The sequence below is a fragment of the Priestia aryabhattai B8W22 genome (assembly GCF_000956595.1).
GTDB lineage: Bacteria > Bacillota > Bacilli > Bacillales > Bacillaceae_H > Priestia > Priestia aryabhattai.
Window position 1 is genome coordinate 115,344 of sequence record NZ_JYOO01000008.1, and the last position, 50,900, is coordinate 166,243.

Genomic DNA, 50,900 nt, shown 5'->3' on the forward strand with positions numbered 1-50,900 from the left:
ACTCACCTTTAATCACCTTACTCATTCTTTAATAATTTTACACTACTACTATATTCCAACCATCAGTATAAAAGGAAACTATGAACTCACTATGAACAGCTTACTTCCCTGTTGACTGCCGGTACTTTTTCCGCAGCTCATGCGTATGCAGATCCGCTAGGCGGACCGGAATCGGAAGCTTACTTTCTTTTGAAATAAAATGCATCATAAGCTGATACGACATGTCCAAATTAATATAGTTTCCGCACGACAGAAAAATAGGCTTTACTCCTTTAGCTGTCCTTACTACTCTACCATAAACTTCATCATCAATCACAATATCTTCATAAGCGCCTGCTGCATCTTCAGGCATAACGTAATCATGTCCCTTGATCTTTAAATAGCTTTTCCCAATTCCAACGGTAGGTTTATTAAGAAAAAACGAAGCATGTGTAGCTACTCCCATATGCTCATAGTGCAAATATCCGTTGCCATCAAATAAAAACACGTCGGGCTCTATTTGAAGTTTTTTAGCCGCTTCAAGAATTAAAGGAAGCTCTCGAAAAGCTAGGAATCCAGGAAGATAAGGAACGGTTACTTCTCCTACACTGTGCACTTTTTCCACAACGTTTTTCGTCTGATAATCCACCACTACAATGCTGCACGCTCCGTAAGATATGCCGTTTTCTTCCCAATATGCCACATCAACACCAGCACAGTTATGTATATGCGTCATTTTGACGCCTGATGTTAAATCAATTTGTGCTTTTAGCTTTTGCTGAAGCGTCCGGCACTCCTCTTTCGTTTGCATCATAAACGTATGTATGTACTGAATATCCATGTTCCATTCCTTTCATTGACTGACTCACCTATTATACAACTATTTTCTAAGAAATTCCTATTCTTTTTTTCACACCTTCTATTATAGCGCTGTTTCCTTAATATTTAATTAAAATTCCTATTCGTTTGCGCATTTTTTGTAAACATCACCATGAAAAAATCCCTAGTTTTCTTTACGAAATGTCAACGTTTTCTACACACTTCCTCTATATCAGCATCACATTTTTTCGTTACGCTATTTCTATACCAACGCATAGGAGAGAAACGTGATGAAAAAATATTTAGCTGGTTTAAGCGCCGTCGCCTTGTTATGCTGTTCAATCGCCTCTTCTGCTTTTGCACGCACGGAAGAAAAACTCACAAATATCGCGCACCGAGGAGCCTCTGCCTACGCACCTGAAAATACAATGGCTGCTTTTCACCAAGCGCTAGAAATGAATGCGGATTACATTGAACTTGACGTGCAGCAAAGCAAAGACGGTGTACTCGTTATTATGCATGACCGTACCGTAGACCGAACGACAAACGGAAGCGGACACATTCGAGAGTTAACGTACGCGGAGCTTCAGCGCTTGGACGCAGGAAGCTGGAAAGGGGATTCTTTTACGAATGAAAAAATTCCAACTCTTTCGCAAGTATTAGATGAATTTCAAGGAAAAATCGGTATATTAATAGAGTTAAAAGCGCCGGAACTTTATCCTGGAATTGAAAAAAAAGTAGCTTTTGAAATCAACAAGCGACAGCTCGATCACGTTATCATTCAGTCTTTTAACGTTTCATCCATGAAAAAAATGCATGAGCTTCTCCCAAACGTTCCTATAGGCATACTAACTTCTTCACAGCGAGACGCAAGCCCAAATTCAATCCAGCAATTCGCCGCTTTTGCCACTTACTTTAACCCGTCTTATGACATCCTAACGCCTGCTCTTATCCACCAAGTCCATTCTGCCGGAATGAAAATATCACCGTGGTCTGGAACCAAGCGGCTTCCCGCTTCATTTTTGTGGAAAACAAAAAGTGACGGAGTCATTACAAATTATCCTGATGAAGTGAATTGGGTGCAAACATCAAGTGCTATCGGACAACAGCTCGAAAAAGGAAGCGCACGCCGAGTAATTACACTTGCCGTCACAATGTGGCCATAGTTCCTGTAATCTTTTACTAGTAACCTCGTCTTCCTTACTGCCTTTTTAACGCTTCAATACGTTTGATTTCACTGAAATACCGAAAGTTCCCTTTAAAACATCTCTCCATCGTTTTAAAAAACTGCTCCGCTCCTCCTAACACCACCATAAAAAAGTCTTGTTTTGGAAGCACTGCTTTTACGGGAGGAGATGTATGCAAGGTATACAGTACAAACTGTTCAGAAGCCGATTTTAAGGTTAATACTAACGGTTGATCTGGAAAATTCATCTCTCCATACCCGGTCTCTTTTAAACTCTCCATTGCATCCAACAAATAAAGCCACATCCTATCTATAACATCCCATGCAGATACATCAAGAAGCGGCTCACCGTAGTATTCAAGCTTAATAGCTCCTTCAAGACAAGTAAAATCAAGCTGATTACCGTAACGAATGAGTTCTTCTTCGTTTGATATATCGATAAAATAGTGCGATTCCTTTTCATATAGAGATGATAAATCGGTAATCAAGATACCTGGACGCTTAATTAACGTTTGAACACGAAACAACATTATCCCTCCATGCCCTGTTTGCTTTCACAGCTCAAATAAATTTTCTCCGTCCTTATTTACCCAATACTTTTCTATTTTTGGAATCAAACCTGTAAAGTCTTTATACGTTCCTTTCCAATCGCTTGGAACATATTCTTCAAATGAAGCCGGCTTAGGAAACAGTGAGTAAAACGTCTTTTGATCAAAATCCACCAAAAACGAAGGGCTAAAATCTAATACGTCTTCTTCATCTACGCTTTCTATTTTATCTTCAAACAGCTTTAAAAGAGTAGTTGTATCTGCTTGATACGACTCTATACGTTTTAAAAAAAGCTCAGCATTTTCATTGCTGAGAACTTCGATCCCTTTTCGTTCAGGTTCGATGTATTCATTAACCGCTGAATCACCTTCATTTTCAAAAGCTTGCGCAAACTTCACATAATCCAAATACCATAGCTCTCGGTCAGTCACATACCATTGAAACTGCTTTTTATGTATAACTCCGACAATTACGTTTTCAGCATATATAGGTTCTAGCATGAGGTGGACCTCCTTGCTTTTATTAGCTTTGTAACCTGTTGTATACGATTTAATTAGTCTTCGAGCACTCTCTTTTGCACTTTTTCATTCAGCTTTCGTTTTAAATATTCAGCAATTTCTATTTGTCCAAATTCCTTAGCATATCGATACGCATCCATATCCTTGATATTCTCTCCGGTATATTGAACGGAAATATCTATACCTTGATCAACTAGATGTTCAACTACTTCTCTATGACCACCGTAAATTGCTGCAAATAAAGGATTTCTTTTTGCCAAGCTTACATCTAATTCTGCTCCAGATTGGATTAAGCACTGTACTATTTCTACATGCCCCTCACCTGCTGCCACTCGTAAGGAAGAAGCATCAAATATATCACCTTTTATATTTACATCGATTCCTTTATGCACTAGATACTCTACTATTTCCATCTGTCCTTTTTTTGCTGCTATATGCAACCAGCTACCAAATGGAGTCATGGTGTGTAGAATTGCTTTATTACTACCTATTAATTCTTTGACTGAGTTAATGTCACCACGTTTAATTGCATTTCTTATTGCTTTATTGACGCTGTTTTTCTTCAAAGCATATCCCCCTTAATTTAGTTGCCCTTTATTGCCGTGTTTTAATGTAGACATCTCCCTCAATAATTTAGCTGTTTCTACCGTTTTTACTTTTAAATAGTTGTGTTCAGTGAACTTCACTGTCATACTTGTAGTTCTTTTAACACTTTTGTTCGCAGATCATTCACTGTTTTTCTATTCGTATCATCATTTAATAAAGAAGTTAATCTTTCTATGTAACTATTCGCATTCTCTATACATCTTTCAAAACCATTTACTGTCCATCTTCTGCTTTAAATATTCAGCAATTTCTATTTGTCCTCGTTCAATCGCAAATTCACAGGCATCCATATTTTTCATCGTATCCCCTGTATATGTTACAGTAATATCAATACCACTCTGAACAAGGTATTTTACAATATCAAGATGACCACCATAAATCGCTGAAAATAAAGGATTTCTACTCGAATCGCTTACATCTAATATTGCACCTCTATCGTATAAGTACTGAACTATGCTAAATTCACCTACACTCGCTGCATGTGCAATTGGCGCTGACTTTGGTACACCTTCATTTGTGTTAATATCCATCCCGTATTCAACTAGGAACTTTATCATATCAAGGCTACCAGCTCTAGCAGCCACGTGTAGCCACGTTCCAAAAGGAGTTATAAACTCAAGCAGCCTTTTATCTGTAATCAGAATCTCTTTTGCTTGTTCTGTATCACCGTTCTTAATGAAATCATAGGTTTTAACTGCTTTTTCCTTATTATCCATAGAAACCTCCTAAGATATTTTTGTTGATGCGACTTCTTCATCAGTTCATAGTATCAGGCAAATTACGATTAGTTCTCTAAAACTCCTTCCAAAATCCATCTAATGATTCAAATAGGATTATGTGGATATTCTTTTAAATAGTGCTCTATTAAACTCTTACCTTTTTCATCTGTTGGTACTTCATTTAAATATTTGTACTTCCAAAGTTTGAGCTGCTCTAAGAAACCATAATCTGTTTGAAACCAATTTGTATAATCAAAGGATACTGAGAATTCCCCTTCTCTATCAAGGCTCATTGTAAAGGAATACCACAAATCCTGATTATGTTCTTCAAACACTTCTCTCACTTTACTGCTAAGATCCAAAAGTTTATCTTCTTGTTCATAGAATTCTAATTCAGAAACAGCAAATCTTTCTGTAATATCTAAGCTATAATGATACGTTTTTTTATTGCCAGGCTGATTATAAAAGAAATACGTTCCTCCTCCATCTTCTGATACCTGTCCATAAAAATAAAATTTCTCCCAGTCTTCTGGAATCATATTGTTAACTGTTACTGCTATCTCCTCATAAAGCTCCTCCAACTGCTTTTCTATATCCATCATACGGCGTCCCTCCTCCTGTTCGTAATTACTTTAGATTCATGGTCTTAGTTAAGTAAATTATCTATTTCCACTTTCCCTTTAAATATTCAGCCATTTCTGTTTGTCCTCTTTCAAGGGCAAACGTGTAAGCATCCATTTCTTTCATGTTTTCACCAGAGTATGTAATCGATATATTGATATGATTCTCAACTAACAGTTTAACCATCTCAAAATGACCGTTATATATGGCAGCAAACAGCGGATTTCTATCCGGTTCACTAATATCAAGTTCAATATTATGGTTAATAAGATACTTAGCAATATCTATATGTCCTTTTGCAGCAGCTCTTTCTAAGGCATTGGTAGAAAAAGTTCCTCCTTGTGCATTAACATCTATTCCAGCATGAATAAGGTATTGTACGATTTCTAAATGACCATGAGCTGTTGCTACATGTAGCCATGTGCCAAAAGGTGTGATCCATGTTAACATTTCTGGATTTTTCTCAAATAAGTCTCTTACCTTATTTAAGTGAGCACCTTTTATATCACCTCTAATAGCTTTTGTCATTTGAGTTATTGCCATTTTTCGTTTTCCCTCTACTTTCTACCTTGTAGAATTCTCTCCAAAATATATCGTCTCTTTGCTTGATGTAATGCGCTGTAGTGTGGAGAGCTTATTGTCTATAGCAAGACTCCATTCGTTGCTTCTTTATATACTCCTACTAGTCTTCATTACTATGATTTTGTTTAATTTTATGTAAAAGAGCCATCACTTTTTCTTTATCATGGGCATGATCTTCAATATATACGCGGCAGATTTTGTGCAAGTAAGTTAAAAACGTTTCATAATCGACAATAACACTTTTGTCAGTGTCACCCGTACCGTCTAGAAATTCAATTCCGTTTTCAACATAACCCTCTTCCCACGGCTCTAAGTCACCTGAAAATGTACAAATGTGGTACTCATTTCCATAACCAGTTTCCTCTGAAAAATAGTGTAAGACTTTTAAAAATTTTTGATCTGATAAAGCGCTATAAAAACTTATCATGGGAGACAACGTACAATCTATATCATGAAATAATTCTACGATCTTCTTCATTCGTATCCTCTTTTTATAATTAATTGAATCAACGTTTACTATTTGACCGTAATCACTATGCAAACGCTGATGTAATTTTTCCAGGGTTAATTTAGTACCTTCATGAGGTGGGAATTTAACCACAAATACTGGATTTATGCTAAATTGGATTATTGGGATACTCATTTAAATACTTATTGATTAAAATCTTGCTTTCGCTATCATCTGGTTCTGTTCCTAAATATTTATATTCCCAAATCACTAGCTGGTCATCAAAGCTATAATCCGTGTCAAACCAATTTGTATAATCATAATGCACCTTCAATTTGCCATCGCTATTAACAGATAGTGTAAAAGAGTACCAAAGTTCTTGCTGATTATCTTTAAAAACGTTTCTTAATCTATTACTTAACTCAAATAAAGCTCGATCCTTCATTTTATAAAATTCTTTATCAATATCGTCGTATTCACAAGGAATTTCTAAACTATATTTATAGTTCTTTTCATTCTCAAGGGTATTATAAAAAAAGTAAGTGCCTCCGCCCGTTTCGGATATTTGAGCGTAAAAATAAATCTTTGTCCATTTGGTAGGAATCATTTCATTCACTGTTTCAGAAATTCCCCTATAAATTTGATTTATTTCTGTTTCCATACTCAATATGTTCGACCACCTAACTGTTTTTCCAGTTTATAACGCGTTCCTTACTGTACCATCCATTAATGTTTCTCTATAACTATTATAAACCACTACAATAAACTCATCATTACTCTTATCATAAAACACTAAAGTACTAAATACTTTCTCTCTACTTCCTACATTGCATTCTTTACATTTCAAATACTAACTTTTTACTCCAACATAAAAAAAGAATTCGACTCTTTTCGAATTCTTTTCCTAATTTAACAACTTCTCTCCTCATTTTTTTGCTCTTAAGCAATTTGTACCACCTGCATGAGAGACAATCTAAACCCAATCAATTTTCAGTCATCCTTTGCTTTAAATATTCAGCAATCTCAGTCTGCCCAAACTCTCTTGCATATTCATAGGCATTCATATTTTTGATATTTTCTCCCGTGTATCTAATCGACACATCTATTCCTTTTTGCACTAAATATTTAACTACTTCTTGATGCCCCCCATAAATTGCTCCAAACAGTGGATTTCTCTTCGCTAAGCTCACATCTAGTTCTGCTCCAGATTCTATTAAATACTTTACTATTTCTAAATTACCGGACCCAGCTGCTAAATTTAACGCAGAAGCATCAAATGTCCCGCCTTTCGCATTAACGTCAATTCCTTTTTCAACTAAATATCGGACGATTTGAAGGTTCTCTTTTTTAACCGCTACATGTAACCACGTACCAAATACATTCACGGTATTCAAAGTCTCTATATCATCACCTATTAGTTTTTTCACTGCGTTGATATCGCCAGTTTTAATGGCATTTCTTATCAATTTTTTACTATGGTTTCGGTCCACTATGCAAACTCCTTCATTATCATCTACAAATAACTTATTATATAATCCTTATCTGTGCTATTAAGTAACTGTTTAAGAAAATGAATATCGTCCTTATCCATAAGTTCGTGCCTCCTTTTAAAAACACTCAAATACTATAACTCATTGATTATTGCTGTTAAAATCTTCTTCATATCTTTTCATTTTCATCATTTGTTCTTCATCTTTTTCATCCGCCAATTCTCTACTTAAATATTTGTACTCAAAATACTTAATTCGAGCTGAAGGGCCAAATAGTGAGTCGTTCCAGTTTACATAACTAAAGTGCACCTTTAATTTTGTTTCATCATTTACTATCATCGTAACTGAATACCAAGGTTCTTGTTGATTCTCCATAAATACGTTTTGTAATTGAACCGTTAAATGAAATAATTCATGAAGAGAATGATTGTACGCTTTTTTTTCGACTTGATATGTTCGAGGTATTAAATGTGAATATTGATATTCATTTTCTTCTCCTACAACTTTATAAAAGAAGTATACTCCACCTTCTCCATCTTTCACTTCACCATTAAAGTAAAAGCTGCCCCATTCAACAGGAATCATATCGCTTATCTTTTGAGTAAGTTTACGATAAAGTGTTTGAAGTTCATTTTCAAATGACGTATGATTTCCCTCTGCTTCATTAAGCACTAAGTTATCCATTTCTTCCCTATCTTTTGCAATGCCTTCTGTCATTTTGATTAAATTTTTCACCATATTAAGTGTAATCTCTTCTTCATCTTCATAAACCTTAATACTTGCTCCCATTAAAAGTAACTCTTCAGCAGACGCTACTAAACCTTCCAAGGCTTCTGCATCATAATAATCACATACAATCACAGGGATTCTCATACTGATATTTTGTTTTATGTCGCTTATAGATTTAAGTGTTTTTTGTCTTAATAAAGGAATATATTTATTAACATTTGAGCCATTAAAAACTACTAAACTAATGGTGTGCATATGTACGACTCCTCCTACTCAGTCATCAAAACATTCACGGTCACTTGCTGATGTAATCTTTAGTCATGTAACTTATCAAGAAATTCAGTAAATGTTGGTGCAACATAAAATACATTTTCTCTTTCACGCTCTTCCGTTAAACCCTCTTCCTCGATTAACATTTCTTTTTACCAAGCGTTTTCATCTTCCCCCAAAAACTACAATTGGATTATTTTCATGCCCTTTGTAATCAAAACATATTAAATTCCCCGCGGAGTCAAATCCTGTACATTCTTTAAATGAATTAGTATCAGTTATGTTTGTAATCGATTACGAGATGGATTACAGGTCACCCGTAAAACCATCTGTATCATTTGCTGCTTCGTATTTTGCAGTGACGCCCTTATATAGACAGCTAAGTGTTTTACAATTATAGTTTTCAGTAAGTACCAGCTATCAAATTACAGACTTTCTATTAACATTAAAAGGATCTACATCGCTTTCTTCTAACAACTCTTCAAACTTTTCCGCTCCGTATGTTATAAAAAAGTCATATTCAGCCTGAGAAATAAAGAAACCTAACAAAACTTCACCCATTTGTTGTGTGCTCTCAGTATCTAGCTCATGATATTCTTCGGGAAAAGCAAACGGTTCAGTAAAATAAACGGTATTTTTATCGTATTTTTGATAAAATGACTTTTCAATACTTTCAATACCGCTAACCGCTGTTCCACGCCCTATTTCTATTTCATTACCGAGACAGTAAAATAACACATTAGCTAAGATATATCCTGTACTATTGAATGCTTTATCCACTACCATTGAAATTTCCATATTATCTCTTAAAACTTCTTCATAGTTACTTAATCCTAAGGTATTAAAAACGAAACATTCTTCAAAGACATTTTCATATTTTAAAATTTGTATACTAGGAAGCTCTTCATTATTCCGATAAATTTCTCTGTCTATTGGCTCACCTAGATACTTACTGTAATGATCGTAATAAAGCTCTCCATAGTTAATCATTTTTTGACCTCTCCTCTACATTTCCTATTTTCGTCTCTTGCTCTCAAGCTAGGTGTTCTAGTTGATTACAATTTAAGACGCTTGAAATGATATGTTCTTAGACAAATAAAAGCATTTAATACTCATATAGAATATCAAATGCTTTCTATTCATATGTTATAAACATTTCATTTTTTAGTCATTTAGGTTCATATAAACCATTTAAAAATTCAGTAAAGTTATCTGCCACATTATATGTAACAGGCTCAAACTCACCGGATTCTTCATGAGACCATATACAAACAGATGGATTATTTTTATCTGTTCTAAAATCTAAGCATACAAAGTCACCCGCAAATACACTAGCTATTGGCAATACCTCTGCTCCTAATAAGTCTTCGTTATCAGTTAACCTTTCACCTATTTGTGAAAATACAACATCTATGTCATAAATCCCTTTTGGATGATTCTCGATATCATCTACTATACACAAAAATCTTTCTACAGCATAACCACGGTTGTTACACTCAAATGTCGCGCCCTCAACCTTTACTCCATTATTTTCTTTGATAAAATTTAAAAAAGAATTTGGTAATGTAAGCCTCCATAATTTTTCATGTTTTTTTATTAATTCCGCTAAAGGTAACGGCTTGACTACAGTGTCTCGTTTAATTTTCACTTTTTTCTCCTTTCGCCAAAAATACGCTATCTCAGATTATCCAATTATGAATAGTTTTATTAAAAACTACTTTTTTCATCTAACGACTTCATGACTTTTTTCATATCCTCAGTTCCACGTTCTTCAATTACTTGTTTTAATGAACAACCAAATTTATTGGAATTATTAAAATTCGGTCGTTTTTCTAAGCAATGTACAACTAAATGATTTCCATCCTGTGTCCGTTCTTTTAATACTTCTTGACATAGAGACAATATTGCAGAATTAGCAAATTTTTTATCTTTTAAATTTAAATCCACGCCCATTTCAACCAGTCTATAAGCTACATCAACAGCACCTACATAATTAATTGTTGTCTAGTAAAAATTTTGCTGTATCAAACTTTCTACTAATCAATGATGTCTCAAGTAAGCTTGTACCATTTTTATTCACAAAGTTTACTACTTCTTCCATACATTTATTTTCAATATTCAACTTCTTTAAAAAATCTTCAAGATTTCCAAATTTTATAACAGTCCCAAAATCGGCTTTATTAAGATCCATTTAATCACTACCTCCCCCGTTTATACTTATGACCTCAAACGGTATTTAATAGCTCATCATTTGGCAAGGGTAAAACAATGGTATTACTATCTACTTTCCTATTTTTTCACTACTTATTACTTTCTTGCTCTACGCTTGTATACTTATTCAAATCCTATAACCATCCATTCATCTACTACATTCCAAAAGTTTAGATTATACTCTGGCTCTTCTTTTGAAGACCACAAAGTAGCGTTGTCACCCAAACTGTTTTTATAATCCACTACTACATAAATTCCCATTCCATTACTGAAAAATCCATATGAAGATGCGAAGTCAATTTTTAAATTATGTTCTCCAATTTCATCAACAATGTCCCATTCATAATCGTCTAAATACGTAATGTTTTCTGGGGACTCTAACCCCATTGACTTACTTGGATAGTAGTAAAACCCACTATGAACATTTTCATAAAAGCTTCTAATTTTATCTGGAATTTTACTCCAATCTTCTTCAAGCTGTTCGTTATTAAAGTACTCTTTAGGATTTCGACCTTCATAATATAAAATTTTCCTTCTGGCATTTTTCACCGAATATAATATAGAATATCGATCACCAATAGCCATTAATTCAACATCTATCAAACATTCCTTTAAAAAAGATATGGTGTTGCTCATTTCATTACTTACATATCTTTTCCATATATTTAATACCCTACTTATCTTACTAGATTTATTTTTCTCTTTAAAAATTTCTCTCCATTCATCAGGAATTAAATCCTTTTGGATATGATCGATGTTAGTAGACTCTATTAAGCTTACAGATAGTTCTTCACTTAATGTATATTTATTTAAGAAATTCAACTTATCTTGAAGCATCATTCCTACCCACTCCCTATTCTTCTAAAGTCCAGCTATTAAGTCCTGTATTTTCAATTTATGTTTACTGCCTCCTTCATTTGTATAGCCTTAATCAGTATTTAAATAGGATTAGTTGGATACTCTTTTAAATATTGGTTTATTAAACTTTTAGTTTTTTCATCCGCTGGTGCTTCATCTAAATATTTATAATTCCAAATCTTTTTCTGTGCTACAAATCCGTAATCTGTATTCAACCAATCTGTATAATCAAATGATACAGAGAACTTCCCTGTTTGCTCTAACATTAGCGTAAAAGAATACCATAGTTCCTGGTTATTTTCTTTAAAGATTTCCCTGAGCTGTTCACTAAGATCAAAAAGCTTATCTTCTTCATTATTAAATTCTAGTTCCGATATGTTAAATTGTTTTGGTATATCTAGACTATACGTGTAGCTATTATCTCTAATTGATTTATAAAAAAAGTAAACTCGCCCCCCTGATTCATCAATCTGTGCATAAAAATAAAATTTCTCCCATTCTTCTGGAATCATATTATTAACCGTTTCTGCTATTTCTTGATACAATTCCTGTAACTGGCTTTCCATTTGCATAAAATTTATCCTCCTGACTGGTTTTCAACTGTTGCTATCCCCAGTTCTTCATCTTCAATTTGGTATGTTATCCTAATGTTTATCTTTAACTTTTTTATATTTCTTCAAATCCATGTCAAACAACTAAAAAAAGACACTATGATACTTATATATCGTAGCAACTATTAAGCTGACACATCTTATGAACTCTAGCTTTACAAAAGAATTAGCGCTCTTCTTTGCACAAATATAAGTATTGGCCAAATTCAGGAAACACATCCCAGTTTTTTTCAAGGGTATTGTTTGTTTCGCGCTCCTCGACTGAACCATTCTTTAAATCTCGCTTTTCCATTGCTATGTAACCATCTTCTCGGAAATTCAAAATCAAACTACTTACTTCTGTATCAGTTTCATCATCATATTCCCAATACATGGCTGTTCTTAAAAAAAGCTTACCTTCACTCATAACTTCGAAATCATAATTTAAATATTTACGAATTAGTTCATCATAAAACCCTACCGAAACCCATTGATTTGTAATATTTATAATATACTTGTGCTTCTCATCTTCCCTTAGTACGACCGTATAGGGTTTATGTTTTTGGTGGTATGTGTATGCAGTATGCTCATCAAGAATGTTCCAAGGCTTCTTTTTGATATCTGACCATTCGTCACAATAATACATTTCCATAGTCACTTGTACACCTTCCCATAATATTTCTACTAACAGTGCTGTTTTTATTACTAATCAAGAATTGGTTTAAAGATGATTTGTCAGTGCCAACCAAACTGAATTCTGTTAAGCACACATATCAATACGAAATTAAAGCTTATTATTTTTTACTTCTTCAAACCACTCATCAGCAATATCACTAGCCGTTTTAATATCATCATGTGTGTGTACGAAATCATACTTATATTCTGCTTTAAAGCGGCCGCTCCTTGCATGATAGATCAGCTTCATCTCTGTCGGCATATCTCTTTTATACGCTCTACATAGCTCTTCAATTTTTTCAACATCATCATTGATAATATTCAATACCATCAACTGTCGCTTTGTAGATACATCATATTTTTCCTTTTCCCATGCATCATTCACTTTATGACGTTCTACGTATTTATCATTAATTAAATAAAAAAAGTCACTTGCGGTAACTCCTTCTTCACGAGAAGCATAAACATACACTTTATCTGCTCTATCTTCAACATACTCCATACATATAGATATCATATCGGCTTGCAACTCACTAAACTTATCTTCAAATTCTTTCATTTTGCTGTTTTCACTCCTTAGATTAACTCTCAAGAATTCAAGTTAACCTTACCTAAAAAATCTTTTCGTTCCTTTGGTCACCATAGAGTGACCCACCTTATTTGTTTAGATACTTGCAATGACTAGCGATTGGGATAAGCTATTTTGGCGCTATTCTATTTTATAAGCCGTAACTTTTATAAATTTTATAAAATAGAAAATAAATACTGCAATGCGCAAATGCGTTTAATAAAAGCACCGATTGCCTAGAAAATTCAATCGGTGCTCCCACTTACTCTTGCAAATTTTTTATTGCCAAATTAATCTCATTAATTCAGCAATAAAAGAATTTATACCTATTTACGAACTTAGGCTTTATAAGTTTCCCAATAAAATTAACAAACAAATAAGTTTAGCAGCCCTCTAGGGTTATTTGTCTTTGAGGCTTTTTATAAAAGCTTCAAAGCTATAAGAAATAAGGCTAAAGTGCGTGTTAGAAGGTTCATATTCTTCTTCGTAGATGTCTTCCATGTCTAAGCTCCAATAATAAACCGCTCCAGAATTTTCTCCTGATAATGACAAGCAAATTTTGTTATCAATTGGATCTTCGCCAATAATTAGAAAATTATCAGGTATTACATGGTTACTATGAAAAGCCAAAAATACATTCTGTACATTTTTATGCACTTCTTTAGTGAATGGAAGTATGGATGTTAAAGATGACGTGATTTTTTTGTCTAAGGTTTGAAACCTTCGTATAGTAGGGTTGCCGCCATTGGTTTTAAGTAAAAACTCTTTATAATCATCGGGCAATTCAATATTCCACTCTTCTTCAAATGATTGAATCTCTTGCAAATTTGCAGGCATACTATTATTTTTAATCTCTATATTCATAAATAAATATTAACCTCCCTCTATAAATTATCTCAGTCCATAACTTTGCAACCCATATCCTCCCTAGAGATTCTTTCTTTTAGTTTCAAGTTCTATAGTGAGAGTGTGACACCCTTTACATGCTGTGACAAATCATACATTAAAACGTAGGTGCCAATTTTACATACAATTTAAAATCAACTTCTATATCATTTTCAACACTTGTTCTTTCACATTTTCGTCAAACTTAGCTCCTTCTACATTTGCTCCTGTCCAAACTACATTGTCGAGTTTAACACCGGTAAAATCCGCTTCTGTGAAATCCCCATTTAAAAGGATTGCTCCGGTAAAATCCGCTTCTGTGAAATTAGCATTTCTAGCATCTACCGCTGATAAATTTACATTTTCCAAATGCGCTTTTTCAAATTTACCATTTGTCAGATTGGCACCGCTGAAATCCGCTCCCGTACAGTCGGCCTGTTCCGCATCAATTCCTGACAAATTTGCATGGCGAAATGTAGCATGGTTTAAAATTGTTCCAACTAATTCTCCATGTGAAAAATCAACTTCGTCAAAACGAGTTTCAAAGCAACTACTTATATTTATCTTTGCATATTTCATATTTGCTTTAGAAAAATCCGCTTCGCCAAACCTACAATCTGCCATGTTAATTTCCTCTAAATTACAACTTCTGAAATCAGCTAACTCAAAATCGCAGTCATGAAACGCTGCTCTCATTAGTGAAGAGGCTCTCAACACAACACGTTTTGCCATAATACGCCTTGCCATTACTTCTGACAGGTCTGAAAAACTAAGGTCTAAATCACTCATATCTACCTGATCCATAACCTCATCATTATATTGAGCTCTATTTACTATTTCCATGACTCTTATTCGGTCATTACTTTTCTCATCCATGATTACAAATTCCTTTCCTTTAATTTTCTAGATACTTCTTCCAAGCAACATTGGGCGAATACGTGACAACCATTCGACTTTCATGAAAACTTGGCACAGCTATTACTTGAGCTGGTTCTAAGTATTTCATTACATGTAACCATCGATCTAGCAATGTATCCCTATCAACTTCTAATGGATTTTGTAGAAGATCCATACAAACCCCACCCCATTCCAATTCTGATACGACAGCGGGACTATTTAGTAGGAATTCCTTATCAAACATTTCTAAAATATGACCACTAAAATATGTTCTAGCTCCTACCCCCAAGGGACCGTTAGGAAGAAACCTGACCGGTATAGGTAGTGAAGACATATTCACCCACATATGTAAGCGTTCATATTCAGTATTCCATGGATAAGATGCTTTCCAAAAAATTTGCGACACTCCATAACGCGGCTTTACAATTTCTGCGATTTGATCAGATAACTCAAAAAAAGCAGACCATAATTTTTTAGGTATTGATTTATGGAACTCAAACTCCAAATATGAACTATGACTCCAGTTAACTTTAAAACTCCCTTTATAGTGCAGCGCTTTATCACGATACAGGTGAACTTCAGATACTCTACGCTCTGAAATCACTTTTTCTAGAATTTCCCGACGATTATATTCTACCTTTACTGTTTCAGAGTTACCCCAATGGGTAGGAGCAAATTTTTCATTTGACTCAAACACATCCAAAAGACGACCTAGTATCTCTTCCTGATTAATAGATACTGTAGGATACATTGCAATCGTAAAATAATTAGGTTTCATTTATATCCTCCTTCCATACTAGATATAATATCAGCCTTCAATTCACTGAATAAATCTTCAAGCTCTTTCATACTACTTTTACTTCTTTAACAATAATAAAATGCTGTAAGGCCATGCTTACCATCAATAATATTTTTAACTATAAATTTCTTTGTTTGCATATTACTCTCAGTATAAATGTTTTTAACGTCAACACCTGTTTTTTTGAAATGTTTTTTCAAAATTCAACCTCATTTCTCTTTAACTTTCTAATATTTTTCACATTCACATTAGGTATCTAAGAAATTTAAAAATGGCTCACAAAAAACACTTGTTGCCTAAAAGGCAGTCAAGTGCTTATAGTTCATTTTGTAATATAGCTTTGAACATTACTGTACTGGTCCCATGAATTCAGTAATAATGAGAATATGTTCCTTCAATTTGACTTTTTTTAGATTCTCTACTTTTTCTGCTCCACCAAGCCCTAATAGAGGGGTGTATCCAAAACATTCGTCATAAGATATTTCGCCCCATATTTCTACTGCTTTTAGATATGGCTTCCACTTTAAATATTCGTCTCGAAATTTTTCCGAATCTAAACTTTTAAAAAGTATAGAAAGTTTGGCATAAGTGTTTTAAGTAACCCGTACCTAAAATTAAGCAACCTTACATAACCATCAGCCCATATGACTAAATCCCCCATACTTGTTGCAAATAATACTAAAGAATCAGTGTATCTTTGGCTACTCTCTTGTAAGATATCAATGTACTCCTCTGGATTGACACTTTTAAAATAACCTGCCATAAATGTTCCAAATCCATAATCCTGCCATAAATCTATTATTTCTTTAGGGACCATATTTTTATACTTTTCAATCAGTTCACTGGGAACTTTATTATGCAACTTAAAATCTTTTAAATATTGTTCCATTCAAACTCCTCCTTTAATGTGTTAACTTTACATTCAAATAAGTATTTTTCAGTTGTTCTAGTGTCATATTTTTTGATATTTCCTCTATTTGTTTATCAACAATTTTAATTCTAGACCTCCATTGACTACCTATAGAGAAATTAACCCTCTTATCTCCTATTATTTCGGGCCATCCTCCCGCAACCTGATCTGGATTATGAAGTGCCGCTTGGGTTTTCAGCCATTTTTCCGCCTCTTCCTCTGCTTCATCAAATGATTTTCCTTTATCCATAAATTCGGTAATCACTACTTAATTTTTTATATCGTTTTTTTCTCTAGTAGTGTCTCACACTGTACAAAACCAATTATAATCTATAAATTTAACACTTAGCACACTTATAAAATTATACGCGTACCAGCATATTTCTGGGTTAAAACGTAAAAAAGCACTCGTTGCCATAAGTGACAATCAAGTGCTTTAAGTTCATCTTTTTTTAAGTAGCATAAATTTGTAAGTTTTGTAGTAACAATATTACACTTTTTACATTTCACAACAAATACTACATTAAAACTTACGAGTTTGTTAGTTTAATATACATTCCATGTGTTTATATTCATCGCCCAGTAAAATGTCATCTCGCCTAAGCTCGTACTTCATTTCCTATTCTATCATTGCACATAATACTCTATGCTGGTACAACCATCATGAAGTACTTACTTTCAAACACTTATTTCTTTTTCTAAAACACTAACCTTTATTCTGCTGAAGGATTATAATCCACCTCTACATTTTTTAGTCCTTCTATTACTTTATTTATTCTTCTCGATAAGTCTTTTATTTCTTCTAATGTTAATTCATCTCCTGCTTCTTGTGGATTAAACATGCTTAATCTCTTTATTATACCTTCAATGCGCCCAATAAAAACTTTCTCATGGCCAATTGCAATTTCTCCAATAGCAGTATCAACAATAACATCTTCTATCTTACCTAAGTTATCAAATTCATCCGCTAGTTTTGCTATAGCATACCTATATCCCCTGTCTTCATCTAACAACTCTTCATATGTCTCCTGAATCGCACCAAATAATTCATTATACTCCCAGTCTTTCATCAGTCTTCCCCTCCAAAGAAATTAAGTTTAAGGAATAATTCTATTACCATTGTTGTGTATGACTTCTAATTCAATATTTTTATATTTAGCAGCAAACTCTGCTATGACTTTACTGCAACTGTCGCAAGTATCTAATTCTGTAAATAACTTGATTTTACCAGTAGCTTGTGTATTCTCTCCAAGCTTAGAAGCAATATCATTTAGTATTTTATACTCCGTATCTGTATTCCTTAAATAACTCTCTCCCTCTTTACCAACTGCTTCTGTAGCTTTAAACATTGGATTTTCAGGTTGTAAAGAAATATCAGGCACCTTATGCTCAAGATTTCCTTTGAGTTCATTTATGCTGCTTTGAGCATAAAATTCAGATTTACTTAGCCCACTGACATCCACTTCTGCAACAGCAAAATTACCAGATTTCTTATACCTACTTGTTAAATTCCCTCTTAGTTCTTTCACTCTACCAATTATATGTGCTTCTGTTACTGAATCTATTTGTCTCGTTGGATATACTTTTCCCGTACCCTTAGTACCTTTTTGAATTTGACGTTCACTCACACGCTCTACTTTTACAGGCTTTTCAATCATCTGCATCGTCTGTTTCTTCACATTCTGCAAGGTCTCCCTCACCGTCTGCTGGGCAAGTGCTGGCATGAGTCTTGGCATACTGCTGTCTAGGATGTTGTTATACGTTTTATGTAGCGACTGCGTCCAAGATGCTGGTGCGTTTTTGACGCTTTGGTAGGCTTGCTTTGTGACGTTGGCAACGGCGCTTGTGCGAAGCGTGTTGCGCATGTTGTTAAGCTTTTCGGTTCCTTTGGTCGCAAGGCTCTGTCCCATTTTCCCCGCTACCTTCGTAGAAAGCGCCCCAGCTCCAGCAATTCCTAATGCTTGCAGAAGGCTTGCTTTACGCTGCTCTTCACTGATTTTATTCCCGAACATGTCGCGTCCGGTCATGTATTCTCCTAGCCCGTTTGCGGCCACAAGACCGTAGAGGCCTTTTTCGGTTTGCTCCAGGACTTTGAAGGATTTGGCGGATTTGTAGGCGTCTAAGGCGTGATCTGCTGCGCTTAGGCCTTTAGCCGTTTTGTAGATGGCTTTTCCGCCTTTTGCGGCTCTTCCTAACCAGCCGACAACCGGAATGAAGCCGGCTGCTGTGACGTAGATAGTTTTACGCCCGCGACAAATATTTAAGTGAAAGATATTAATATCAAGAATAAATTCTCATTCATACTCCACGTTAAAATTTACCTTTAATTTACAATTATCATATAATTGGTTGGTTAAACGACTTATTATCCTTGCCATCATAATAAAAAACTTGATAAGTCTTAACTTATCAAGTTCATAGAATAGAAACCCTCTATGGTTTCCATTTAGCTCACATTATCTTAAAGAGTAGAATATTCACTAAGACAGCTTACTTCATAAAAAACCCTTTTAATTTTCGCTTTCGTATTAACCTTTTAGTTATCTTTTACAGCCTCAAGATATCTCTCTAGATGTTTTTTCCCTAATTTACTCTTTGGTAAGACACCAAGATATTCATATTTCCATATTGTCTTCCTAGCATAGGAATCTGCTGTTGAAAGATCATCATAATTAAATTGGATGTTGAACTTTCCTTTATTGTCAAAAACTAAAGTGAAATTGGTCCATGGCTCTTGCATTTCATTCTCAATAAACACTTTCCATAGTTCTTGTATGCAATCTAATAACTCATTCCATTGTTTAGAATATTCTTCTTCACTTACTGGAAAAATTTCAGGAATGTCGTGGCTGTAGATAATCTCATCACTATCATTAGGATGATAATAGAAGTAAGCTGTTTGCGCACCTTCAACTACCTCACCATAAAGGTAAACTTCAGACCACTCTTTGGGAATGGTCTCTATTACGATATTCGCTATGTCTTGGTATAAATTATTCAATTTTTCTTCATTCATCTAATATTCCTCCTGGTACATTATCAAATCGCCTAAAATCCCAATCTTCTTCACCAATTTTATACCTAATATTAAAACTACTTGGACGTATAGAATCGCCTTTATAATTTGGCGTTATTTTCACTTGTACTTTTTCATCAAGTTCCAAGGCATCGGCCCATGTATTCTCAAGTTTCTTCCATTCGCCCCTATTTAAATTACTATTCATAGGAACCAAATTATCGAGGTTTCCAGACCCTTTGAAAATACTGGCAATTAAATGACCTCCGTCATCATCTGACAAACGATCATTATGTCCTACAACTCTTTGTGCGTATTTATTTCTTCTTGCTTTTCCTAAGGTTAATGTTCCTTCACAACTTGTAATTCGTCCTTTTTCATCAGTAGTGTAAGTATGCCCAGATTTAGATGTATATTGAATGTCTGGTTTTAATACTTTTTTACGATTTACTCTTGTATAATGCTTACCATATTGAACTTTATTTACTGTCCTACCTGTAGATGTTGCCACTTGAACTGTCTCTACACTATCTCTTGTTGCTGCAAATTTCACAATGTGGTCTTTGGCCGTATCTATTACATCACCTAATTTAGCAGGAGGCAAATAACCACTTTCCAGTTGATAATGTGGCTGCGGTAAAGATACGTTTCTTAAATTTTCATATCCTTTTTTCACATGTTCAGCAAGTAAATTAGGTGATTTTTTCACACCTTCGTATGCTTTATTGAATTTTGATCCAATTACATTTTCTCTCAACACATTCCGCATATCACTAAGTTTCTTCGCTCCGTTTGCCACGGCATTAGCGCCTGCTTTCGCTGTTTTCCCCGCTACCTTCGTAGAAAGCGCCCCAGCTCCAGCAATTCCTAATGCTTGCAGAAGACTTGCTTTACGCTGCTCTTCACTGATTTTATTCCCGAACATGTCGCGTCCGGTCATGTATTCTCCTAAGCCGTTTGCAGCCACAAGACCGTAGAGGCCTTTTTCGGTTTGCTCCAGGACTTTGAAGGATTTGGCGGATTTGTAGGCGTCTAAGGCGTGATCCGCTGCGCTTAGGCCTTTAGCCGTTTTGTAGATGGCTTTTCCGCCTTTTGCAGCTCTTCCTACCCAGCCGACAACCGGAATGAAGCCGGCTGCTGCCATGGCTCCCGCTGCGACGCGCTGTGAGGTGGAAAGTTTTTCACCCGTAACAGGGTCCACGCCTTCTGCTGCTCGTTTATAATCATAATATCCGCTGACCTCTCCTGTAAAGGTAGAAACCGCGTCCCACGTTTTTTCATACCACGGCTTGTTTGCTTCTTCTTCTTGCTTTTTTTCCAGCTCGTATACTTCTTCTTGCTGCTTGTTGTAGTCAACATATGAAGTGGCATAGTCGTTTAGTTTTGTTTGAACTTTATACAGCTCGCTGTCGTGATAGGCTTTTTCGTCAAAGGCAAGCTGATAGACACTTCCTCCTTGACTCGTAGCAAGCTCTAAGCCGCTTACTAGCGTATCCACTACCGCATAGAAATCGTCCATTTCGCTGTATTCTTTTGACCATTCAGCGTCAAGCTGGTTCACTGCTTCAATTGTATCGGTGCGTTTTTTCTCTGCTTCTTCTATTTTATCGTTAAACTCACTCGTTGAAAACGCTGAAATAGAGACGATATCGTCAATGCCGTTTAAAATACTCTGCAGATCGTCGTGCTGCTGCGCAACCATTTCTTTAGCATTGCTGTTGGCGTTTTTTAGCTCTGTTTCTAAAAATGATTCATCTACAATCGTGCTTCCTGATAGCTTTGCTTTTTCAGCTTTAACGTGAAGCGTTGAAAAATAGCTTTGCTGCATTTTAATTAAGTTTTCCCACTGTCCGGCCGTATCGGCGTGCTGCTTATAAAAAGATTTTATATTGTCAGCGCCTTTTCCTTCTAAGCTGCCATCTAAGTCCGCTACGCCCTGCAGCGCTTTTTTCAGTTCACCCAGCTGGCTGAGTAACTCATCGTAGGCTTTTTCCCTGTCTTTTGCTACATCAAACAGCGCTTTTGCATCGTATACCTTTCCCACAGTCATCCCCCTTTGCTGCTACGAATGGATAATAGATTCGTCTTGTTCTTTTAGTAAGTCTACATTAGATTTTGTATCTTTTACGTTTTTGTTTAGTGCTTTTATATAAGTAGAAATAAGCGTTTGAATTTCTTCTTCGCGCGCTGCCCATTTCTCTGTAGTATCAAGGCTGTTTTTTCCAAGGTCAGGCATTTTGCTAATGGATAAATTTCCAATCGCTGTGCTGACTGCTTCAAGCTTTTTGATAACGTCAGCGTGATCAAGCTTAATTGTCATGAAAACAGCCCCTTTCTAATTTCACTAATCTTGTTTTCTACTGCGTCATAGGCTTCTTCACCTTTAGCTAATAAAGAATCCGCTTCTCCAATAACGGCGTTCAAGCCGCTCAAAGCTCCTTTTTCAGCTTCTAGCGCCCATATCTTTGTTTCAATTTCACGAATGTATCCATCGTAATCACCGTCTAAAATGCCTTTTATGTTGTCGTAGGCTGCCGTACGTTTTTCGTCAAAATCATCCGATAACGTACCCGTCCATTTGTCTCCCAGCTCAGGCTTTTTGATGTGTTCAATTTCTTTTAATGAAACAGCTTGTTCATGCTCAATTTTACTTTTAGCCGTTCTTAGCTTAGAAATTTTCCCTTCTACATCTGAGACTCTTCCAGATACTTCACCCAGCAGTCCGTCTAATACGCTTCCTAACCCCATATCGTTCCTCCTGTTCCGCACATTTCGAGTTTAATCCAATAATTATAAGTATAAAATTTGTCTCATTATAGCTAAATAGGAAAAAACTCTCTTTTTTATGCTTCTAGTTTCATGAATTGAGATAAAAATGAAAAATAAGAGGAAAAAGACTCATGTCTAAATACGTTATCCAACCATATACCGTTATCTAAAACAAAGAATAAGTAGAATAAAACCATTTCTTTGTACCCATACCCGTTTTTTCCCACAAATTAAAGCTTTTTGCGTAAAAAGACCAACTTCACTTCGTTTTTTTACACAGCAAAAAACCTCTGCACATCCTGCAGAGGTTTTGTTTTATACTTGAACCGGCGTTGGTTCTTCAGCTGTTTGTTCGTGCTGTATAAGTCCGTAGTTTTCCCATGCTCGGCTTTTCCAGCGGAAAAACATAATAACTGCGCGCGTCCATTCATCGGCTGCGATGGCAAGCCAAATGCCAGCGAGCCCCATGTCTAAATGGAAAACGAAGAAATAACCGAGCGGCAAGCTCATCATGACCATCGACATCGCACCAATTAACACCGGATATTTGGCATCTCCCGCTGCCCGCAGCGAGTTAATCAGCACAATGTTCATCGTTCTTCCCGTTTCAAGCACAATGCTCAGAAGCAGCACCGTCGCCCCAAGCTTAATAATGTGCGGATTGTCTGTGAACACGCTGATCAGCTGTGTTCTGAATGTCATCACAAGAACAACCATCATCATCGTTACGGCACTGGCCCACTTGACGCTTTTCCATACGCGATGGTACGCTTCATCTTTTTCGTTTCCGCCTACTAAGCGGCCGACAATAATCGCTGTGCCCATTCCAATCGCAATGGCAAATAAGTAAATGAACATTGAAATATTCATCGCGTACTGTCTCGCAGCAAGTGATTCTGCTCCTAAGTACGTCGCATAGTATAAAAAGACAATTTGACAGCCTTGATACATCACTTGTTCAAAAGCCGACGGAATACCGATTTTTAAAATTTTACCGATATATTCTTTTGAAAGCGTAATGTAGTATTGAAATTTCACTCTATATTCCATCACTTGATACAGCAGCCAAAAGAACACAATAAGGGCAACAAATCGGCTGAACGCAGATGAAATCGCTGCTCCTTGCACGCCCATTTCCGGAAAGCCGAACTTCCCGAAGATTAAAGCATAGTTTCCTGCAATATGAAAAATGTTCATTCCAAGTGATACAAACATCGCCTGCTTCGTAAAGCCATGTACGCGAATAATTGCTGCAAGAGAGTTAATAATCGCTTGAAGAAAAATAGCTCCTCCAACGATGGATAAATAGCTTTGTGCATACATCAGCACGTCACCTTGTAAGTTCATCGCTTCCATCATATGCCTTGAAAACAAAAGAAAACCCGCGCTAATGCCTAGCCCGACTCCTAAATTTAACGTAACGGCCAAAGCAGAAATCTTTGACGCTTCCATATACCGTTTTGATCCTAAATACTGAGAGACAACAATTGCGGCCCCGTTACCAATAACCTCTAACACTAAAATCGCAATGTGAAGGTATTGATTGGCTGCTCCGACTCCTGATACGGCATCATCCGACAGCGCACTTAGCATAAAGGTATCAGCAATCCCCATTAACATAAAAAGAAACACTTCTAAAAAGATCGGCCACGTTAAGAAAAACAAATTCAGCTTTTCTTTTGGCCCTTTTTTTGTTTCGACCGCGGTCATCCCATCACCTTCTTTACCGATATCCAATTTCAAACAAGAAGTATCTTACCACACATTCCCTTTGTATACATCCCCTTTTTAGCACATTTTTTATTTTATTTGTTTAGGCATAAAAAAAGCCGCTTCCTTGAAGGAAGCAGCTTTTTTTCCGTTATTAAATTGAAATTTTCACTTCTGCGTTCATACCTGGAAGAACTTTATCTGATGCATCATCAATTGAAATTTTCACCGGTACTTTTTGCGTTACTTTTGTATAGTTTCCTGTGTTTTGAGCCGGAAGCATAGAAGACACTGAGTTTGTTGCGCGACCGATTGCTTCAACATGACCTTTAAAGACTTTACCTGAATCTCCGTCCACTGTAATGTCAACGCTGTCTCCTTCTTCAATATCACCTAGGTCTGTTTCTTTAATGTTTGCCGTGATATAGATTTTAGATAAATCAGCTGTTTGTGCTAATACATCGCCAGCTTTTACTAATTGATTTTGAGATGCGTTGTTTTTAATGATTGTTCCGTCAATCATAGACGTTACGTCTGTTGATTTGTCGCCTTCTTTTAAGCTTCCAACAGAGTCACCTTGAGAAACGCTATCTCCTTCTTTTGCATTCCATTCGCTCAACTGACCGTTAGCTGAAGCCATAACTTGTGAAAGCGGTGCTTCTACCTGCGCTTCATCTGTTTTAACGTAATTTGCTTTTTCGTAGAAATAATATCCACCAAAGCCTACTAGTAATAAAATCACAATGATTCCAACAATGTTAGTAACCAATAAACGACTTTTACTCATCGGAATTCCTTCTTTCTATAGTTAGTCTATTATACAGATGTTTCTTCTGTTTGAGGTGCCGGCAGCATTTTTCTTTCTTCTTGCGGCTCAGCTTTTTCTTGCACCTCTTCTTTTTGAACAAGAATTCTATTTTTACCGCTCCACGCTTTACTTAGTGAAGCAATGAGCATGATTACGCCTAAAATACCAAGCATGAAAAATAAGTTGTGATACGCATGTAAAATCGACGCTTTTTTAGCGCCTGCTACAACAGCCGTCACAGCCGATGTTTTTGCATCCGCTTGACTCATTCCCATACCCATATAGCGTTTAATCATTTCAGATAGCTGCAGCTTCACCTGAGGATCTACTGAGCTAATTTGACCTCGGAAATCTTCATAATAAATCGCGTTTTGTCGAACAACAAACCACCCAATCACAGGTGCTATAATGGCTCCTAGTAAATTTCGAATGGAGTGCAGGGAAATCGAACGCATGGAAGCTTGATGTAAATCTCCGGCTAGTGCCGCTCCTAATGCACCGGATACCAGTGCCATACTAACACCCATACCAAAGAGCATAATGTGAACATATAAACTTACTAGTGATGTATCAACTGATACGTTCACCCAGCTAAATCCCACAATGACAATAAGAAGTGATCCAATCGCTCCAAGGTAGCCTGGGCCAAACTTGTCATACAAGAATGTCGTCGCAAATGCTGAAATCAGTACCCCAATAAAGAAGTACAAATAAAAATAAGAAAGCGTAGTGTACGATGCATTTTGCACATTTTGCATGACGCCATTAATACCTGCGATTGCTAAGATGTATGCCATATGACCGCCAATGGCCATAATTGTACCCGCAACTGGTTTTACGGCTAGCAGCGATTTTAATGGTACTAGCGGATTTTCAGCCGCTAAATCAACTAAGACAAAAATGACAACTAACCCTGCTGCAGCTAGTAAGAACGGCCACACTTGAATAGAAGCAAATCCTTCATATCTTAGTTCATACAGTGGATACACTAATAAAATCATAATAAGACTAAGAATAAAGATACTTTTCTTATCTACTGGACGGTCTTCTTGCTGAGTTGGATCATGAGCAGGCAATACCTTATATCCGATAAACAGACAGACAAGAGAAGCTATTATTCCTAAAACAAAAACCCAGCGCCAGTTATCCATGCTAAGAGATACAGCGCCTAAAAAGGCTCCAATTGCCGTTGAACCGAAGAGCCCGCCGATCGCTAACACTAAAAAGAAGTTTCGAATTTTATTCGGAAACGAGATCAGCGCAGCTGGAATAATGGTTAAAAACAGCATTCCTGAGCTTAAGCCTTGAATCAGACGACCAAGGGATAAAAACGCCACATTTTCAGAAAAAACGTTGATAATCGAACCTGCTAAAAAGACTAAAACGAACGTTAAGTATGCTTTACGTACGCCATATTTTTTCGTCAGCATCGGACCAATTGGTACCCCAAGTCCAAATGCCAAGTTAGAAATAATAGATGGCAATAGTAAGCTTTGTGTACTCGCATCAAATCGATTTTGAATCAATACTTGATTGACCGTGTAAGATAAATTCAAAAAATATTGAGGGCCAATTGAAAATAGCGTTAAAATCGCCATAATTAAGTATTTAGGTACGCTTAAACCTTGTTTGTCGGAGGCTACTGCTGGATTATTCTGACTCATATTTATTCCTCCTTTTATTAAATTCTTTTCATATGACTAACAATTCCTTACATATTTTATTGTACAAGTTGTATAATGCAAGTTATAGCAGCACTACATATTATACATCTTTTAATGAAGAAATCAACTTCTTTGTTTCAACTTAAAAAGACTATTTTTCAATAGCCTTTTTGTTTATCTATATGTATTCGCTTTAACATCCATTGCTGCGCCATTTTTTAAAATTATGATTCAAGCGGGATAAGCTTTTTTCCAGTACTAAAATCTCTTCTTCCGACCAATCTTCTAACACTTCAGCATAGGCTTGTTTACGCTTGCTTTGTACATGCTGCAAAATATCTTTCCCTGCATCCGTCATTTCAATTAAACTAATCCGCCCATTTTCTGGACTTGGAAAACGACGAACAAACTGTTTATTCTCAAGCGCAGATACTTGCCGGCTAGCTGTAGATAAGCTCAGCTTTAAATTTTCAGCTAATGCATTAATCCCGAGCGGACTGCGCTGATCTAGCTCGCTTAACAGTAAATATTCAGACCGGTCCAAGCTTCCAAGCTTGGGGCTGTGCGTCGTTGTTAGACGAACAAGCAGCGCAATTTCGTGCTCAATGGTTTGCAGCGAGTCTCGCTTCACCTCTGTCTCCCCCTTTATCTCCTAGGACATTCTGTACTTTTCGATATGTTTACTATACCGCAACCGTTCGCGTGAACCAACCTTTTTCCGTTTTTCTTCTATTATATAGAAAGATATCATAGATGGGGTACATTTAATTCTAGCATCACAGGACAGTGGTCGCTTCCCATTACATGCGGATGAATAGCAGCTTCTTGAATAACGTCTTTGATTCTCTCCGATACGATAAAATAATCAATGCGCCATCCGATATTTCGTTCTCTCACTTTGTTCATATACGACCACCACGTATAGGCTCCTTCTTGATTCGGATACAAATAACGAAATGTATCAAGAAATCCGCTAGCAAGAAGCGTCGTCATTTTCCCTCGCTCTTCTACGGTAAAACCAGAATTTCCTCGGTTTGGCTTTGGATTACGCAAATCAATCTCTGCGTGTGCTACGTTTAAGTCTCCGCATAAAATCACTGCTTTACGGCTATTTAATTTGTTTAAGTACACGAGCAGATCGTCTTCCCATTGAAGCCTTTCTTCAAGCCTTGCTAAGTCTCTTTTAGAATTTGGTGTATACACATTTACTACATAGCATTGTTCAAATTCAAGCGTAATGATACGTCCTTCGTCTTCCGATTCTTTATCCACACCGTATGAAACCGATAAAGGCTTTTGCTTTGTAAAAACAGCTGTTCCGGAATAGCCTTTTTTCACGGCGTAATTCCAGTACTGATAATATCCTTCTAGCTGCAAATCAATTTGGCCTTCCTGCAGCTTCGTTTCTTGAATACAAAATACATCCGCATTCACTTCTTGAAAATAATCTAAAAATCCTTTTCGCACACACGCACGAATGCCATTTACGTTCCACGAAATCAACTTCATAAACTCTTCACGTTCTCCTCACTTCATTTATGTATCAGTGTTTAGTGTAGACAATTTTTTGCATGAGTTCAAATAATTTAAAGGATACACTTCTTTTTAAGGTATTCCTGATATTTCTTCTTATTTTATTTTCTGTACCTCAAACACTAGATATAAGAGGTGAAACATAATGTCAACAAACAACACATATGAAAATAACGAAAAAGTTTCTGCTGTTTCTAAAAAAGAAGAGCACCCTACTAAAGAATGCGCAACACAGAATCAAACAGCGCTTACTAAAGAAGATTTTTCTTTAAATGATTCTGCTATTAAGCACTTTAGCAGGTAATTCATAAAAATAAAAACCCGTTAACTGGTAGCAAGACTTGTTGTACGAAGCTCTTGCTATCCATTTCTTAAAAACAAGGTGATCATATGCTAAAAACCATTCAAATGATAGAAGCCATTAAAAAACATTCTATGCCTTTTGCTAATTTCGATGACTTACTGCCGCTTATTAACAAATCAAGCCGCGCTCAATACGTACTTCTCGGTGAAGCATCTCACGGTACATCTGAATTTTACAAAATTCGAGCAGCTATTACGAAAGAATTAATTCAGCATCATGATTTTTCTTTTATAGCAGTGGAAGGAGACTGGCCTTCGTGTTTTGAAGTTAATCGCTATATTAAAGGATATACAAATCAATACGCGAATGCCGAAGATGTCTTAAAAACTTTTAACCGCTGGCCTTCATGGATGTGGGCTAATCAAGAGATCAAAGAATTAATTGAATGGCTTCGGGATTATAACAACAACTTACCAGCACATCAGCCGAAAGTAGGTTTTTACGGCTTAGATGTATACAGCCTGTGGGAATCGATGGAAGCTATTATTGAGTACTTAGAAAACAACCACGCTCCTGATGCAAAGAAAGCGAAAAAAGCCTTTGAATGCTTTGAACCTTTTCATCGCGAAGCACAGATGTACGGAATTTCTTCTGCCCTTTACGGAAAAAACTGCATGGTAGAAATCTTAGAGCTTTTACAAACCATTCAGCAAAAGAAAGATACCTATACTCATGAGCCTGAGGCTGCGCTTAGTATGCAGGTAAATGCGCTGGTAGCAAGCAATGCTGAAGCTTATTATCATACGATGATTACTAACGACAATGAATCGTGGAATATTCGCGATCGTCATATGGTAGAAGCTTTAAAATATATTCAAGCTTACTACAAAGATAGCGCTAAAGGAATTGTATGGGAGCATAATACTCACATCGGAGATGCAAGAGCAACGGACATGAAAAGCAGCGGCATGGTGAATGTAGGTCAGCTTACCCGTGAAGAATACGGACCGAAGCATGTTTACGCCGTCGGATTCGGGACTCATCACGGCACGGTCATTGCTTCTGATAGCTGGGGTAATCCTCAGCAGGAGTTAACCGTTCCTCCAGCTATAGAAGGAAGCTGGGAAGATACCATTCACCGAGCAGGTGCTTTTGATCAATATCTCATGTTCACAGAGGAAAACCGAAATTTTTTTTATTCAACGATAGGCCACCGTGCCATTGGTGTTGTATATGACCCAGAGATTGAACAATACGGAAATTATGTTCCTTCTCGCTTGTCAAAACGATATGATGCTTTTATTTATGTAGAAAAAACACACGCCTTATCGCCACTCATCTTTTAATTAAATAAGCGGACTTCCAACGAAGTCCGCTTATTTTTATTGCAAAAAGCTACGAATCGTATCGGTCACCAGTGCATGATCTTCTTCTTGTGACATGCCTGATACGGTGATGGTTCCAATTACACCGACGTTTTTAACCGAAATCGGAAATGACCCGCCTACCGCTTCGAATTCCTGAGGGTTCGCTGCATAAAACTGCGCGTAAGAACGATCTTTTAACTCGCAGTACAGCTTCATATAATATGAGCTGTGATGATGGCGAAGAACGGTATTTGATTTTCGTTTAATCCATTCTTCGTGATCGGGAATGGCCCCTTCCATCGCATGGTGAAAGAGAGTTTGACCATTTCGTTTAATACTTACAGTTACTGCCTTACCCTTACTTTTTGCTTCATTAATAATTGCTGTTCCCATCTGCAAAGCTTGGTCATTTGTAAATTGATGAAAGATTAGTTCTTTTTCCTGTTGAACTACTTTTTCAAGCAGCGTCTCTACCGAATGATTACTCACTGTTTCTCGCTCCTTAGTTAAAATAAACCGCTCGTTTTTCTTTGCTGCTTTCAAATGCCGCTTCAATGACTTTAACCACGTCACGAGCTTCTTCTGCTGAAACCGGAAGTTTTTCTCCTCGAAGCAGGCTGTCGGCGATTTTTTGATAATACGTTACGTAAGAACCGTGCAGCGTTTCAATTTCTTCCGTTTCGCCTTCGCCCGTTGTCAGCTTACCGTAGTGTTCAGGGCTGTCGGCTCCCCACGTATCATCCAGAGGCTTCTTACCGGCTCTTAACATATCTTCTTGGCCGTCAATGCCGTATTTAATATAGCTTGCTTTTGTTCCGTGAACTTGAAAGCGCGGCCCGTTGTTTGGCACAATGGCACTTGAATGTAAAATAACGCGAAGAGAACCGTATCCAAGCACTACGTGGAAGTAATCATCTGTACGGGCATGATCTCGCTGACCAAATACATCTGCTTGAATAAATTCAGGCATTCCAAAAAGGTGTAAGGCCTGGTCAATTAAATGAGATCCTAAATCGTAAAGCGCTCCTGATCCAGGTCCTTCATTTTCTCTCCAGCGGTCTCGAACAGCTGGACGATAGCGGTCAAAATGAGCTTCATACATTTTAACGTCGCCTAATTTCCCTTCTTCAATCAGCTGTTTCACTGTCAAATAATCATTATCCCATCTACGGTTATGATAGACGCTTAGTTGAACACCTTGTTCTTTTGCTAATTGAATTAATTCATTTGCTTCTTTTTCCGATACGACCATCGGCTTTTCAACAATTACATGCTTGCCTGCGCGAAGTGCGTCTTTCACCATTCCATAATGCATGCCGCTAGGCGTTGTAATAATAACTAAATCAATGCTGTCATCTTCTAGAAGTTCAGATAAAGTACTCACTACTTCAACGTCTTCTAAGTCACTCTTCACCTTTTCAGGATTTGAACTCATTACTTTTGAAATATGAAATTCGTCTAACACGCTTAAAAGCGGCGTGTGAAACACTGTTGCTGAAAATCCGTATCCTACTAATCCTACTTTTATTTTCTTCATTGTATTTCCTCTCCTTTATCAAAATCTGTTACGATAAGCCGCACTTGATTTTGTTCTATTTTTTCTTTTACATCCGCTTCTGGGTCTTGATTTGTAATTAAGATATCAATGTCGCTCATATCACATACTCGGTGTAAAAATTCACGTTCAAACTTCGTATGATCCGCAAGCATAATCACTTGTCTTGCGCATTGAATCATCTGTCTTTTTAAAAACGCTTCTTCTTCACTTGGAGATGTAATACCATCTGCATCAACGCCGCACGTACCTAAAAACAGCTGATCTACTTTGTATTCCTGCAACGTAGAAATCGTTCTTGGCCCGGTGACGTTACGGTTTTTCCCGTTAAACTTGCCCGGCAGCAAAAACGTATCACACGCTGTATATTGATCGAGCAAATTCACATTATCGATGGAATTCGTAATAACGGTTACATGCTTTACATCCATGTACTTCGCCATCAGTGCGATGGTAGAAGACGTATCTAAAAGCACGTCATACCCCTCCGACATTAACGCAGCTGCTTCTTTAGCAATTTGTTCTTTCGCTTTGGTAGGCGTCCGTTCACTGTAATCAATGATATGACTTGACGATAGCGTTGCTCCGCCTTTAACTCTCATAACCTCGCCGTTTTCTTCAAGCTTAACTAAATCACGCCTCGCCGTATCTTTTGAAACGGTAAACATATCGCAAATTTCGTCTAATGTAATCGTGCGGTGTGTGTGAAGGTATTCAATAATCGCACTCATGCGCTGCTCTTGATACACCCGAATACCCTCCTTTTTTACTTTGATATGAACTAATTGTAGCGCAAAGAAAAGTTAAAAACCAGCAAAAAACTTAAAATAATTAAGTTTTTTGCATTTTTAACTTAAATTATAAACGTACACGAACGCCTTTTGGAAATAACTATCTTATTTTGGATAATACTTCTTTTATACCTGATACCCTTTCACGCTTTTCACTAATCGCTTGTAGATCAGACTTCTAGCAAACGTATATGCAAAAAAAGCGGGAATCGTAAAGATTCCCGCTTTTTCGTTACATCTTATGTTCAAGCGCCTTGAAGTTTTCTTGAAATTGCTCCAAGCGAACAAGTCCTTCTTCACGAAGGCGTTTATTTTCCTCTTCAATTGCTTTTGTTTCCTGCATTCCTTTCATAATAATATTCCACGTTTGCTCCATCGTTTCTACTTTTACGCTAGGGGCACCGGACATTTTGGCGATTTTAACGCTTTGCTGTGAAATATTTTCTGCATTTCGAATGAGCAGTTCATTTGTACGTTTGTCTAATTCGTTCATCGACTCAGCTACTAAATTTTGACGCTTCGCTGCAATGGCGTTAATAAGTCCATTTTTAAAAATAGGAATCGTTGTAATAAACGCAGAATTGATTTTGCCGATCAGCTTTGTATTTCCTCGCTGGAGCATGCGAATTTGAGGAGCGGATTGATAAGATACTTGTTTTGCCATTTCTAGATCATATAATCGCTGCTCCATCAGCTCAACCGCGTTTTTTAAGGTTTGAAGCTCCATTGCCGCCAGCTGATTTCCACTCGACGCTCTTTCTTCAAGCACCTTTAGCTCTTGTTTTAACTCTTCTACTTTCACTTCGCCCGCTACAATGTATTTTTCAAGCTCCATATAATACTGATAGTTTTGCTCGTAAAGCTGTTCAAGCGTTGTGGTTGAATGCTTCATTTCGGTTTCATATTTTGTGATTTCAACATACACTTTATCAATTTCAGAGCCCATCGTCTCATATTTTTGAAACAGCTTGTCCACTATTTTTTGACCGCGTTTAAAAAGCTTAGAGAAAAACCCTTTATCTTCAACAAAATCCTTTGCATCAAATTTGTCCATAATCTTTCCAAGCTGCTTTAATAATTGACTTGACTCTTCCATGCTAGACGATTTAATTGTACTAAGCACTTTTCCGGAAAAAGAGGAAATTTCATTGGCTGTTTCTTTCCCATACTCAAGTAAAGCCAGCTGATTTTTATAATCAATTTGTTCTGCTAAGCGACGTACTTCCGGCTCTTCTCGCAGTTTTGCTTTTACTTCGTTAGGCTTTGTTTCTAAAACTTCTTCGGCTTCGTTTACATCTAAAGGCTGTAATTCGTTTGTTGCCATTTAAAAACCCTTCTTTCTTTAAAAGATTCGTTTTAACCATTTTTGAATGAGCGACGGCTCTTTGAATTCTTCATTAAAGCTAATATCTTCTAGCCAGTGCATATCGAAATACTTTTCTTCGACGAACGCTTCTATATCCAGTTGACCCGTCGGATTAAAGAGAACAATATCAACGCCGAATTCATTTAATAGAAGCAGTAAAGCTGCATCTTCACGCGTAAACGTTTCATGTTCATTTCCGTGATAAATAATGAGCCGAGGGACGTGCTGCGTATAATCAAACTTTTGAAGCATACGAAGCACGTTGTTTGGAAGCTTCAAAGACTGATTAAACAAATACATTTGATGCTGATACGCATCTTCATGATCTAACCGAAGAAGCTTTGGATGTGCACAATACCTAGAAATAGCTGCAGCAAGCCCTTGCTGAAGCCCGATAGGCAGCTCTTTATAGCGCCACCAGTTGCTTTCAATCATTTTATCAGGACTGAGCGTGCCATCACTTCCGAGAGCTCCTTGATAGTGAAAGTGATTATTTCCCTCTATCTTTTTGGCAAAAGGAACAGAATCAATCGTCAGAGCTAACTCATTTTCCGTTTGCATGAGCTCATGCACTTTACTCCAGTACTCTTTTCGGTTTTTAGAAATACCAAGTACTTTTGAAAACAGAACCGGCACGTGTACATATGGCTTTGACACTTCAAAATTAGGGCGGATAAACGCGCGTTCTCTCATTAATAAAAAAATTTCATCATACGTTGTTTTGAGAGTAACTGAAGTAGGAAAGTAAGAGCGAAATTGCCATGGTTTATACAGCATGGACTCCTCTGAATGAAGCACTTGCTCAATTTCTTGAGACGCTCGAAATGCTACTGTACCTTTTCGAACCGGTTTATCCGTTGGAAAAGGTACAAGCGAGCTAGTAGAAGGAAACGTATAAACCGTTGTTAAATGCTGATTCTTATCTACTTCTTTTAAATTATCTTTTCCTTCTGGATGAAAGGTAAGGACGTCAAAACCTAGTAAAATTAAATAATAGAGAAAATACTGCTCGCTTTTATTTGCATCTCCGTACCACATGATACGAGGCGCGTGCTCAGGAAATGTTTTATCGACCAGCCAAGGTGTTAGATGATTCCACTGCCACTTTATTAAATCGATTAATACGCGTTGAAAATGTCCGTCCATAAAGCCATCTGCGTGCTGTTCTTTAAAGCACGTTAACGTTTCAATAAATTTTTCACGTACTCTTCTATGTATAGCGGGATTTTCTGACTTCACGATCAGCTTTTTTCCTTCTAAAAAAGCAAACAATCGATTGACAGAAAGGCCGCGTTCTTCTTGATTAATTTTAAGAATCGTTTGTACTTCTTTTAATCTATCATTTGAAATGGACTTATCAAGCTTATCGTGTAGGACAAGGATCGATGATGATGAATGTACAAGTTCATAAAGAAAGGCTGCGTACTCGTCCGCATCAAGATGGGTGCCTACATATCTTCCCGCCACTTGTTTATAAGAAGTTTGCTGCTCATTTTGTACAAAGTCACCTCGCAGAGAAACATCTTTAGAAAAAAGAGAAATTCCATCCTGCTCGTTAAGATTAATCATATGAGGATCAATTAGTTTACTCACGCCTTACAGCTCCTTTCTTTTCAGACATATACATGCTAAAAAGAAAGGGTACTCGTTAAAGCACCCTTTCTTTTTCATTTATCGCATGCCTTTTTTATACGGATAATCCATAGTTGCGGCAAAGGTCGGCCAAGCCACCGGAAAATCCGCTGCCAATGGCATTAAACTTCCAGTCGTTTCCGTGCTTGTATAGCTCGCATACAACGACAGCTGTTTCGATTGAAAAATCTTCACCTAAATCGTAACGAAGCACTTCTTCATTTGTTTCGGCATCAATCAGACGAACAAACGCGTTGGATACTTGTCCAAAGTTTTGTCCGCGAGCATCTGCGTCGTGAATGGTGACGCTAATTCCGATTTTTTCAACGTGGTCAGGAAGAAGAGAAAAATCAACGGCGATTTGCTCATCGTCTCCGTCTCCTGCACCTGTACGGTTGTCACCGGTATGCTCCACAGCTCCGTTTGGACTTTTTAAATTGTTGTAAAAAACAAACTCTTCGTCATTTACAACTTGGCTTGATTTATTGGCTAAAAATGCACATGCATCTAAATCGAAATCTTGAGACCCAGCATATCTATTTGTATCCCACCCAAGACCTACTATTACTTTTGTTAAGCCTGGGTTCGTTTTGGTTAGGTCAATGCGCTGACCTTTTGATAAAGAAATTGACATAAAAACATCCTCCGTACATTTTCTCACTTTAATGATTAGGCGTTTAAACCAAAGTCGTTTACAAGTGCCGCTAAGCCGCCTTGATAGCCGCTGCCAATAGCATTGAACTTCCATTCTCCACCGTGTCGATACAGCTCGCCTACCACGACCGCTGTTTCGATCGAGAAGTCTTCACCTAAATCATAACGAATTAACTCTTCGTCATTTGTTGCATTTAAAATACGAACGTAGGCGTTGCTTACTTGGCCAAAGTTTTGACCGCGTGCTTCCCCTTCATGGATCGTAATGGTAAACGCAATACGTTCAATAGATTGAGGCACATTTTTCAAATCTACTTGAACCTGCTCATCGTCTCCTTCACCTACGCCCGTACGGTTATCTCCGGTATGCTCAACCGCTCCGTTTGCACCCGTCGTATTATTGTAAAAAATAAAATCAGATTCTGAAGCGCATTTTCCTGCTCCGTTTAATAAAAAGACCGATGAATCTAAATCAAAATCGTTTCCACCGTCATACTTATTTACATCCCACCCAAGACCTACTACTACGTTTGTTAATCCTGGATTTGTTTTTGTTAAATCTACTTTTTGTCCTTTTGAAAGATTAATAGCCATTTCGTTCCCCTCTTTTCTAGTTGTTTATTTTGTATATTTGTTTGCAATTTCAGCCAATCCAGTATCTCTCGTTGCATCTCCAGTTGCTGAAAACTTCCACTCTTTTCCGTCTCGATAAATTTCACCCGCAAATAAAGCTGTTGCTCCTGAATGATCTTCAGATAAATTAAAGTGTACAAGCTCTTCGTTTTTAGCGCTGTCCACAACACGAATAAAAGCATTTTTAATCATACCGAAATCTTGGTTTCGCTCAACACACTGATAGATGTTGACTACAAAAACAAGTTTATGTACGTTTCCAGGAACATTTTTTAAATCAACAAAAATTTGTTCATCGTCCCCTTCACCTGCTCCGGTAAGATTATCGCCTGAATGTTTGACGCTTCCACAGTTACTATGACGATTCCCAAAATACACAACGGCTGAGTTACTTACAAGCCTATCGTTCGAATTGAGCATAAGAACAGACGCATCGCAGTCAATCTCTGGTCCGCTTCCTCCAAAACCAAAAAAGCTGCGTTTTTTTACAGGATCCCATCCTAATCCAACCGTAATAGAAGATAACCCTTCTCTTCCTTTTGTTAAATCAATTTTCTGCCCTTTTTGTAGATTAATAGCCACTTTTATTTACTCCTTTACTATAGCGAACACGTTCTTTTACAGGTTCTATATAACTTTACATAATAGCGTAGATAAATGAAAAAATAGTGAAATCTTTGATACTATTTTTAACGTTTACGTAAGTCTTCTTATGGAAAGAATACCACAATTTGGTGATTGTTTCAAAAATTAAGCTGTCTTTTCTAACGTAAATTCATTGACTGAGAGTTTAAAATTTAAGTTAAACTATTAAAAAAAGGCTGTCTCTAAACCGGAAATCCGAGTTATGAGACAGCCTTTTTTGGCTTATTGAGCTATTTTTAAAGTCGGTTCTTGCTGTTCAGCTGTTTTAGCATCTGCCACGTTTCGAATACGGCCTTCGGCTTTGTATTCAAACGGGCTCTCAAGTGTTTTAATATATTTCACCGTTGCTTGTAAATCTTCTGGTCCCACTTCCATATCTGACGAAAGTGCACCAATACCATATTTTTCATTTCCGTACATATAGTTATTCACTACTACCGTGTATTCTTTTTCTTTGTCAATTTTACTTCCATCTGGAAGCGTGATATCGACGACTTTATTAGTACTACTGTCCCACGTATAGTTAAAGCCTGCAATATGAAAGTCTAGTCCGGATGAGGTAATTTGGTTATTCAGCACCGTTTCTAAATCCGCTCCGCTTAGCTTTACTTTATTTAAGACGTTGCCAAACGGCTGAATCGCAAATAAATCGCCGTATGTCACATCACCTGCATCAAGCTGTGAACGAACGCCTCCGCCATTCATTAAAGCAAAGTCAGCGTTCATTTCTGCTTTCATTCCGTCAGCTATTAAGTTACCAAGCGCCGTATCTCCTGTTGCTCCACTAGACGGATAGCTTTTTGCTAGAGTGGTAGATGAATTCCCAATAACTTCTGCTTTAATAGGTCCTGCTAGGTCTTCATATTTTTGCATGATTTTTGAAACTTCAGGATCTGGCGTATAGTCTTTTTGATATACGGTCACAATTTTTGCATCTTTTTTCACGATGTCACCCGTATTATCAATTTCAACATCTACATCAGAAAACGCTGAACCGTATGAATAAGCTTGAACAATTAGTTTGTTATCTACTACTTTGTTGTTGTATACGTGATTGTGAGCTGAAAAGATCACGTCAACTTCATCGTCAACTTTTTTAGCGATATCCGCTGCATCGAACTCAGTAGGCGCTCCGTTTTGATAAGAAGGATTATGAGCAAGTACCACAATGGCTTTAACACCTTGCTTTTTCAATTCTGCCGTATATTTATCGATCGCTGCTGCTTCGTCCGTAATTTCTAAGTTTTCATTTCCTTTACGTACAATCATGCTTGGCGTTTCTTGTGTTACAACGCCGATAAAGCCGATTTTCTTGCCGCCTACTTCTTTTATTGCATAAGGCTCCGTAATTAATTTATTAGTTGAAGTATCATAAGCATTTGCCGCTACCACCGGGAAATTCATGCCGTCGTATCCTTTTGTGCCTTTTGGATGGTCTCCGCCTTCAATCATACGGTGAAGCTCAGCAATGCCTTCATCAAACTCATGATTTCCAAGCGTACCTAGATCAAATCCAAGTGATTCCATCACTTCAACCGTTGGCTCATCTTGAAACAGCGCTGAGACTAACGGGCTTCCGCCAATCATATCTCCAGCATGAACTAAAAGCGTATTCGGATTTTCAGCTTCTTGTTTACGAATAGCTGCTGCTGTATATTTCATATTTCCAGCTAACAGCGTTTGGCCATTTGAATTGATTTTTGTATCTGTATCGAGCTGACCGTGCAGGTCGTTCATACCTAACAGCTGAATCTTTGTATTATCTTTTGATTCACCGTTTAAATTAATTTTGTAAATGCCAAATCCTTTGTCATCCGTTTTATTTGTATACGTAATGTTGCTTCCTTCAGTTAAATAGCTTTCTCCGCGCGGTGAGCTTGTGAACGTCACGTTAGCCGTTCCGTTAATTGGTGCAATGGACCAGTTATCGTCAGCTGTCGGCGTAATTTCTTTTTGTTCGGTGATGTAGTCCATTAGAATTTGACGGTTTTCATCCGCTGAATCCACCACAAGCTCGCTTCCTTTGAGACCTGGGAAGTTTCCGCCTCCGCCAGCTCGGTAGTTATTTGTCACAACGATAAACTCTTGATTCGGGTCAACTGGTTTACCGTTATACGTTAAGTTAACAACTCGGCTTGAATCTGCGTGAATCACGTTTCCATTCACATCGTATTTTGCTGGTTTTGTCACGTCGATTTGGTATTGAACGCCATCAATGACGTCAAAGTTATAAACAGGGAAGCTTGGGTTTAATAATTCCTGCTCTTCTGTTTTATTCGGTGTAATTTGATTAAACTTACCTGCAGACATATCAATCCAGTCTTTTACCACAGAACCTTTTACTTTGACAGCTTTTAACGTGTTGTCATATAGATACAGGTCGCCTGCGCTTCGGATCGTTAAGTCACCTTTTTTAATTTCCGTATATTCATCAACGCCGTTTCTTCCTGCTTTAAAAGGCGCTCCCACTGATAAAATCGGAAGGTCTTTATATTCCGGCTTGTTTTGAGAAACGTACTTTTCTACGTAATCTTTTTGTGCATTTGTTACCACTTGAATAGATGGATCATCTTTTACAAGAGAAAAATAGCTGTGAATATCATCCGTCGTTTTACCGATTGGTGTGTTCACGTATTTAACCGTTGCATCGTGATCTTTTTGAACTGCTTTAACAACACCTTTATCCGGTTCTACCGTACTTTGCGTAACCGTTTTCCCTGACGCGTCTTTTACATCTTTATACGTTTCACGCGTAGACGATTGAGAGCTTACTACTTTCCATTTTCCTTTTTCTTCTTTTAACGTTAAGTCAATTAAACCAAGTGACCCTCCGCCGTAACCTGCTTGGACAGCGGGAACGCCGTTGATTGTTCCTTTTGCATTATCAACGCCAGGAAGAGGTTTTTTATCTGCTCCAAGGAACAAACCGTCTAGTGAAGCTTCCGTTTTAGCAGGGAAGACTTTATGCGTATGCGAAAACGTAATAGCATCAATGCCTTTTACTTCACTTAATGAGTAAATGACATCTTCCGTGTTTTGCTTATTGCTGCTAAACCCAGAGTGAGCCATCGCGACAACTACGTCCGCGCCTTTTTTCTTCATTTCTGGAATGTACTTATTGGCTGTTTCCACAATGCCTTTTGTAATGACTTTCCCATCAAGGTTTGCTTTATCCCAATCGTTAATTTGAGGCGGTACAAAGCCAATAAAACCAACTTTAATCGTTCGTTTCTTTCCATTTTCATCGACGACTTTTTTATTCATAATTTTATATGGCGTAAATTTATTTTTATCATTTTTTGGGTTGTTGTCATGATCATCAACGTAGACATTGGCATTTATGTAAGGGAAATTTGCATCGTTGTACGCTTCTGCTAAGAAGTCTAATCCATAGTTGAACTCATGATTTCCAAGCGTTGCAATATCGTAATCCAGCTGATTCATTGCTTTAAATACAGGATGAACTTCACCTTTTTTCAGCGGGTTAATCTTGGCTTTATACGTGCCTAGAGGCGTTCCTTGAATGAGGTCTCCGTTATCCACTAATAAGCTGTTTTTTACTTCTTTTCGAGCATTTTTGATTAAGGTAGCGGTTTTAGCTAAACCTACTTTTTCATAAGGGGCGTCTTTGAAATAATCATAGTTTAATAGATTCGTATGAACATCGGTTGTTTCCATCAGGCGTATGTTCACAAGCGCATCTTTTTTATTATGGCCTTGATGCTTGCTTTGCTGTGAGCTTTGTCCAGGATGACGTTCTTCCGCTCCTGCCTGTGTAGTTAAAAGAGGCATCGATAATAGAGAAAGTGCCAGTGATGTGGATAGGATTTTCTTCGTTTTACTGCGAGTATTCTTTTTCATCTACCATTCACCTTTCAAGTAAGTTATCATCGCTATAAATCTAGCAACTGTTCAAAAATAGTATAGCAGAAAAGATTTATAAAGGATGTAAATTTTTTGATTTTTTAGTAAACCATTTGTATGCGTTTTATTAACTTTTTGTAAACCGAAAAATTTTTTTTAGTTTCTCTCTTTAAAACAAAGGACTATAGTTTTTATTAATTGGATGAACCCTCCTTTTTAAATGAGTCTTATTACCTAATAAATCAACATTCCCACGCCCTCTTTTCATTCGAAAAAATTTTATTTCAAGCGGTGTGTATATATGTACTATACATAGGATATGAAAAGCAGACATTAAGTTTGTCACAGCTTCTAACAAAATTTCGTAGATATAAAAAAGAAAGAGGAGGTTTTTGTCTTCTAACAAATAGATATATTTATATAATTTTACATTTATAACATGGAAACGAGGTTGAGTTATAAGACATACCTACTATATCAATCCAATCTAAAGCATCTATACACATGAAACCTACGTTCACCCTACAAATAAAAAAATCCGAACGAAGTTGATTCTCCATCAAGAATCTTGATTCATCGTTCGGATTTTCTTCAACTACATACTTTTGTCCCAGGCTCGCTTTTTTACTGACCTAATTCTTTAATTTGTTTCATAATACTTGATACATCTTGAATTGATTGAAACAATTCACTGTTTTTTAGCGCTTCCGGATTGAAGCTGCCATCCTTTATATTGGCTTCATAGGCTTCAATTCCACTAATGATTTTTTCGTTTTGTTGAACAAGCTGATCGTGCACATCAGAAGCGATGTCAGGAGCTTTGGTTTGATTAAAATCTTCAGCTTTCCCTTTCATTTCCTGCAGCTTTTGCTCTAGCTTTTTTATTGCCTCATCGTCATTAACAGCTTTTTCCGCTAGAGGCGGTATTTCTTCAGCAAACTTTTGTGCTTCACTCACGTAATCTTTCGCATCGTTTGCGTAGTTCAACGTACTGCTTGTATCTTCAAGAAAAGAACAGCCGCCGACCATAAAAAGAACAGCAGTTGATATGACTAGCATCCACTTTTTCACTTAGCACTCAACCTTTCTTATTTCTTTTCTGCTATCTTCTTTTCGATTTTCGTTTCTTTAACTCTTTCATAATAATGGGTACAGCTTTTTTTATTCCTTTTTTTACAGCGGGGCTTTTTAACAGTCTCGATAGTTTTGACATTTTTAAGCTCCTCTCTTCTTTTAAAATAACAAAAAACACCTTTACCACATGTGGTAAAGGTGTTTGTATCCAGACCTTTACCAATGGCAACATTGGCAAAGGTCTCGCTAACAATTTGCATTGTCAATAAAGCCGGAGATAATAATCTCGAAATGACGACTTTACTGCAAGAGCTACTCCCCTTTGAGCAAAACAGCATTTTTTGTTAACACAATCATAACGTACGTTCCTGATTATCGTCAACTTATATGGAATTAGTACACATCTTTTTTGGTAAATACCAGAAACGACACGAGCAGCCCGGCAAGTCCCCAAATGGTTAAAACACCCAAGGAAAACCCTAGTGTCATTCCTTCAGTCGGAGGAGCTGTGCCTTGCAGGTAAGAAGTTAAATTTAAATTGACCATAAACAAGTACTTAGCTGAATTCCACGAAGAAACCATACTGCTTAAAATCGTACCTGCAATCAAACAAGCAAGCATCACACCCATACCAGCAGCCGTACTTTTAATTAAAACGGACAGCATAAAAGCAAGCGTTCCAACCACCAGAGATACAAACCAAGCAAGGCCAAACTCCATTAAAATATATCTCCACTGCGAAATTAAATGAACGTCCGCTGTATTCAAATCATTGCCCTGCACGCTAAACCCCGTAAGAATCGGGGCTGTCCATCCTTTAAATCCAAATACAATGCCCGAAATGAGATACGACAACACGCCAAACATTAAAATTAAAAACGAGACGGACATGACGAGCGTGATATATTTACTAAGCAGGATTTTCCACCGTTTCACAGGCCTCGTCAACAGTACCTTGATGGATCCCAAGCTGTATTCTGAAGACACTAAATCCGCTGCAATAATCATAATCATCAGCGGCAGCAAAAGCTGAATAGCGTTTTCAATGAACCCTCGCACAAACGTTGGCGCTCCCGGTTCTGAAGGATTGATATCGTTATCTAAGTAATACTGCTGCTGCGCCACGCGAATTTCAAGCTGCTTGCGCCAATCATCTGAAATTTGGCTTCCGCTCAGCCGATTTTGCGTATCGATAATTTCTTGCTGCAGCGTACTGCGCCAATCGGTCGTTCCTAGCTTTTCTTGAAGGCGCTGCGTTTCGCGAAGCTGAGCATAGGTGAACATGGAAATCAAAACACCCATAATAAGGGTAACGATTAACAGGCGCTTTTTTCGAACGAGCTTGATCATTTCATTTTGAACCAAACTAATCAATCGATTCGCCTCCTGTCATTTCGATAAATAAATCTTCAAGAGTTGGAAGCTTTCGGTTCATTTCTTTTACCGTTACTCCTGCTTGAATGAGCTGTTTGTTCCACTCTCCCACTTCAGCTTCCTCATAAAACGTCGTGACATATTCTCCCTGCACTTGCACAAAGTCCGTCACTTGTTTTAAGACGTCTATTCCCGCAGGCTGCGGATCTAGCTTCCACAGTAAGCGCTCCTGCTGAGTTAACAGGGTCTTCACCGATTCTGTGTGAATAACTTCTCCTTTTGCAATAATCGCTACTCGGTCACACATCAGCTGAATCTCGCTCAGTAAATGACTGGATACTAAGACGCTTAGACCTTCACTTTCAGCTAAAAAGCGAATAAATTTACGCATGTCCCGAATCCCAGAAGGGTCTAGTCCATTCGTTGGCTCGTCTAAAATGAGCACTTTTGGTTTTCCGAGAAGCGCTTGCGCAATTCCTAAACGCTGCCTCATACCTAAGGAATACGTGCGAACTAAATCGTGGATACGCTCTTGCAAGCCAACTAATGCCACCACTTCATAAATGCGTTCTTCCGTCATAGAAGGAATCATACGTGAAAAATGCTGCAGATTTTCCCAGCCGCTTAAGTATGGATACAGCTCAGGATTTTCAACAATACAGCCGATATGCTCCATCGCTTTTGTAAACTGCTTCGATACGCTGTATCCACAGATAGAAATGGAACCAGCCGTCGGGCGAATCAAGCCGACAAGCATTCGAATCGTTGTCGTTTTACCGGCTCCATTGGGTCCTAAAAAACCGAACACTTCGCCTCTTTTTAATTCAAAATCAATATTTTTGATGATTTCACGTTTTCCTATTACTTTTCTCAGTCCTTTTACTGAAAGCGTTACTTCACTCATATCATTCCCTCCCTTACCACGTAATAAGCGATGCTACACGTTCTGCGATCAGCTTGTAGCCTTTTGCATTCGGATGAAACTTATCAGTATATAAGTAGTCATCTACCTTTAGCTGAAACAAATCAAAGGTCGGAACAAAAACAGTTTGCTTATAATTAGCACTTAATTCACTGCTTTTATAATTCCATTCTCGTACAATAGCCGTTGTCGTTTTTGCATCTTGCAGGTTACTAAACGGATTATATAAACCAATTAAAAAAATCGTCGCGTCTTTATTTGCCGAACGGATGCTTTTTAAGATGCTGTCTACGTTTTTTAAATAGTCATTTTCTAGCTTTTGAATATTGTTTTTATTTAAGTTCTGCAGCGTTTGCCCACCTTGAAATAAGTCATTTCCGCCAATGGTAATCAAAACGGTATCTGCAGACTTAATCTGCCGCTGAATCTGCTGCTGCTTTACTTGACTTGCCAGCTGCGAAGACGTTTGACCTTTTATACCAAAGTTACTTAAGAGAATTTTTTTCTTCGTTTTTTCTTCAAGATTATCTTTTAAATACCCAACGTATCCTTTTCCCGCTGCGTCTCCTGTTCCTCTTGTCAGTGAATCTCCTAAAGCGACAATCGTATAATTCTTGGTGCTTTTGTTACTGCTGCTTGTTTCTTGCTTCGGCTTTGGCATTTCTTTTACGCTAGCTTTTGAGGCGGTAACATAATCATAAATAGACATTCCAAGCCCTGCTGCAAACAGCAGACACGAAATAATCGAAATAAGGGATACAATCCATACCCACTTTCCTTTCGCTTTCACTGGCTGCACTCCTTTTCGTCTTTTTAGTTATCTTTTTTTAGAGCTTCAACTGTTTTTAGTAACGCCGACCAGTCTAAATGACCCCAGCCATTTTCAATTCCTTGTTCATAATGACCTTTCACAAGCTCTCCTAACGGAAGCGGAGCGGACACTTTTTTGGCTGCATCAATAGCCAAGTTTACATCTTTTAGTCCAAGCTCCAGCTTAAATCCGGCTGGATCAAAGTCTCTTTTAGCAATTAAATTGCCGTAATTTTTATACACAGGAGATGCAAATAAGCTATTAACCACTTCAAGAAACTGCTCCGCTTGCATGCCATACTGTTCTACCATGACTACTGCTTCAGAAACAGCTTCTAACATCGATACTAATAAAAAATTATTGCCAAGCTTAGCTACATTTGATAAGTAAGGCTCGTCTCCTACAGTGAAAATAGTTTGACCAATCGCTTCAAACAGCGGCCAAACATGCTCTCTTGCTTCTTTATTACCTGCAACTATTACTTTGAGAGCCGCGGCAGCTGCTGCGTCGGGGCGACCTAAAACGGTCGCTGCAACAAAATGCTGTCCTGATGCAGCATGTGTGCTTGTTAATTTTTCCGATAAATCTACGCTAATAGTACTCACAGAAACGTGAATACCGCCTTCTTGAAGGCCTGCAAGTACACCGACTTCTGAAAGCGTTACTTCTTCTAAAGCCTCATCATTTGAAAGAATCGTAAAGACAAGATTCGCTTCTTGTGCTGCTTGAGCAGGTGTCTCCACAACCTTTGCTCCTTTTTTCACAAGACTTTCCGCCTTTGAAGCAGTGCGGTTATAAATCACAAGTTCATGACCCGCTTTTATCATATTTTCCGCCATCGGTAATCCCATATTTCCTAAACCAATTAAACCCACTTTCATCTTTACCACTCCATTTCAGCACTCAGTATGTACATTTATACTTGTTTTCTACCTTTAGAAAAACCATATTTTCATTATTATATAACTACAGTAAAAGCGAATACAAAGAATAGCCTTTCTAAAATGTTCAAAATGTGACATTTTTTAGACATAATTTATAAAAAACTTGTCTAAAAAATACGAATGGTTTTTAAATAAAGCGCTTGCAAACATAGGAAATTTCTGCTAAGATATAAGAGAATTATTTTTGTTCGGTGGGGATGTATGAGTATTGTCACTTTTCGTCTTTAGATTTGAGCAAGAATAGTACCACAATGTGCGAGTCCGCACGAGGAGGCAACAATTATGGAACAAGGTAAAGTAAAATGGTTTAACGCAGAAAAAGGTTTTGGATTCATCGAGCGCGAAGGTGGAGACGATGTATTCGTACACTTCTCAGCAATCCAAAGCGAAGGCTTCAAATCTTTAGACGAAGGTCAAGCTGTAACATTTGACGTAGAACAAGGTCAACGCGGACCTCAAGCTGCTAACGTTCAAAAAGCATAAGAAACACAACATATCAGAAACAGATCCTTTAAAGGATCTGTTTTTTTGTGTACAAACATAAAAAAGCCCTGTTTTTCAACAGGGCCAGTCGGTACAAATACAGAAGTAAAGTTAATGGTACTCTTAGTATAGCACAAGATCATAACAATCTATACGAAATAATAAAATAAAACTTTCATCCGGCACGTTTAGCTATGTTTATAGCTATTCCAGACTCTCTAGAGCGCTCGCAAATCGTTTAATTCCTTCTCGAATAACCTCTTCTTCCCCTCTGCCAAACGTAAAGCGAATAGCTCCGCTTTGAGAACTCAGCACGCTTCCTGGGACAAAGGCTACTCCTTTTTTAAGCGATTCTTCCAATAGACGATAGTCATCGACCGGCTGATTCACTTTGCACCATAAGTGAATCCCGCCTTGAGGCGAATCAAAAGATACTTTTGATCCAAGCAATTCGTTCAGACTCGACGACAGGGCATACTCTTGCTTTTTGAGCTCTTGTCTAAGCTTTTCAATATGAGAAGAAAATGTAGGAGAATCTAAGAATTGATAAGCAATCCACTGCGGAAAGATGCTGTGGCCAAAATCAATTTGCTGCTTAGCGTCTGCCAGGCGCTGAATTACTTGCTCCGGCCCCACTATCCAGCCGATTCGAAGGCCTGATGCCACAATTTTAGAAAGCGAGCTGATATAGAGGACATTTCCGTTCTCGTCCATCGATTTCAGCGTTTGATGTACATTGCCGTCAAATGCCGTGAGTGAATAAGGATCATCTTCAATAAGCGGAATACCATATTCTGAAGAAAGCTCTAAAAACCGCTTTCGGCGCGCTTCTGATAACACAATACCGGTCGGGTTTTGATAATATGGATTTAAAAAAACCATTCGAATGCGATGCTTTTTATGTAATTCTACTAAGTCGTCCGGGTTGGCTCCATTTTTATCTACAGGCAGCAAAAACGTTCGTAGACCTGCTGATTGAAAGAGCGGCAGTGAATAGCTATAGGACGGATCTTCAATCGCTACTGCATCCCCTGGTTTTAACAAACACTGCACAATCAAATGAAGTGCTTGCTGTGCACCTGATGTAATTAGAATAGAATTGGAGTCAGTGGAGATTTTCCGGTACTCATGAACATGAGCAGCAATAGCATCACGCAAACGTTCATTGCCGTGGGGATGATCATAGCCTAAATGTTCATTAAAAGGCATGCCCGCTAATATTTGCTGAAAATCTTCGCTTGGAAATAAGCTAGGAGCTAACTCTCCGCTGGCTAAGTTCACAAAATCTGTTCGCAAAGCCTCGCTTCTGATTCGCTGTACGAGCGGTAAATTAGGCAAAAATGAACCGTCTTCTACATATCTCCCCCAGTTTGGAATACGTTTTCGGGAAATTCCCCAGATGCTCGAACTAACTCGCGTGCCGCTTCCTTTTTTACGTTCTACGATTCCAAGTGCCTGCAGCTCTTCATAAGCAGCTACTACCGTGCTTCTGTTCACGTTGAGCTCAGCGGCAAGCGTTCGTTCTGATGGCAGCATAGAATCCGGCGGAAAAGCTCCCGATGAAATACAGCTTTCAATATATTCTGCAATTTGTTTATAAATCGCTTTTTTGCTAGCGCGATCTGGTCTCCAGTTCATGCGGCGTCAGTCCTTACATTTAAACTTTCTTATTAGTAGTTTATCCTTTATCTCTCTTATCTTAAAGAAGTTTTATAAAAAAAGACCATCCAATTCGGCATTTTTTTGCTCATCCACTTTACAAAAATATGATATCACTACTTTTCATTTGTTAGTATTTAAGTTTACATAATAATTTTATAGTTAATTAAATTATATTCACCAGCACAATAAAAAATCCGAACGAAGTTGATTCTCCATTAAGAGTCTCGATTCATCGTTCGGATCTTTACTAAGTCACAGCCTCTTTTTTATAGAGGAGGTAAATCTAGCTTGCCTTCTTGAAACAATTCTTTCACCATGTGCTTGGCATACCCTGTTGCTTGCCCTAGCGTAATCTTTGCTGGCATAGGCGCTTCATTTGCATCGACGATTACATCGATAATGCACGGTTTATTCTGTCTAACTGCACTTTCAAAAGCCGGCAGCAGCTCGTCTTCCTTTTCTACTCGGTAGCCAACACCTCCGCAGATATCTGCATACCTAGCAAAATTCGGATTTGTTAAATCTGTCCCAAATTCAGCATTTCCCATTACTTCTTGTTCAAATTTAATCATGCCGATTTTATGATTGTTAAATAGCACTACGACTAGCGGAAGATTGTATTTAACGGCTGTAATAAAATCTGCCATTGTCATCGCAAAGCCGCCGTCTCCACATACCGCAAACACCTGCTTCTCGGGATAAGCAATTTTTCCAGCAAGTGCGCCCGGCAGCCCGCAGCCGAGAGTCGCTAGCCAGCTTGAAATCACAAACTGCTGATTTGTCATACGAAAATGACGCGCCATCCATACTGTGACGTTTCCTACATCTACAGACAAGACCGCGTTATCATCCGCTACGTGCTGAAGCGCTCGAATCACTCGCTGAGGCTTGATAGGTACACTTTCTTTGGCTTCTTGGCTATCAAGCTGATTCCACCACTTTTTCATACGTTCTTGACTTTGCTCTAAAAACTGGCGATGCTCTGAGCGGCCAACGTTTTCTAAAAACCACTGAATCGTTGCTTTCGCTTCTCCTGCAAGCCCTGCATCTACAGGATATCTTTTGCCAATTTGTGCAGGATCAATATCAATATGAATCGTTTTCGCATGGTCTGGCAAAAAGCCTGTAAACGGATAGGACGTCCCAATCATGATGAGCGTATCCGCTTCTTGCATCGCTTCATACGCTGGCTTTGTCCCGATTAATCCAAGTCCTCCGAGGCAATATGGATGTTCATCCGGTATTGCGCCTTTTCCAGGAAGCGTAAGGACAATAGGTGCTGCGATTTTTTCTGCAAATGCAAGCAGCTCTTCTCTCATTTCATGTGTGCCTCGACCGGCTAGGATAACCGGACTTTCCGCTTTACCAATCAAATCTTTTGCTTTTTCAAGATCTTCTCTATGGGGAAAAATGTCTTGTTTGACAATTATGCTTGATGTTTCTCGTGCTTCTGATCCAACTTCAAAACGAGGAATATCATCGGGAATGGTTAACACAGCCACACCTTTTTTAGCATACGCTGTTCGAATCGCTTGATTGACAACAGTCGGAAGCTGCTCAGCGGACATGACTCGCTGGTTATATACAGCCACATCATCGAACATTCTCTCTAAATTAATTTCTTGAAACGCATCGCTGCCGATGAGATCTGATTCTACTTGCCCCGTAAGTGCTAAAACGGGCGCTTTGTCTAATTTGGCATCATATAAGCCATTTAGTAAATGAATTGCTCCCGGTCCGGCAATAGCCGTACATACACCGATTTTACCCGTTAGCTTCGCATATGCAGCTGCTGCGAGAGCTCCCGCTTCTTCATGCCTTACTTGAATAAATTTAATTTTATCCTGGGCTTTGCGAAGCGGTTCAATAATTGAATTAATGGAGTCTCCTGGCATGCCGTAAATATGATCAACGCCCCATTCAATTAGCAGTTCAATCAGTTTTTCTCCAGCTTTTTGTTTAAACATATGACTACCCCTTTCTTCTTATATATAGAGATAGTGTGACCTGATACGCTCTTTCTTACTTATTTTCAGCCGTATAATTTTCGTTTTCTTTCGTTAAAGGAAGGCAACATCTTCGTTAAATTTTCTTCATTCCTTGCAATTATCATTATCTTTTGCTATTCTATAAGAAGAATTATTTTTGTTCGGCAACAATCGATAGGTGAATACTTTCGTCTTAAAGATTTTGATCATGAGCAAGGATAGTAATACAATGTGTGCATAGCACACGAGGAGGCAACATTCATGGAAAAAGGTACAGTAAAATGGTTTAATGCAGAAAAAGGTTTCGGATTTATCGAGCGCGAAAACGGCGACGATGTATTCGTACATTTCTCAGCAATCCAAAGCGAAGGATTCAAATCTTTAGACGAAGGTCAAGCTGTAACATTCGACGTTGAAGAAGG

At 37.7% G+C, this 50,900-nt stretch carries 55 protein-coding genes and 4 pseudogenes (1 of these 59 only partly in view); 5 read left to right on the top strand and 54 right to left on the bottom strand.

Annotated elements, in window-relative coordinates; genetic code table 11:
- Positions 1 to 6, bottom strand: the start of a protein-coding gene (gene uptA, locus N178_RS08560) for an undecaprenyl phosphate transporter UptA (protein WP_013057365.1). 588 nt of this gene lie to the left of the window's left edge; only the first 6 of its 594 coding nucleotides appear in the window; it begins with the start codon at positions 4 to 6; its stop codon lies off the left edge, out of view.
- Between the two features lie 94 nt (positions 7 to 100).
- Positions 101 to 820, bottom strand: coding sequence for an endonuclease V (locus N178_RS08565; RefSeq protein WP_045291776.1), 720 nt, complete (start codon positions 818 to 820; stop codon positions 101 to 103).
- A 268-nt stretch (positions 821 to 1,088) separates the two neighbouring features.
- Between N178_RS08565 and N178_RS08570 the strand changes: the two genes are divergently transcribed.
- A complete protein-coding gene (locus N178_RS08570) occupies positions 1,089 to 1,964 on the top strand; it encodes a glycerophosphodiester phosphodiesterase (RefSeq protein WP_045291777.1) in 876 nt (291 codons plus the stop codon).
- Positions 1,965 to 1,998: 34 nt separating this feature from the next.
- Here N178_RS08570 and N178_RS08575 read toward each other — a convergent pair whose 3' ends face one another.
- From N178_RS08575 to N178_RS08740, 36 genes and pseudogenes are all read right to left on the bottom strand, one after another.
- Positions 1,999 to 2,514, bottom strand: a complete 516-nt coding sequence (locus N178_RS08575; RefSeq protein WP_152640841.1) for a hypothetical protein — start codon at positions 2,512 to 2,514, stop codon at positions 1,999 to 2,001.
- A 24-nt stretch (positions 2,515 to 2,538) separates the two neighbouring features.
- Positions 2,539 to 3,033 carry a hypothetical protein gene (locus N178_RS08580; protein ID WP_045291779.1) on the bottom strand — a complete coding sequence of 165 codons (495 nt, stop codon included), beginning with the start codon at positions 3,031 to 3,033 and terminating at the stop codon, positions 2,539 to 2,541.
- Positions 3,034 to 3,086: 53 nt separating this feature from the next.
- Entirely contained in the window at positions 3,087 to 3,617 is a 531-nt protein-coding gene (locus N178_RS08585) for an ankyrin repeat domain-containing protein (RefSeq protein WP_045291780.1), read from the bottom strand.
- Between the two features lie 243 nt (positions 3,618 to 3,860).
- On the bottom strand, positions 3,861 to 4,373 hold the full coding sequence (locus tag N178_RS08590; RefSeq protein WP_045291781.1) for an ankyrin repeat domain-containing protein: 513 nt from the start codon (positions 4,371 to 4,373) through the stop codon (positions 3,861 to 3,863).
- 107 nt (positions 4,374 to 4,480) lie between these two features.
- Positions 4,481 to 4,969, bottom strand: a complete 489-nt coding sequence (locus N178_RS08595; RefSeq protein ID WP_045291820.1) for an immunity protein YezG family protein — start codon at positions 4,967 to 4,969, stop codon at positions 4,481 to 4,483.
- Positions 4,970 to 5,039: 70 nt separating this feature from the next.
- Entirely contained in the window at positions 5,040 to 5,540 is a 501-nt protein-coding gene (locus tag N178_RS08600; RefSeq protein WP_045291782.1) for an ankyrin repeat domain-containing protein, read from the bottom strand.
- A 139-nt stretch (positions 5,541 to 5,679) separates the two neighbouring features.
- Positions 5,680 to 6,057 carry a ribonuclease toxin immunity protein CdiI gene (gene cdiI, locus N178_RS08605; RefSeq protein WP_025751646.1) on the bottom strand — a complete coding sequence of 126 codons (378 nt, stop codon included), beginning with the start codon at positions 6,055 to 6,057 and terminating at the stop codon, positions 5,680 to 5,682.
- Between the two features lie 139 nt (positions 6,058 to 6,196).
- Complete coding sequence (locus tag N178_RS08610; protein ID WP_045291821.1) at positions 6,197 to 6,688, bottom strand: immunity protein YezG family protein; 492 nt, start codon at positions 6,686 to 6,688, stop codon at positions 6,197 to 6,199.
- Between the two features lie 322 nt (positions 6,689 to 7,010).
- Positions 7,011 to 7,517 carry an ankyrin repeat domain-containing protein gene (locus N178_RS08615; protein ID WP_045291783.1) on the bottom strand — a complete coding sequence of 169 codons (507 nt, stop codon included), beginning with the start codon at positions 7,515 to 7,517 and terminating at the stop codon, positions 7,011 to 7,013.
- A gap of 141 nt (positions 7,518 to 7,658) precedes the next feature.
- Positions 7,659 to 8,501, bottom strand: a complete 843-nt coding sequence (locus tag N178_RS27500) for an immunity protein YezG family protein (protein ID WP_237758427.1) — start codon at positions 8,499 to 8,501, stop codon at positions 7,659 to 7,661.
- Between the two features lie 59 nt (positions 8,502 to 8,560).
- Positions 8,561 to 8,762 (bottom strand): annotated as a pseudogene (locus tag N178_RS26975) (SMI1/KNR4 family protein); the annotation flags it as partial.
- A 174-nt stretch (positions 8,763 to 8,936) separates the two neighbouring features.
- Complete coding sequence (locus N178_RS08630; protein WP_045291784.1) at positions 8,937 to 9,506, bottom strand: suppressor of fused domain protein; 570 nt, start codon at positions 9,504 to 9,506, stop codon at positions 8,937 to 8,939.
- A gap of 178 nt (positions 9,507 to 9,684) precedes the next feature.
- Positions 9,685 to 10,164, bottom strand: coding sequence for an SMI1/KNR4 family protein (locus tag N178_RS08635; protein ID WP_045291785.1), 480 nt, complete (start codon positions 10,162 to 10,164; stop codon positions 9,685 to 9,687).
- 59 nt (positions 10,165 to 10,223) lie between these two features.
- Entirely contained in the window at positions 10,224 to 10,463 is a 240-nt protein-coding gene (locus N178_RS27505) for a hypothetical protein (RefSeq protein ID WP_237758428.1), read from the bottom strand.
- Between the two features lie 46 nt (positions 10,464 to 10,509).
- Complete coding sequence (locus N178_RS27510) at positions 10,510 to 10,707, bottom strand: hypothetical protein (RefSeq protein ID WP_237758429.1); 198 nt, start codon at positions 10,705 to 10,707, stop codon at positions 10,510 to 10,512.
- 143 nt (positions 10,708 to 10,850) lie between these two features.
- Positions 10,851 to 11,567: a hypothetical protein gene (locus N178_RS08645; protein ID WP_045291786.1), complete on the bottom strand. Its 717-nt coding sequence runs from the start codon at positions 11,565 to 11,567 to the stop codon at positions 10,851 to 10,853.
- 98 nt (positions 11,568 to 11,665) lie between these two features.
- Entirely contained in the window at positions 11,666 to 12,151 is a 486-nt protein-coding gene (locus N178_RS08650) for an antitoxin YezG family protein (protein WP_045291823.1), read from the bottom strand.
- Between the two features lie 211 nt (positions 12,152 to 12,362).
- Positions 12,363 to 12,827: a hypothetical protein gene (locus N178_RS08655; RefSeq protein WP_045291787.1), complete on the bottom strand. Its 465-nt coding sequence runs from the start codon at positions 12,825 to 12,827 to the stop codon at positions 12,363 to 12,365.
- A 132-nt stretch (positions 12,828 to 12,959) separates the two neighbouring features.
- Positions 12,960 to 13,409, bottom strand: coding sequence for an immunity protein YezG family protein (locus tag N178_RS08660; protein WP_045291788.1), 450 nt, complete (start codon positions 13,407 to 13,409; stop codon positions 12,960 to 12,962).
- A gap of 408 nt (positions 13,410 to 13,817) precedes the next feature.
- Complete coding sequence (locus N178_RS08665; protein ID WP_045291789.1) at positions 13,818 to 14,282, bottom strand: SMI1/KNR4 family protein; 465 nt, start codon at positions 14,280 to 14,282, stop codon at positions 13,818 to 13,820.
- A 183-nt stretch (positions 14,283 to 14,465) separates the two neighbouring features.
- Positions 14,466 to 15,179, bottom strand: coding sequence for a pentapeptide repeat-containing protein (locus N178_RS08670; protein ID WP_045291790.1), 714 nt, complete (start codon positions 15,177 to 15,179; stop codon positions 14,466 to 14,468).
- A 19-nt stretch (positions 15,180 to 15,198) separates the two neighbouring features.
- A complete protein-coding gene (locus N178_RS08675; RefSeq protein ID WP_045291791.1) occupies positions 15,199 to 15,978 on the bottom strand; it encodes a hypothetical protein in 780 nt (259 codons plus the stop codon).
- A gap of 368 nt (positions 15,979 to 16,346) precedes the next feature.
- Positions 16,347 to 16,888: pseudogene (locus N178_RS08680) on the bottom strand (T6SS immunity protein Tdi1 domain-containing protein).
- A gap of 13 nt (positions 16,889 to 16,901) precedes the next feature.
- Positions 16,902 to 17,171: pseudogene (locus N178_RS08685) on the bottom strand (polymorphic toxin type 15 domain-containing protein); the annotation flags it as partial.
- Positions 17,172 to 17,622: 451 nt separating this feature from the next.
- A complete protein-coding gene (locus N178_RS08690) occupies positions 17,623 to 17,979 on the bottom strand; it encodes an Imm3 family immunity protein (RefSeq protein WP_045291793.1) in 357 nt (118 codons plus the stop codon).
- A gap of 27 nt (positions 17,980 to 18,006) precedes the next feature.
- Positions 18,007 to 18,819 (bottom strand): deaminase domain-containing protein, encoded by an 813-nt coding sequence (locus tag N178_RS08695; RefSeq protein WP_337588878.1) that lies wholly within the window; start codon positions 18,817 to 18,819, stop codon positions 18,007 to 18,009.
- Positions 18,802 to 19,140: pseudogene (locus N178_RS26565) on the bottom strand (T7SS effector LXG polymorphic toxin); the annotation flags it as partial. The pseudogene N178_RS26565 and the gene N178_RS08695, both read right to left, overlap by 18 nt.
- 305 nt (positions 19,141 to 19,445) lie before the next feature.
- A complete protein-coding gene (locus N178_RS08700; RefSeq protein WP_045291794.1) occupies positions 19,446 to 19,925 on the bottom strand; it encodes an antitoxin YezG family protein in 480 nt (159 codons plus the stop codon).
- Positions 19,918 to 21,969, bottom strand: a complete 2,052-nt coding sequence (locus N178_RS25835) for a T7SS effector LXG polymorphic toxin (RefSeq protein WP_080890165.1) — start codon at positions 21,967 to 21,969, stop codon at positions 19,918 to 19,920. The genes N178_RS08700 and N178_RS25835 overlap by 8 nt, the downstream gene beginning before the upstream one ends.
- 18 nt (positions 21,970 to 21,987) lie before the next feature.
- Entirely contained in the window at positions 21,988 to 22,245 is a 258-nt protein-coding gene (locus N178_RS08710) for a YwqI/YxiC family protein (protein ID WP_045291795.1), read from the bottom strand.
- Complete coding sequence (locus N178_RS08715) at positions 22,242 to 22,673, bottom strand: YwqH-like family protein (RefSeq protein ID WP_045291796.1); 432 nt, start codon at positions 22,671 to 22,673, stop codon at positions 22,242 to 22,244. Before N178_RS08715 ends, N178_RS08710 begins: the two co-directional genes overlap by 4 nt.
- Positions 22,674 to 23,009: 336 nt before the next feature.
- Entirely contained in the window at positions 23,010 to 24,404 is a 1,395-nt protein-coding gene (locus N178_RS08720; protein WP_045291797.1) for an MATE family efflux transporter, read from the bottom strand.
- A gap of 154 nt (positions 24,405 to 24,558) precedes the next feature.
- Positions 24,559 to 25,191 carry an HlyD family secretion protein gene (locus tag N178_RS08725; RefSeq protein WP_013083477.1) on the bottom strand — a complete coding sequence of 211 codons (633 nt, stop codon included), beginning with the start codon at positions 25,189 to 25,191 and terminating at the stop codon, positions 24,559 to 24,561.
- A 29-nt stretch (positions 25,192 to 25,220) separates the two neighbouring features.
- Positions 25,221 to 26,876, bottom strand: coding sequence for an MFS transporter (locus N178_RS08730; protein WP_045291798.1), 1,656 nt, complete (start codon positions 26,874 to 26,876; stop codon positions 25,221 to 25,223).
- A 193-nt stretch (positions 26,877 to 27,069) separates the two neighbouring features.
- A complete protein-coding gene (locus N178_RS08735) occupies positions 27,070 to 27,507 on the bottom strand; it encodes a MarR family winged helix-turn-helix transcriptional regulator (protein WP_045291799.1) in 438 nt (145 codons plus the stop codon).
- A gap of 116 nt (positions 27,508 to 27,623) precedes the next feature.
- Positions 27,624 to 28,385: an exodeoxyribonuclease III gene (locus tag N178_RS08740; protein ID WP_045291800.1), complete on the bottom strand. Its 762-nt coding sequence runs from the start codon at positions 28,383 to 28,385 to the stop codon at positions 27,624 to 27,626.
- Positions 28,386 to 28,554: 169 nt separating this feature from the next.
- Between N178_RS08740 and N178_RS26980 the strand changes: the two genes are divergently transcribed.
- Together N178_RS26980 and N178_RS08745 are read left to right on the top strand one after the other, a co-directional pair.
- On the top strand, positions 28,555 to 28,713 hold the full coding sequence (locus tag N178_RS26980) for a hypothetical protein (protein WP_169746660.1): 159 nt from the start codon (positions 28,555 to 28,557) through the stop codon (positions 28,711 to 28,713).
- An 86-nt stretch (positions 28,714 to 28,799) separates the two neighbouring features.
- A complete protein-coding gene (locus tag N178_RS08745; RefSeq protein ID WP_045291801.1) occupies positions 28,800 to 30,059 on the top strand; it encodes an erythromycin esterase family protein in 1,260 nt (419 codons plus the stop codon).
- Positions 30,060 to 30,095: 36 nt separating this feature from the next.
- On the opposite strand, the gene N178_RS08750 is transcribed toward N178_RS08745, so the two are convergent.
- The 14 genes from N178_RS08750 to N178_RS08820 all read right to left on the bottom strand — a co-directional run bounded on the left by N178_RS08750 (position 30,096) and on the right by N178_RS08820 (position 46,282).
- Positions 30,096 to 30,569, bottom strand: coding sequence for a heme-degrading domain-containing protein (locus N178_RS08750; protein WP_045291802.1), 474 nt, complete (start codon positions 30,567 to 30,569; stop codon positions 30,096 to 30,098).
- Positions 30,570 to 30,582: 13 nt separating this feature from the next.
- Positions 30,583 to 31,617: an oxidoreductase gene (locus N178_RS08755; protein ID WP_045291803.1), complete on the bottom strand. Its 1,035-nt coding sequence runs from the start codon at positions 31,615 to 31,617 to the stop codon at positions 30,583 to 30,585.
- Positions 31,614 to 32,384: a DeoR/GlpR family DNA-binding transcription regulator gene (locus N178_RS08760; RefSeq protein WP_045291804.1), complete on the bottom strand. Its 771-nt coding sequence runs from the start codon at positions 32,382 to 32,384 to the stop codon at positions 31,614 to 31,616. Before N178_RS08760 ends, N178_RS08755 begins: the two co-directional genes overlap by 4 nt.
- 274 nt (positions 32,385 to 32,658) lie before the next feature.
- Positions 32,659 to 33,750 carry a toxic anion resistance protein gene (locus N178_RS08765; protein WP_028413052.1) on the bottom strand — a complete coding sequence of 364 codons (1,092 nt, stop codon included), beginning with the start codon at positions 33,748 to 33,750 and terminating at the stop codon, positions 32,659 to 32,661.
- 18 nt (positions 33,751 to 33,768) lie between these two features.
- Positions 33,769 to 35,385 carry a YceG family protein gene (locus N178_RS08770; protein ID WP_045291805.1) on the bottom strand — a complete coding sequence of 539 codons (1,617 nt, stop codon included), beginning with the start codon at positions 35,383 to 35,385 and terminating at the stop codon, positions 33,769 to 33,771.
- Positions 35,386 to 35,479: 94 nt separating this feature from the next.
- Positions 35,480 to 36,058: a TerD family protein gene (locus N178_RS08775; RefSeq protein WP_045291806.1), complete on the bottom strand. Its 579-nt coding sequence runs from the start codon at positions 36,056 to 36,058 to the stop codon at positions 35,480 to 35,482.
- Positions 36,059 to 36,093: 35 nt separating this feature from the next.
- Entirely contained in the window at positions 36,094 to 36,672 is a 579-nt protein-coding gene (locus tag N178_RS08780; RefSeq protein WP_025751616.1) for a TerD family protein, read from the bottom strand.
- Between the two features lie 24 nt (positions 36,673 to 36,696).
- Positions 36,697 to 37,293, bottom strand: coding sequence for a TerD family protein (locus N178_RS08785; RefSeq protein WP_045291807.1), 597 nt, complete (start codon positions 37,291 to 37,293; stop codon positions 36,697 to 36,699).
- A 285-nt stretch (positions 37,294 to 37,578) separates the two neighbouring features.
- Positions 37,579 to 41,217 carry a multifunctional 2',3'-cyclic-nucleotide 2'-phosphodiesterase/3'-nucleotidase/5'-nucleotidase gene (locus tag N178_RS08790; protein WP_045291808.1) on the bottom strand — a complete coding sequence of 1,213 codons (3,639 nt, stop codon included), beginning with the start codon at positions 41,215 to 41,217 and terminating at the stop codon, positions 37,579 to 37,581.
- Positions 41,218 to 41,844: 627 nt separating this feature from the next.
- Positions 41,845 to 42,291, bottom strand: coding sequence for a DUF6376 family protein (locus tag N178_RS08795; RefSeq protein ID WP_052942383.1), 447 nt, complete (start codon positions 42,289 to 42,291; stop codon positions 41,845 to 41,847).
- A 396-nt stretch (positions 42,292 to 42,687) separates the two neighbouring features.
- Entirely contained in the window at positions 42,688 to 43,668 is a 981-nt protein-coding gene (locus N178_RS08805; protein WP_045291810.1) for an ABC transporter permease, read from the bottom strand.
- A complete protein-coding gene (locus tag N178_RS08810; RefSeq protein ID WP_045291811.1) occupies positions 43,661 to 44,572 on the bottom strand; it encodes an ABC transporter ATP-binding protein in 912 nt (303 codons plus the stop codon). The genes N178_RS08805 and N178_RS08810 overlap by 8 nt, the downstream gene beginning before the upstream one ends.
- A 13-nt stretch (positions 44,573 to 44,585) precedes the next feature.
- Positions 44,586 to 45,380, bottom strand: a complete 795-nt coding sequence (locus tag N178_RS08815) for a GDSL-type esterase/lipase family protein (protein WP_045291812.1) — start codon at positions 45,378 to 45,380, stop codon at positions 44,586 to 44,588.
- A gap of 23 nt (positions 45,381 to 45,403) precedes the next feature.
- A complete protein-coding gene (locus N178_RS08820; protein WP_045291813.1) occupies positions 45,404 to 46,282 on the bottom strand; it encodes an NAD(P)-dependent oxidoreductase in 879 nt (292 codons plus the stop codon).
- A 345-nt stretch (positions 46,283 to 46,627) separates the two neighbouring features.
- On the opposite strand from N178_RS08820, the gene N178_RS08825 reads away from it, so the two are divergent.
- Positions 46,628 to 46,828, top strand: coding sequence for a cold-shock protein (locus N178_RS08825; RefSeq protein WP_013057405.1), 201 nt, complete (start codon positions 46,628 to 46,630; stop codon positions 46,826 to 46,828).
- 204 nt (positions 46,829 to 47,032) lie between these two features.
- Here the strand turns inward: N178_RS08825 and pdxR are convergent, their stop codons facing one another.
- Both pdxR and N178_RS08835 read right to left on the bottom strand, forming a co-directional pair.
- Positions 47,033 to 48,466, bottom strand: a complete 1,434-nt coding sequence (gene pdxR, locus N178_RS08830) for a MocR-like pyridoxine biosynthesis transcription factor PdxR (protein ID WP_045291814.1) — start codon at positions 48,464 to 48,466, stop codon at positions 47,033 to 47,035.
- A gap of 290 nt (positions 48,467 to 48,756) precedes the next feature.
- Positions 48,757 to 50,457, bottom strand: a complete 1,701-nt coding sequence (locus N178_RS08835; RefSeq protein WP_045291815.1) for a pyruvate oxidase — start codon at positions 50,455 to 50,457, stop codon at positions 48,757 to 48,759.
- Between the two features lie 282 nt (positions 50,458 to 50,739).
- Here N178_RS08835 and N178_RS08840 point away from each other — a divergent pair.
- Positions 50,740 to 50,900: cold-shock protein (locus N178_RS08840; protein WP_045291816.1), on the top strand; the 161-nt coding region annotated here is incomplete at its 3' end.

Bases quoted from the DNA above. Each gene is read 5' to 3' on its own strand.
- N178_RS08565 (WP_045291776.1), bottom strand. From the start codon at position 820: ATGGATATTCAGTACATACATACGTTTATGATGCAAACGAAAGAGGAG.
- N178_RS08570 (WP_045291777.1), top strand. From the start codon at position 1,089: ATGAAAAAATATTTAGCTGGTTTAAGCGCCGTCGCCTTGTTATGCTGT.
- N178_RS08575 (WP_152640841.1), bottom strand. From the start codon at position 2,514: ATGTTGTTTCGTGTTCAAACGTTAATTAAGCGTCCAGGTATCTTGATT.
- N178_RS08580 (WP_045291779.1), bottom strand. From the start codon at position 3,033: ATGCTAGAACCTATATATGCTGAAAACGTAATTGTCGGAGTTATACAT.
- N178_RS08590 (WP_045291781.1), bottom strand. From the start codon at position 4,373: ATGGATAATAAGGAAAAAGCAGTTAAAACCTATGATTTCATTAAGAAC.
- N178_RS08600 (WP_045291782.1), bottom strand. From the start codon at position 5,540: ATGGCAATAACTCAAATGACAAAAGCTATTAGAGGTGATATAAAAGGT.
- cdiI (WP_025751646.1), bottom strand. From the start codon at position 6,057: ATGAAGAAGATCGTAGAATTATTTCATGATATAGATTGTACGTTGTCT.
- N178_RS08610 (WP_045291821.1), bottom strand. From the start codon at position 6,688: ATGGAAACAGAAATAAATCAAATTTATAGGGGAATTTCTGAAACAGTG.
- N178_RS27500 (WP_237758427.1), bottom strand. From the start codon at position 8,501: ATGCACACCATTAGTTTAGTAGTTTTTAATGGCTCAAATGTTAATAAA.
- N178_RS08630 (WP_045291784.1), bottom strand. From the start codon at position 9,506: ATGATTAACTATGGAGAGCTTTATTACGATCATTACAGTAAGTATCTA.
- N178_RS27510 (WP_237758429.1), bottom strand. From the start codon at position 10,707: ATGGATCTTAATAAAGCCGATTTTGGGACTGTTATAAAATTTGGAAAT.
- N178_RS08645 (WP_045291786.1), bottom strand. From the start codon at position 11,567: ATGATGCTTCAAGATAAGTTGAATTTCTTAAATAAATATACATTAAGT.
- N178_RS08650 (WP_045291823.1), bottom strand. From the start codon at position 12,151: ATGGAAAGCCAGTTACAGGAATTGTATCAAGAAATAGCAGAAACGGTT.
- N178_RS08655 (WP_045291787.1), bottom strand. From the start codon at position 12,827: ATGGAAATGTATTATTGTGACGAATGGTCAGATATCAAAAAGAAGCCT.
- N178_RS08660 (WP_045291788.1), bottom strand. From the start codon at position 13,409: ATGAAAGAATTTGAAGATAAGTTTAGTGAGTTGCAAGCCGATATGATA.
- N178_RS08665 (WP_045291789.1), bottom strand. From the start codon at position 14,282: ATGAATATAGAGATTAAAAATAATAGTATGCCTGCAAATTTGCAAGAG.
- N178_RS08670 (WP_045291790.1), bottom strand. From the start codon at position 15,179: ATGGATGAGAAAAGTAATGACCGAATAAGAGTCATGGAAATAGTAAAT.
- N178_RS08675 (WP_045291791.1), bottom strand. From the start codon at position 15,978: ATGAAACCTAATTATTTTACGATTGCAATGTATCCTACAGTATCTATT.
- N178_RS08690 (WP_045291793.1), bottom strand. From the start codon at position 17,979: ATGAAAGACTGGGAGTATAATGAATTATTTGGTGCGATTCAGGAGACA.
- N178_RS08695 (WP_337588878.1), bottom strand. From the start codon at position 18,819: ATGGGACAGAGCCTTGCGACCAAAGGAACCGAAAAGCTTAACAACATG.
- N178_RS08700 (WP_045291794.1), bottom strand. From the start codon at position 19,925: ATGAATGAAGAAAAATTGAATAATTTATACCAAGACATAGCGAATATC.
- N178_RS08710 (WP_045291795.1), bottom strand. From the start codon at position 22,245: ATGACAATTAAGCTTGATCACGCTGACGTTATCAAAAAGCTTGAAGCA.
- N178_RS08715 (WP_045291796.1), bottom strand. From the start codon at position 22,673: ATGGGGTTAGGAAGCGTATTAGACGGACTGCTGGGTGAAGTATCTGGA.
- N178_RS08720 (WP_045291797.1), bottom strand. From the start codon at position 24,404: ATGACCGCGGTCGAAACAAAAAAAGGGCCAAAAGAAAAGCTGAATTTG.
- N178_RS08725 (WP_013083477.1), bottom strand. From the start codon at position 25,191: ATGAGTAAAAGTCGTTTATTGGTTACTAACATTGTTGGAATCATTGTG.
- N178_RS08730 (WP_045291798.1), bottom strand. From the start codon at position 26,876: ATGAGTCAGAATAATCCAGCAGTAGCCTCCGACAAACAAGGTTTAAGC.
- N178_RS08740 (WP_045291800.1), bottom strand. From the start codon at position 28,385: ATGAAGTTGATTTCGTGGAACGTAAATGGCATTCGTGCGTGTGTGCGA.
- N178_RS26980 (WP_169746660.1), top strand. From the start codon at position 28,555: ATGTCAACAAACAACACATATGAAAATAACGAAAAAGTTTCTGCTGTT.
- N178_RS08745 (WP_045291801.1), top strand. From the start codon at position 28,800: ATGCTAAAAACCATTCAAATGATAGAAGCCATTAAAAAACATTCTATG.
- N178_RS08755 (WP_045291803.1), bottom strand. From the start codon at position 31,617: ATGAAGAAAATAAAAGTAGGATTAGTAGGATACGGATTTTCAGCAACA.
- N178_RS08765 (WP_028413052.1), bottom strand. From the start codon at position 33,750: ATGGCAACAAACGAATTACAGCCTTTAGATGTAAACGAAGCCGAAGAA.
- N178_RS08775 (WP_045291806.1), bottom strand. From the start codon at position 36,058: ATGTCAATTTCTTTATCAAAAGGTCAGCGCATTGACCTAACCAAAACG.
- N178_RS08780 (WP_025751616.1), bottom strand. From the start codon at position 36,672: ATGGCTATTAATCTTTCAAAAGGACAAAAAGTAGATTTAACAAAAACA.
- N178_RS08790 (WP_045291808.1), bottom strand. From the start codon at position 41,217: ATGAAAAAGAATACTCGCAGTAAAACGAAGAAAATCCTATCCACATCA.
- N178_RS08810 (WP_045291811.1), bottom strand. From the start codon at position 44,572: ATGAGTGAAGTAACGCTTTCAGTAAAAGGACTGAGAAAAGTAATAGGA.
- N178_RS08820 (WP_045291813.1), bottom strand. From the start codon at position 46,282: ATGAAAGTGGGTTTAATTGGTTTAGGAAATATGGGATTACCGATGGCG.
- N178_RS08825 (WP_013057405.1), top strand. From the start codon at position 46,628: ATGGAACAAGGTAAAGTAAAATGGTTTAACGCAGAAAAAGGTTTTGGA.
- pdxR (WP_045291814.1), bottom strand. From the start codon at position 48,466: ATGAACTGGAGACCAGATCGCGCTAGCAAAAAAGCGATTTATAAACAA.
- N178_RS08835 (WP_045291815.1), bottom strand. From the start codon at position 50,457: ATGTTTAAACAAAAAGCTGGAGAAAAACTGATTGAACTGCTAATTGAA.